The following is a 57,671-nucleotide window of genomic DNA, read 5'->3' as shown; positions in this document are numbered from 1 at the left end:
GCTGATTCCAAGGGGTCGCTCGACTTTTTGACTGTTCAGGAGTCGCAGGGCTCTGATGCCAACGGTTCCTCAACTGGTTCGGCTACCAGCGCATCGTCGAACCCGGCTCGCACCGGCTTCCACATGGGGCCGACCGGTGTGGACGTCTCCAAGTGGCAGCGCCCAGGTGGCGTCGCGCTGAAATGGAACGAGGTCGCAGCCAGCGGCCAGAAGTTCGCTTTCATCAAGGCCACCGACGGTGTCGAAGGTGACCAGAAGTACTTCCTCGAGGACTCCATCGCTGCAGCGAAGGCCGGTCTGTATGTGGGCAGCTACCACAAGGCACATCCGGATCGCTCCGCAATTGCGCAGGCTGACCAGTACGTAGAAGCACTGCAGCAGCGCGATGAGCAAATCTCCACAGACAAGACACTGCCGCCGGTGCTGGACATCGAGCTGGATAATGGCCTCAACCCGACCCAGCTGCAGAAGTGGACCAAGGACTTCCTCGAGCGCGTAGAGGAAAAGACCGGCGAAACCCCGATGATTTACACCTACCGTTGGTTCTGGCAGAACCCGATGGGTAACTCGACCGACTTCACCGACTACCCGCTGTGGCTCGCCGCCTACGAAGACAGCGCTCCGACCTCACTGCCGGGTGGTTGGGAGAGTATGGCCTTCTGGCAGCGTTCCTCCACCGGCCGCGTCGATGGCATCCCGACCAACGTGGACGAGGACGTCTTCAACGGCACCGAAGCTGAGCTGCAGCAGCTGGCTGCTGCTCACTAGCAGGATGTTGTGGGGTCTGGGGTCGGGCTAAAACTTCGTCCGCCCCGCACGCCACGCAATCAACGCAGGCAGGAGCTTGTCGACGTCGTCGACGACAATAAGCGCATCGAGAAGCTCCGGCCGCACAAAACCCGCATCCACAACGTTGCGGAGCAGAGCCAACAGTGGCTCCCAAAAGCCCGAAGGACCCAGCAACGCCACTGGCTTGGCATGAATCCCCAGGTGCTGCTGGGTCCACACTTCGAAGAACTCCTCCAGCGTGCCCGCGCCGCCGGGGAGCGCAACAAAAGCATCGCCAAGCTCATACATGCGCGACTTGCGGTCGGCCATAGTCGCAACAGTTTCCAGGTGAGTCAGCCGCGGATGGGCAATTTCCTTCTTGACCAGGACCTCGGGGATGACACCGGTGACACTGCCGCCGTCGTCAAGCGACGCGTTAGCAACCGTGCCCATAAGACCAATCGCCGCGCCCCCGTAGACGAGCTCCACCCGATTTTCCGCGAGTGTCTGGCCGAGGCGTTCGGCGGTGACGCGCCAGGCGGGATCGTTGCCGAAGCCGGAGCCGCAGAAGACAGTCAGTGACGACAGTGCGCGCTGTGGCTGTTCACGGCCAGCGGCAAGCTGGGGCAGCTCTTCGCGGAGCTTCGGCAGAGTGGTTTCGACCAGCATAGGGGCGATTTTCCCGGTCGGTAGCCAGGGGTCGAGCCAGCGGACCTCTTCAATTTCGGCGTGGGGCTGAACGTTCGCCAGCTCATCGGTGAACTCGCCGACATAGCGCACATGGTGGCCGACGACCTCGAAGCCCGCCTCGTTGGCGGCGGCCGCACGGGCGATATTCCACGGACGCAACAGCGATAGGTCGATGTCCACGCCGAGCTCCTCGGAGACCTCGCGAGCGGCGGTGACCTCCGGGTGATCGACGGACTCACCCGGCTCGAACTTGCCGCCGGGCAGCATGAACGTATCCGTGCCCCGCTTACGAACGCACAAAACCCGCCCCACCGGGTCAGTCACAACCATTGCGGCGACAACGATGGAACGGGTTTGTGCAGTCACTCGGGCTCCTTAGGTGAAGGAGGCACCGAGGCTCCTTTGCCTAGGGATCCTTCACAATCATCTTCCCGGGCGAGTATAGACCCGAGCGAGTGATATCTTCATACTCAATTTCGGCGACATCCGGCTTGACCTTGTCCTTATTCGGACGCGGCGAGAGCTTCTCGACGGAACCCCAGTCGCGGCGCCAGTCGTTCTTGAGGTAAGTCGGTACGGACGTAGCCTCATTCACAGCGTCGGAGAATCCGAGCGGACCACCGCCATCGACCGACTGCCAGACATCTGCACCGACGACCTTCAGGCCACGGTCCGGAGTGATGCGGTACTCCGGAAGCTCTGCGACACCTGCGTAGTGGTCGAACGGACGCTGGCACGGGAACTGGAAGGCAACCGGCCAGTCCGGGATAGTCGCAGTTTCCGGCGAAATGACATCAGTCATCGACTGCAGCTCGGCCAGGCGAGGAGGGGTCAGCGCCAGCCACTGATCCTCGGAGACGTCATTGTCCTCCGCTACCAGTCGCACAGCGGTAGCTCCCTCTGGGATCTCCTCGGTCAGGAAGCGCAGGTTACGCCAGGTCGGAGCAGGGCCGATATCAATCGGCTCCGATTCGGAGAGGACCTCGAAGCCATCCTCGTCGCCGCCCTTGCGACCGTACTGTGCCACCAGCTTGCGACCCGGCTGAGCCACACCGTTGATGTCGTGGTGGAAGATACGGCCGGCCGCCGATACGACGAGTAGCGGGTGGTCCTCGTCAATCTCAGGCAGCTGGAACCAGGAAGTTTCCAGGCTTGCAGGACGCTGAATGTCCTCGGAGTAGGAGCCAAGCACCGGCACCTTATCCGGATCCAAGCCAAATGGCAGCTCGACCTGCGAGCCGTTGACACCCTTGTCGGCGCGCTTGCCGCCGTCGGTTCCCGACGCGGAACCGCCCTCAACTGTGGCTTCCGGATCAGTAGATTGATCATCAGTGTCGGCAGTACTTGCCTGGCTCTGGCTGGTGTCCACAGCTTCGGCCTTCATATTAGACGGGACGCCGTTCGGGTCGAAGCCACGGTTCTTGCCGCCACCGCGCAACGATTCCGCTAGCGGCTTGCCATCGACGGTATTCAGGAAGCCATCGTTCGGATCGGTTTCCATCAGCACATCGCTCGCCATATTACATGTCTGACCAGCCAAGGAGCGGATATTACCAGCGGCGACCGAGTATGCCGGGTACTGCGATACTGCGCCCTTGCCCAGCGAAGCCACCATGAACATCGTCACCAGCAGCGTCGTCACCGCAATCGGGGACGATGCAACTGCATTGATGCGGCGCGCGCGTGCCGACTTTTCCTGCGACTTCGGCTTGGTGCGGAACTCCTGGACGAAGTTCATTACGGCACCAGCCAGCAGCAGTAGCAAGGCCAGAGCCAATACTGCTGAACCCAGCTGGTGACCGCGCAACTGAATGGTCTTGTCGAACCACGGCACACCGTAGGACGACACATACCACCAGCCGTTAATGCCCATCAGTGAGAAAGCGAGGATGAAGGTGATACCACCGGCAAAGAACAGCTGGTTGCGCGGGTTACCTGCTACCCAATGGCTAATGGCCATGGCGGCAAGTGCTGCCAGGGAAGCCGCGATGCCCGCGTACACGCCGAAGTGGTGCGTCCACTTTGTCGGCGTGAAGGTCAGGAAGAACATGGTGCCGATGAACATGAACACCAGGCGTGCCGACGGGCCGGCCAGAGCCCCCGGAACGGTGCGGTGACGAAGCAGCGCGGCAATCGTGATGGTCAAGCACGCCAGTGCAATCAGAACCGGGAAACGACGTGGGAAGGCGCCGTCGACCGACTGCAGCACCAGCCAGTAGTAGCGGACGTACTCGTTGTACCAAGGCTCCGACGGGCCGATGATGCTGCGGACGCGAATGGACTCGCGGACCGTGGCCAAAGTCTGGTCGCCGAAGACACCGACCAAGATGGCGGTGCCCGCAGCCAGGAACGGTGCAATCTGCATCAGTGGGGCCTGCCAACCACCACCGAGAGCCTTATGGCGCTCAACGACAATGCGCACCAGCATCGGGATGCCTGCGAGCAGGGCAGCAACTGCCATTAGGCCCGTTGGGCCCGAGCCCAGTGCCAGCGTGGCGATAACCACTGCGACTGCAGCTGGCAGCAGGCGTCGAGTCAGAATTGCGCGCTCGATGAATACCCAGGTCAGCAGGGATCCCAGCGCAATGACCGGCTCCGGGCGCAGTCCGTTGTTGTACGGCAGCCAGAAGGCCAACAGCACACCAGCAGCAGACCAGTAGGCCACCCGGCGCTGGGCAATCTTGTCGCCGAGGCGCGGGATAACCATTCGGGAGATAATGAACCACACCAGCAGTGCGGACAGCAGCGCCGGTAGTCGCATCCACAGAGACGAGGTGGACACCTTCACCATCAGCGACAGCAGGTCGTAGTAGGGGCTGCCGAACGGTGACTCAGGAGCGCCGAACCAACGGTAGTAGTTCGCCATGTAGCCCGACTCGTCGGAGACGCGCGCCATGGTGAAGATGTAACCGTCATCGGAGGTGTTGCCACCGATGAAGTGCCAAACAACCAAAATCGTGCCGACCAGGATGTCCAGCGGAGTTGGTTTCAACGCACCGCGCTTGAACAGCGGAGTGAAGGAGGAACCGTCGATACGGTCAATGCGAGCCAGCGCGACCAGGGACGCCAGTGTCAGAAGCAGACCCAAGTACATGACGATGTACTTCACCACTGTCGGATGTGAGGTGTAGCGGGAGTCGATGTTCATGTGGACATCGAGTCCATCGGCTACGGCCTTGGCCACGTCGCCGTCAGCGGGCAGATCAGTGTAGATACCGGTGACCTGCGGGCGGTAATCGCCCTGTGTGGTGGCGGTGAGCTTCTCACCATCTGAGTTCTTGGCGCCGTCGATGTTGACGGTGGTTTCATGCTCGTTTGAGCGGATCTCCAGGATCTTGCCCTTATTGCTGGCAAGCTCCTTCTTATCCAGGCTCATCACCACGCTGTCGCGCAGAATGACATCGAGGCCGTCCTTGCCCGAACGCACCATCAAGCCCCGTTTGGTCGGCTTATCCGCGGTCGGCGGGATAGTCGACAACAGGGTTGTCCGCTTGTCGGAAAGCTCATCCGTCAGCGACAGAGGCAGATCGATGCTCAGATCCAACGGTGCCTGCGCCATAAGCGGTGCATCCACTGAATTCAGTGTGTCGCGCTGAGGCCAAGACACGGAGGACTGAGTATTCACGACCGGGAGGAACGGTGTGATGACAAAGCAAATGAAACCGACGATTCCAGCGATAATCGCTGTCCAACGAGTCAGCGTCGTAGGAGAGGGGCCGTCCATAGGCGGTCTCTCCACGCGGTCGATGGTCACTTCGGGTGAGCCGTCGACACTTTCTTTGATTTCTTTAGTTTCGGCAGTCACAAGGAAAGATACTACGGTAATTGGCGTTTTTCTTTGAGTTTGCAACGCGAAAGTTACATCACAGTTTCCACATTAGTAACAGGAATCACGTTTATAGCAGGGGATGGCCGCCCAATACCTACTTGCCAATACCTACTTGCGAACCGCCACTACGAACGGGCCGACCTGGTTTAGCTCCCAGTGCTTCTCAAATGCAGAGCGGGCAAAATTCAGGCTCCGGAAGACCACATTCGGATTGTTCGGATAGATATCATCCGCGATGTCCAACGTCAGTGGAGCGGCATCCTCGCCATCAGGTGTCTCAACCTCGCCCCGCAGCACAATGGCATCCGGTCCGCGCCACGGCGTTGCATCCATGGCCTGCACGAGCTCATCGGGATCGCGAATCTCCGACCATTCCTCCAATGCCTGATTACGGCGGTCAAACTCACCCAGAGGGTTAGCGTAGTGGCTGGTCAGTGCCTGGAATCCATACCAGGGATAGAGTGCTTGGAAATTCTTCTCATCCGTCAGCACCACTGTCTGGGCCGGATCGAGCCCGGCCTCCTTCAGCGTTTGGTCCACCGCTGAGTACCACGCCCCGGCATTCGGTGGGAAGCGGTCCGCGCGCTCGCCGTTACCGTCGGTGTCGGTATGCGCCAAGTCGATGGCACCATGCAACTTATTCGGAATCGACTGCGCGTAGCCAATGCCCGCCAGCAGCAAGACTGCCGCCATTACCGCGGAAACGCGCTTGGCAATGTGAGCTGGTGCCGCCTGCGGCCAATACTTCTCGATGCCGTTGAGACGGGCGTCGGCAAGCGCGACCACACCAGCCGCAATCAACATAAACGTAATCGGTGCGGTGAGGCGGAACCCCAGCAGTGTGCGTCCGAGCAACGTCGCCACCATCGAGGCAACTACCCAGCCATAGAGCACCAGCGTGCCCAGGCCGAGCGCGCGGGCATCCGGCTCCGTGGCGCTGACCAGCATGCGCACGACACCGATGAAACACAGCACACCGATTACGCTGGCGGCGAGCATCGGCAAAGGCAGCTGCGCGCCCTCCGGGGGCAGGTAGTGCGTCGCTGTCGCGCCCGAGCGCGGTGCCCCCGTCGCAACCGCCAGCATGTACGGCCCCCACACCGTCGCCGCAATCAGCATCGATCCCACGCCCATAATGATCAGACGCACTACAGGCATCCAAGAGCTTGACGACGTCCACGCGACCACGGCCAACACGACCACAATAAGCGCGCCTACGGCAGTGTAAAGAGTGTAGAAGGTCGCAGAAATACCCAGGAAGACGAGCACGCCAAACATGGCGGACCAGGCGCCGGTGAGACCGCGCCAGGCCATCACGGTCATCGCCGGAAGACCCATAGCAACGACTGCGGCGTAGGGCTCATCGGCGACAGTCGCCAGGGCGACCGCCGTGGTTGTCAGCGCAATGCCAGTGGCCACGGGCAGGGAGCCACTCAGGCGTTGCCACACCGGGACCAAAACACAGCCAGCGGCAGCGAGTGTAATCAATGCCCAGGGCTGGAAGACCTCCCAGCCGGCAATGCCCAGGATATTGGCCAGGCGTCCGCCCAGGAAAAACCAACCAGCGGGGTAGAAAGACGGGATGTCGATGTACGACATGTCATGCAGGCCAGGCTCCGAGGCCATCCTGGTGAGGTATTCAGTGCGGAACTCCTGGTCGACGGACAGACCGTCCAACCACAGCCTGGTCGAGCCCAGTGGCAGGCCGACGGCAGAGACCGCCAAAATGGCCGGTGACATGTAAGCCATCAGGTACGTCAACCACGTTAGCCACCGGGGGCGATTATCTTTGCCCTTGGTGGCGAAGAAATACAGCAGGACGGTGGTGAGCGTCAGCGTGATGACAATCAGCGCTGTTGCGACTGCCCTGGTCAGCTGCGAGCCGCCAAAGGCCGGCAGCGACAGGCGGTGGAACACAAACCAGGACGCTAGAGCGATAACCGAACCGCCCACAAGCGCTGCGAACAGGTAGGTCAGAGCAGCCTTGAGGGAGAGCTGGTCATCGTTGAAGATTTCGTAGCGATCTTCGTCAACCAGCTCACTGTAGGATCGTGCGCCCGTTGTGTTGGCGCTAGTGTTGTCGGCACCCGTGGTGTCAGCGCTCGAGGTTTCGGCCTGCTTGTCTACCATGCCCTCAAGTTTTGCACAGGAACCGGACTCCGACGAACGGCGGAGCTAAAGGTGGGTACGTCAGCCCGTCAAGCCCCGCTGAGTTCTATCGAGTCCTTCGAAACCCGCTCTTAAATCGGCAGCTTCTTGAAGATCGGGCGCGGAATGTGCTTCAGCACCATCATCACCAGCTGGAATGCCGGCGGAGCCCAGACCAGTGTCTTACCGGCCTCGACGGACTTCACCGCGAGCTTGGCGACATCTTCCTTGTTCACAGTCAGCGGGGCCTCGTCCACGTCAGCGGACATACGGGTACGGACCTGACCAGGGCGGATAACCAGGGTCTTGACGCCGTACTCCTCCAGGGCCTCGCCCAGGTTCAGGTAGAAACCATCCAGGCCGGCCTTAGTGGAACCGTAGACAAAGTTGGAGCGGCGCACGCGTTCACCAGCGACGGAGGACATGGCAATGAACTGGCCATGACCCTGCGCCTTGAACTTCTGACCAACCAGAACACCCATCGACATCGCGCCGGTGTAGTTGATGTTCGCAGCCAGGACGGCCTTGCGCTGGTTCTGCCAGAGCTCCTCGGCGTCGCCAAGCATGCCGAACGCGACGATGCAGATGTCCACGTCGCCGTCGGCAAATGCCTTATCGACGACCTCCGGGTGGGAGTCGAAGTCCGTTGCGTCGAAGTCGAGGGTGACCACCTCGGAAGCGCCGGCGGCCTTCATCTTTTCAGCGGAGGCCTCGCGCAGCGGATCGTTCGGCAGGGAAGCCAGGATGACCTTGGCCGGGCCCTTCTTCAGGAACTCGGCGGTAATGGCCAGACCGATTTCACTAGTGCCGCCGAGCAGCAGGATGGACTGGGCAGCGCCTACAGCATTAATCATTGGGGCTTAAATCCTCTCGGTTGTCTTAGTGCAGTTCCAGTCGACGAGACATGTCAGAGGCGAAGACACCGTGTGGGTCAATCTCATTGCGGGTGTCCAGCCAGCTCTGCATCTCGGGGTACATCTGGTGGAAGTTAGCGGCGGAAGTGCGCGACTCCTTGGCCAGGTAGAGGCGGCCGCCGAACTCCATGACGCGCTTATCCAAATCATCGAGGAAGGCGCCGAGACCCGGTTTGATCGGGAAGTCCACGCAGACGTTCCAACCCGGCATCGGGTAGGACAGCGGAGCGCGGTTACCCTCGCCGAACAGCTTGAATACGTTCAGTGCCGAGTAGTGGCCGGAGCGCTGGATATCGCGGACAATCTCCTTGAACGGCTCGACGGCCTCGCGCGGAACAACGAACTGGTACTGCAGGAAGCCCTTGGAACCATATCCGCGGTTCCACTCGCCGATGAGATCCAGCGGCTGGTAGAACTGCGTGAGGTTTTGCACCTGGTTGCGGTAGGTACCGGACTTCAGCCACCACAGCTCACCAATGCTGATCATGGTCAGCTTGTTCATGGTGAAGGACGGGAAGATATCCGGCACAGTCACCAGCTGCGGAGCGTTGAACTTCAGCGGATCTTTGGCCAGCTTCGGGGCGTATTCCTCCAGCTGAGCCAAGGTTGCCAGCGAACCGCGGGAAATTGCGGCGCGTCCCAGCTTCGGCTCCGGTGAGATGGCGTCGAACCACGCGGAAGAGTAGGTGAAGTTCTCCTCGGAGCCATCGGAGTGGAACTCGATGGTCTCGTCCAGAGTGTGGGTCATGTCGCCGTCGGCGATGAAGTAGGCTGTCTCGGTCTTGGTCATCTTGATCCGAGCGCGGACAATAATGCCGGTCAGGCCCATGCCGCCGACGGTTGCCCAGAACAGCTTGCCGTCCGGGTCGTCTGCAGAGCCCTCCGGCTCAAGGTGCAGGATACGGCCGTCAGCGACCAGCAGCTCCATCGACAGCACGTGGTTGCCGAAGGAACCTGCGGAGTGGTGGTTCTTACCGTGAATATCCGGACCAATGGCACCACCGATAGTGACCTGGCGAGTTCCCGGCAGCACCGGCACCCACAGGCCGTAGGGCAGTGCGGCCTTCATCAGCTGGTCCAGCGTGACACCGCCGTCGACATCAACAATCGCCGACTCCTGGTCAATGGAGTGGATCTTGTTGAGCTTCTGCATGTCGATGACCAGACCGCCCGAGTTCTGGGCGGGGTCGCCGTAAGAGCGGCCCATACCGCGGGCAATTACACCGCGGCGCAGGTGGGCAGGCTTGTCGGAGTTCTGGTCTGCGACAGCCTTGACGGCGTTAACGATTTCATCCAAGTCCGGCGTCGACAGCACCTGGGACTTAGCGGGGGCGGTACGACCCCAACCGGTCAGGGTCCTGGCTTCTGTGTGTACGGCTCCGTAGGCACCGTTCGAAGCATCGGTGCTGGACTTGCCGTTAGTGTTAGTGGACATCAAGGCTAGGCTACCCCTTTGCACCGGCTCCGTCGCCCGTGACGCTCCGAGGTGTTGGTCACGCTTGAGGTCGCGCACGGGCCGTCGGAAAGCAAGCGAAATATACGGAGAGACTATAGATCCATAATTTTTCGGATCTCTTCCGGCAGCATTTCCTGCGAGGTGATCTGCGGGCCGTCGTACGCCTCGAGTGCGCGGTAGACCTGTGCGCGTTCCTTGCTGTCGAGGATGGGCAGTTCCTCGGCGAACAGCATGACCATCTGGTTCGACAGCGGGGTGTTGGTGTACTCGGCGGCCATGTTGATGGTTTCACGCGGCTTCTTCTTGAAAAAGTCGAACATGCGATAAAGGCTACCCCGCGTGGGATCCGTCACTCGCGATACCATCAACCTCATGACTTCCACGCCTGCTGCTACTCCGCAGACCCTTGCCGTATGTAGTTCCACATCGCCCGTTGTCATTTGGCATGTGGAGCTCTCGCCGTCCTTTGCAGGCGAGAGGTTGTCGGGTGCATGGCTGGTGGACCCGCTTGACGACGGAGCCCTGGAGACCGCCACCAATCTGCTCACCGGTTGCTTTGTTGCGTCTGTGACCGCGGGCGATGGTGACGGTGACGCTGCGGCAGAGAGTGCAGAGAGCGCTGAGGGGGCGGACCTGCTATCGCATGCGATTGAACAGGCAGGGGCCACGGTGGTGGACCTGCCGGCATCGGTGGCTGGCATTCGTGACCACATCGGACAGCTGCGCGCCGCCGCGAAGGAAGAGAAGGCCAAGCCCGGCAAGGGAAATCTGACGGAGCCGCGGTTCCCCAAGGTCAACGACGTAGAGGTGATTGATTTTCCGCATGTAGGCGAAGAAGTCGCAGGGCCGGTGCTGGGGCTTGCCCGCGGGGTAGAAGAGCTGGTGGCGCAGTGGACCGCGGTGGAGTCGCAGCGCCTGCGTCGCAAGTACTTGGTAGAGCCGTGGGGTGCGGAGCCGCGCCAGATTCCGCTGGTAAAAACGCGCGCATTGTAGCGAGTTTTTGCCATCCAGGCCACATTGTTTTTCCTGCGTACGCTGTGAGGTATGGCAGCACAGACCGATAACGTAGTCGCCTTCCCAGGCGTTCGCGTGGCCACGGAACCGGCCACGCTCATTATCGGTGCCTCTTTAGAGGAAGAACCGTGCAGTGCCCACCGCGTCTTCGGGGTCAATGACCAGATGGATCTGCGAAGCCTGTCCCGCGTGTTAGCGGTCATCTTTGGGTGGGGCGAGGAAAGCGTGCCGACGAAGTTCCATTTGCCCGGCTCTGCGGTGGAGTCTGCGGCGCAGCTGGTGACTGGCGGCAGACCCGCAGCGGTCGGAGTCGTCGATGTTCCCCTGTCCACCACAGTTGCCGAGGTGCTGCAAAGTCCCGGCGATACCCTTATCTGGCAGTGGGGCTTGTGGGAACATACCTTGCAGGTCAGAGAAGCTTTTGCCCGCGATGAGGCCACCCCGGATGCCCTGTGTATCGGTGGCTCGGGCTCTATCCGCGCACTGGGAGATGTGGACGCGGAGGAGCCGGTAGATATTGCCGCAATCAATAGGGAATTGACCGGACGGGACTCTATTCAAAATACGTTGGCCACCGCTCGTGCTGATGTGGTGGACATCATCGAGCGGTCGGGGGTGTTTGAATTCGTGCCCCTGTTACAGGCTCTGGACCTGCAGAGGTCGGAATCAACCGCGCTGGAATTGACCGGGGAGGCGGGGGAGAGCGTCGTTAAGCGATTGCGCGCATTGCCTATAGAGGACGCCGAGAAAGACCCGGCCGGGCACGATGCGGCGTTGGTGGAGCTGCTGTGTTTGGCGGCGCTGACCTCGGATGAGCTACGGCATGATGTGGCGGCGCATGTCATGGAGCGCCTCGGCTGGGAGAGCGACGAGGGCATCCCGCTATCCGGCGAGGACGTGGAGGAATTGGCAGCGGCTAGCTGGGCGGAGATGAGCGCGCTGGGGCTAGCTGGGGAGGATACGCTCTCGCCGGTGGAGCGGCTGGATCTACTGCGTGAGGCGCTGCGACGTTAGATTTTTCTCCTCTTTATTGCCTGTTTATGTTCGCGCTGGCTGTTTGTTAGCTGGCCGGTGGCCTAGAATTCCTAGGCGTGTCAGCGAATGAAACAGCAAATGAAAACCCGAACCGCGACAACGGCAAGCTCGGAAACGGCTCCCACGAAAACGGATTTGTCGTAGAGGACTCGGCCGCAGTGCCAATGGCGACGGAGACCAAGGACGAGCACGGACTGAAAGTGCAGATGATGCGCTTTATCATCTCCGGCGTCATCGCGGCGGTGGTGGACTTCGGCCTGACGTTCATCATGCTCAACGCCTTCGGGGCGACCAACTTCTGGGGTAAGACGGTCGGCTGGGTTTTCGGCACGATTACGGCGTACATCATTAACAGCCGCTGGACCTTCAAGTCGAAGTCCTCGGCGAAGAAGGTGCTGGCAGTTGCGGTGCTGTACTTGATTACTTACGCCACACAGGTCGGCATCTTTAATGTGTTGCAGCCCTGGCTTGTCGAGGCCTGGGATTGGAACGCGCAGTGGGCACAGTTCGGCGCATTCGTCGTCGCACAGGGCGTTGCGACGGTAATTAACTTCATCATTCAGCGTGTATTCATCTTCCGTGTGAAATAGCGCGATACGCTGGGGGACGTGACTTCGACTGCTTCTAATAAGGAATCCACTCAGCTGACCGCCGAAACCGATGTTGACATGCTGACTATTCAGCGCGTGCTGTTTGCTCCGCCCGCAGACTGGGTGGAGCCGGATTTGTACTACCGAGTCGAAGGCGTTGGCGCCTACGACAGCTCGGTGCAGGCCACCCGTAACTCGATCACGCTCGGTCGCCACACCGTGGTGCGCACTGACACCTACTTCGGTCGCTTCCGAGCTTCTTACTGGCAGCGCTGGACCTCAATTAAGCAGGTCGAAATCCGTGCGCGCGTGGTCGGTTCCGCGCGTGTGCTGGCCTACACCGAGGATATTGGGGGCCACCTCCGATTGGAGGACTCCTGGGCAGCGGGTGGCTCGGATGCCGACGGCAACTGGACCGGTGAGCACTCGCCGATGTCGGGTTCTGCCAATGAAGAGGTTCGCCTGACCGTCCCGCTGGACCGCTTCGCCGATGGCGGTGCCATTCACCTGCGCTTCGACACCGAGGACGCAGGCGCAAAGATTTCCGATGTCCGCTATGTTGTGCCCAAGTCGGCTATCAAGCGCGATATTCCGACTGACCTGGTCATTTGTTCTTACAACCGACCGGTTGACTGTGCTCGAACCGTCGCCACGCTGGCTGAGGACCTGCCAGCCCTTGAGCGCGTTCGCACCATCCGCGTCGTTGACCAGGGCGAACAGCACCCGGCCGACGAAGCTGACTTCATTCAGGCCAAGGAGATCCTCGGCGAGCGCCTGAACGTTGTCCACCAGCCGAACCTCGGCGGCGCCGGCGGTTTCTCCCGCGGCATGCGCGATGCCACCGCTGCGGGCGACTGCATGGTGCTGCTTACCGACGACGACATCCGCCCCGAGCCCGAAACCACCCTGCGCCTATCCGCCCTGGCCGTATGCGCGGAAAAGCCGATGCTGCTCGGCGCGCAGATGCTCTTCCTGTTCAACCCGACCAGCCTCTTCCGCACCGGCGAGACCTACAACTGGAAGGCGCTGACGGTCGAGGAGAACGACCCCAAGTTCGGTTACGCCGACGTGGACGTGCGCAAGTACCACCAGCTGCGTCGCCTGGGCGTTGACTACAACGCCTGGTGGACCTGCCTGGTGCCGTCCGAGGTCATTAAGAAGATTGGCCTGGCGCTGCCGCTGTTCTTCCAGTACGACGACATCGACTACGGTTTCCGCGCCGCCAAGGCCGGCTACCCGACTGACACCATTCCGGGCGCCGCCGTCTGGCACGCCGATTTCTACTGGAAGGACATCGAAAACGCCGCCCAGTACTTCGGCCTGCGCAACTCCCTCATCGCCGCCACCATGCACGGCGATGTCACCGCAAAGGACATGGTCAACGTCGCTTCACGACGAATCCTCTCGAACCTGGTCTCCATGCGCTACGGCCTGGCCTGGACGCAGATGGAAGCTGTTCGTGACCTGCTGCGTGGCCCGGAGGTGCTGAAGAACGCATCGCAGGGCGACTTCGCTCGCATTTCTGCTGGTCGAAAGAACTTCCCGGAGACCGAGCTGCTGCCGATGCACGAGATGCCGGGTGGTCTGACCCCAGTTCGCCCGCCGTCACACGAGATCTCCAGCGAAAATAAGACGATGGCAAAGCGTTTGGCTTATACGCAGATGGGTAAGAAGCGCCCGGGACCGGTGGCTGTGGCCTTCGAGGACACCTTCTGGTGGCACATTTCCACCTTCGACGATGTCTGGGTTACCGATGCTTCCCAGAATGGAGTGCGTCACCTGGTCCGCGACCTGGATAAGGAAAAGTCCATGCGCGCCGAGACCATCAGCCTCATGCGCGAACTGTCCTCCAAGTGGGACGACCTTGCAAAGCAGTGGCGGGCCGCCGTGCCATCTTTGACCAGCGAAGACAACTGGGAAAAGTTCTTCCAGGGCGAGTAGTTCTTCAATCATGACCACGCACACACCCACGCCTTCGACTAGCTCAGGTGACAAAACCCGCAAACAGCTCATCACCATCTTGGTGCTGCTGGTGTTGATTATCCTGTTGCTGGCTCTGTTCCTTTTCCTCCAGGTTTCTGGGGAACGGGGTGGCGATTCGGCGGCTGCCGAGGGTGGGGCGTCGTCGTCAAGCGAAAATGGCGATGCGCAGGCGCAGGCGGAGAAGGCCGTCGTTGTGTACAAGCAGGTGCTGGCGAACCCGGCGCCACTGCAGACTTTTGTCGGTGAAGTTAGTCCTGGTGGGGCGATGAAATATGCGCTCGTGCATCTTGATGATGGGTGCGTGCCCGAGCTGGTGCTGAACTATGGCACAAGTGCGATGAGCGCCGAAATTGATGCGATTGGTGTCTACGGCGTTGACGAAAATGGTCAGGAAATTCAGTTTCAGAATTCCTACCATGACGGCGTGACTTCTGTGGGCGGTGTACGTCGCGCTCTTCAGCGAGCTACTGGTCAGCCGGGTATGTTCTCGTTTTCTGCAGAGAGGATGGGGCGCGATCAGGAAGATTTGCTGGTGACGCGCCAGGGCAATGAGCTGGTGGAAACGCCTGCGAATCCGGGTGCCGGGGAGTTCGAACAGTTTAACTGGATTCCGGTTGACAACCTGGATGTCGTCGAGGCCATTGCTGCTGGTAATGACTGCGCGCCGAGCTCGGGCTCGGGCTCGAATGGCGCTGGCGCTGATGGTGGTAACCGTGGCAACGGTGGCAACGGTGGTCCGAATCCGACGGCGGGGCGGTCGGCTTCGGGGTCTGGGTCTGGTTCGGGTTCGCAGTCTGGGGCTTCGGACTCGGATTCTTCGGCGACAACGTCTGGAGCCAATTCGATTACGGGAACCGTGAAGGTTTTCCAGACCAAGGCAGATGTTCTAGCCTATGAGCAGCGCCAGGATCCTAACCCCGGTTCACCGGACAGGGGACCTTACGCAATCTTGATTCTGGACCAGCCGACCGAAGTTACTGCACAGCTGTCCGGGCAAAACGGACCGGAGACGCGCACGATTGAACAGGCGATCGTCAATCCGGCACTGCACAGCGATGGCGAGCGCGCCACTATTACCTTTTCGGATGATGAATACTATTGGCCCTCTGATCCCGGAGTTCCTTTTGGTATCCGTCTCGAGGATGCACCAAGAGGTTAACGTTTGACAGTTATCCACAGCCGCCAAATTGTCCACAGAAACGGGCAATTCGGCGGCTTTTCTTCTGCCAATATTCACGGAGTCAGCCATAAATGAAGGCACTAATTCCACGCGTGAATTCCTGTAGCCGACCTCGGGGAGCGTGCCTAAACCAATGCCTAACTGGACTTACGATTCCGATGGCCTCATCCACGCGGCTTCGCAGAAACAAATCAAGCATCCTTGTGAATATGTCAGTGCCAAGTCAGAGCTGGATAATCTGCACGGCCACGTCGAAAGCACAAATATTCGAGATGGATCCCTGCTCAGACTGGCGTACGGAACCTACATCGAGTGCTCTCGCTGGAATGCGCTGTCAGCATTCGAACGTTTTCAACTACAGATAAAGGCACTGGTCAAGCCAGGTTCCGGGACAATCATTACGGGCGAAGCAGCCGCTGCGTTGCATGGCATCCCGGTGCTTGTTCGAAATGCCACAATCGCGCTTGCCAATTCCGGCCTGCGCCGACCTGGCGGCGGATTGCGCCATGTCGGTGGCAGAATCCTCGAACAAGACATCGTTCGCATTGGTGGGCGCTGCGTTACCGATGTGCCGAAAACCGTCATCGATATCTGCCGCACCGCCGAGTCCGAAAACGGGCCAATCATCGTTGACACCGCACTGCGACAGTGGTGTGACCTCGAAGAACTGCACACCGTCCTCACAAATTACCCACGTTCGCCGGGTACCCGCCGCGCCCGCGAGCTACTTCGAACTGCCAGCGCACACAGCGAAACCATCGGTGAGTCAATCACAAAGAAATGCATAATCGACTCAGGAATTGCCACGCTTTACGACGAAAAATGCGTGCTCATGCAGCAAGTCGAGTTCTATGACAGTGAAGGATTCATTGGGCGCGTCGATTTTTATGTGCCTCATCTGAATTTGATCATTGAGTTCGATGGGCTGACTAAGTATTCCGGTGGCGGGGTAGCAGCTACGGAGACTGTGCTTCTGAAAGAGCAAGCTCGCGAGAAGCGTCTGCGAAACCTCCACTTAGATGTACTCCGCTTCCAATGGTCACAGGTCATTAATGGGGACTGCGTGGAGGTCTTGCGACAGTTCGCTATTCGACAGAGGCAGCGCATTCAGGCAGGTGGGTTGGTATTTTCGTCCGAAGTTGGGCGTTTTCGTCAAGCCACTGTCCCGTATAAAGATCGGCAGCTCCGTGAGTCCAGAATCCAGGAGCGTAAGCAGCGTTTGCAGCTTCTGGAAAATGCACCGGCCTCGCGCGACTCAGGCTAAGTTCAGCTGCTGACCTATTGCAATTGTGCTCACCGGACTTGGAACGATTTCGAGCGGACTGGCTCGGATTTCCAGCGACTTATGGCCAACTTTCCGCCACTTGTCGATGACTTTTCAGGACTTATGGCCACGCTGTTGGCCTGGCCCGCGCACTTATCGTAGGACTATTCACTTATGCGCAGGCTGTAGCGCATCGATGAGTGAATACCTCATCGATATGTCAGTGGAGGAGAAGGGAACCAGGGGTTAGGTAACACTTTTGCGCACTGAGCACTCGAAATGCGGACTACACGACCCGGGCGAGATCAAATATGCAGGCCAGCGCCACAGCCTCAGCCCCACCAGCCGCAACGCCAGCCCGAACTACTTCGACTTTGGATCGAAGCGCTCGAAGTTCTCCGCGCGCCCCTGCTTCAGTAGCTTGAACCAGCGGTAGAAGCCGCGGACATCGCGGCGCTGGACCAGGAAGAACCAGCCGAAGCGCAGGAACTCCTGCGGCATGAGCTTGCGCATGCCAGGCTGGCTCATCAGGTAGCCGCGGTTGCGGTAGGTGAAGTAGCGCTTGAAGTCATTGGTCGGGTACTGCGTGTGCATTTTGCCGCCGAGAATGGGCACAAATTCACCCGAACCGGAGGGGTGCAGGTAGGCCGTCGTCAAGCATGTGCCGAACCGGAGGCCGGAGCGGACCAGGCGGCGGTGGAATTCGACCTCGTCGCCGCGGATGAATAGGCGGTAGTCGGGAACGCCGAGCTGTTCCAGCGAGCGGGCGCTAAACAGTGCGCCGTTAAACAGGGATGCGATGCCGGGCAGGAGGTCGTGGTTGCCGTCGATGGTTTCGAGGTCGCTAGGCAGTTCGAGCCCGGTCGCAGCCTTCTGATCTGCAAAGTTGGTGAACCATCTCCGCCCCTCAGAGTCGTTCACTGCGGGAAGCTTGGGGTTGATGCCGCTTTCGAAAAGCTCCTCGCGATGACGGCGCCACACCAGCCCGCGGCGCAGGGGGAATGCCAGCTTGTTCGGAGCCTTAATATCGCAGACCACCGGCGAGACAGCGTCGAGCTGGTGGCGTCGCGCGCAGCTGTGCAGCGCCTTCAGCACGTAGGAGTCCTCCGGGCGCCCGTCGTCATCGGCGCACCAAATCCACTCCGCGCCGAGCGACAGCGCGGTCAGCATGCCCAGTGCGAAACCACCAGCGCCGCCCAGGTTTGTCTTGGAGCCGAGGTAGTGAATTTCCGGCGCCGATCCGCTTTCCGACGACTGCTGCGCCGCCACCTGCTCGGCGAGTTCCTTGACCTTCGGGTCATTGCCGTTGTCGACGATGATGAGCCATTTCGGCATGTGGGTCTGGCTGGCAACGATGGGAAGCGATTGACGCAGGTCCTCGATGCGGTTGTGAGTCACCACGATTGCGGCCGTTGCTGCCTCATCGTGCTTTGGGTGGTCAGCCGAGTTTTCGCTCACTTCGTTCTCCATCGGGGGAAGTACCGTTTATTACTGTTTTTATTGCTGTCTATCTTGCCATGTTGCTCCGGGTGGGCAATTCCAAGCATCCGTGCCGCCCGCCAGCCGCCGGCCGGCTGCCCGCGAGCCGCTCGCTCGGCCACGATGGGGGGAACCGCGCCCGGACTCCCGGCGAAGCTGCTACCGTCGCTGCGCGAGCACGCGGCGCACCTGGTCGGCGGCCTCTTTACCTTCGTAGGCTTCGACCACTTCGTCGACAAGCCCTGCCTGTCGAACCGTACCGTGATCAATCCACAGCGCCGTGTCGCACAGCTGCGCCAGGAACTCATTTGAGTGCGACGCAAACACCAGCAGACCGGAGCGATCGACCAATTCGGTCAACTTCGTCCGGGCCTTCGCCATGAATGCGGCGTCGACGGCTCCGATGCCTTCGTCGAGAAGCAAAATCTCCGGCTCAATGGACGTGACCACGCCGAGCGCCAGTCGCACGCGCATACCGGTGGAGTAGGTGCGCAGTGGCATGTGCAGGTAGTCGCCGAGTTCGGTGAACTCTGCGATTTCGTCGAGCTTGGATTTCATCTGCTTGCGCGTCTGCCCCAGGAACAGACCGCGGATGATGATGTTTTCCAGGCCTGAGATCTCCGGGTCCATGCCGACACCGAGGTCGAACACCGGAGCCACACGGCCGCGCACATCGGCGGCACCGCGCGTGGGCTCATAGATGCCCGACAGCAGTCGCAGCAGCGTGGACTTACCCGCTCCGTTGTGGCCAACCAAGCCGACGCGGTCGCCCTCGCGCAGATGGATGTTGATGTCCTTCAGCGCCTCAATGACCACGACATTGGAGTCATTGCGGCCAATCGCACCACCCGCGGCGCCGAGGAACGCCTTCTTCATCGACCGCGATTTGGCGTCGAAAATGGGGAAGTCAACGCACGCGTTGTAAGTATCAATGCTGACCATGCTTATCCCTTGCTAGTTCAATTCGCTTTACGACGGCCCTTGCGGCCTAAACCCAGTAGCTCACGCGGGAGCGCCACAGGCGCATAGCCCCGAGTGCCAGCAGCAGGCCGACTGCGGTGCAGGCGAGGACAATCCACCAGTGGTAGGTATCCACCGGCTCGCCGGTCAATGGGGCGCGGATGATTTCCAGGTAGTGGAACAGCGGGTTGATCTCTGCGATGCGTGCGCGTTCGGCGACGGCACCGCCCTGTTCCTCCAGCGTCTTGGTGGTCCACACAATCGGAGTCATGTAAAACACCAGCTGAATTAGGGAATCCAGCAGTGGTGCCACGTCGCGGTAGCGCGTAGCGATGATGCCGAAGAACATCGTCACCCACACGCCGTTGACCACCAGCAGCGCCATCGCGGGGATGACCAGGAAGAAGTTCCAGCCCAAATCCGGCCGGAAGACCAGCACGAGGATCAGCCAGATCACCATGTTGTGGGCCAGGAAGAGCAGCTGCCGCCATACCAGCCTGTAGACGTGAACGCTCAGCGCGCTGGGCAACTGTTTGATCAGGCCTTCGTTTTCAATGAAGACGGTTGCGCCCTCGCGCACGCAGCCGGAGATGAATCCCCAGATGATCAGGCCAACGGTCACGTGTGGCAGGAAGAACGCCAGCTCCTGCTGGAACAGCAGCGAGTACAGCAGGCCGAGAGCGAGGGCCATGGCGCCGGTGGCAATGGTGATCCACAGTGGGCCAAGCGTGGAGCGGCGGTAGCGCTGCTTGATGTCCTGCCAGCCCAGCTGCAGCCACAGCTCGCGCTGGCCGAAGCCGATAGCTAGATCCCGCCAGGCAGCGCCCATGGTGCGGGAACGCGACTTGAAAGCCGGTGCCTCGCCTGTTGCGTCAGTTATGCGCGCAATGTTGCGACGGAGAGTTTCCTCCGTGCGGATAGCGGAGCCATTGCGCACAGTATTGGCCGGCTGGTCGGCTGCAGCTGCGGATTGGCGATCATTTTCTGCGTTAGTCACGTCTCCAAACTACTAGCTAGGGCGGTTTAGATTGAATACCGACGGCACCGGGCGAGCCATTATTCCACGTCGTGACGGCGAACAACCGTCGCGTGGGGTGGTCGTCATTGGTGGTGACGTGGTGCTTCTGAGGCTGTTTCCACGGTTGGTTATGCGACTGGTTATGTGACCCTGGAAAACTTACATACAATCGCCGCTGTAACTGCTTTATGGCATGCAGCTGGTGCATATGGTTCACGCATCGGGAGTGCTTGCGCATGGCTACAGGCAAGAAAAGTTCGGCCAATTTTAAGCAACTGCTAAAAAGGGATAAAGATTATCCTATATGGGGTTGCTCCGATAGAATTGGCTCCAACTAAGATGTGCAATCGATACACGGTTCGGGGCATGGATGCTCGATTCGTGGGTGATTGCACAGTTAACTCTGAAATAGATATCGCAGCTTGAATTCGAAACCGGGAAAGGGTTTTCATGGCCTTCGATGTGCCGACAACCAGGGGTGCTTACTCGTCGCTTTCCGACGGGTGGACATACCTCAATGCGGGTCAACGCACCCAGGTACCCGAGCGTGTCCAGGCTGCGATGATTTCTGCATTTCGCAATGCCCAGAAGTCCCTTCCTGGTGAGACTGGGGCGGGGGCTCATGGCCAGTCGCGCAGCTCGGGCGTTCCCGCTGCAGCGGAGCTAACCGCCAGTGCGCGCCGGGCTTTTGCCGACCTCACTGGCGGCCCGGTCGCCGGCGTGGTGTTGGGATCTTCGCGTGAGGTGCTCATGGAGCAGTTCACGTCCGCAATGAGTCGACGCTTGACGCTCGGCTCTAACCTTGTGATTTCTCGCATTGGTTCGCAGGTCGTACACGCACCACTACGCCGGGCAGCCAATCTCTACGGAGCTCAAGTCCGCATTGCTGAGGCCGACTTGTCCTCGGGTACGTTGCCGTCCTGGCAGTTCGACGAGCTCGTAGACGAGCATACTCGCCTCGTTGTCGTCCCGGCCGCGGATCCGTTCATTGGCACCATTGCCCCGGTAGCTGACATTTCTCGGCGGGTGCATGAGCACTCCAACGCCTGGGTTTTGGTTGATGCCTCGGATATTGTCGCCTACCGCGATGTGTCGATGAGCAAGCTGGGCGCCGACATCATGCTGGTTGATGCCTCCGTGCTGGGCGGGCCTGAGGTCGCAGCTTTGGTGTTCAAGGATTCCGAGATGTTCGAGCGCATGACGTCGTTAAGCTATGTGCCGAATGTGTGCGGCGTCGAGCGGATCGAGGTTTCCCCGGTGTCGCCGGCATTGCTCGGTGGGGTGTCGGAATCGGTGCTGCACCTGGCATCGCTGGATAGCACGGCGAGGGGGTCGCGTAGGCATCGCATTGAAACGGCGATGCCGCAGGTTTCTCGCTACTTGACGACGTTGTCGGAACGCCTGATTGCGGCGTTGATGACCCTGCCGCGGGTGTACATCATCGGTATGGATACCGAAGATGATTCTTTCGCGAGTGTGTCGCGGGCACAGCACATTCCGCGCGTTAGCTTCCTCGTCGATGGGGTGTCGGCGAAGGTGGTCGTGGACAGGTTGCTGGATAATGGCCTCGTGACCAGCATTGTTGATGCATACGAATCGCCACTGCTGGAGGCCATGGGCATCGATGAGGCTGGAGGCGCCGTGGGAGTTGGCCTCCAGCCGTTCAATACGCCGCACGACATTGACCAGCTCGTGCGCGCAGTTGCCTCGCTCGGTTAGCTAGGTAGTCAGCTAACTAGACGGTCAGCACAATCTTGCCGCTGACCGCGCCGCTGTCGAGCAGCTCGTGGGCCTTGGCTGCGTCGCGCATATCCATGACCTCATGAATTTGAGGGGTGACGGTGCCGTCGGCAAGCATTGGCCAGATGGTGTCCTCTGTGGCGTTGACGATGCGAGCCTTGTCAGCGAGATCGCGGTAGCGCAGGCCGGTGGCGGTGATGGAGCCGCGCTTGCTCAACAGGCGGCCGATGTTGAGCTCGCCCTTAACGCCGCCCTGCATGCCGATGATGACCAGGTGGCCGTCCTTCGCCAGGGCCTTGACGTTTCGGTCGAGGTACTTTGCGCCCATGATGTCCAGAATGACATTGGCGCCACCCTCAGCTGCAACGATCTCCTCGAAGTCCTCTTCCTTGTAATTGATGAGGATGTCGGCGCCGAGCTCCTTGCACTTAGCCAGCTTCTCCGCCGAACCGGCGGTGACTGCGACGCGAGCACCGAGCCGCTTGGCCATCTGAATAGCGAAAGTGCCGATGCCGCCCGCGCCACCGTGGACCAGCAGCAGGTCGCCTTCCTTGAGGCCGGCAATCATCACGACATTCGAGAACACCGTGCAGGCAACCTCGACGATGGATGCTGCCTCGGTGAAGGAGTAGCCATGTGGCAGTGGGAGAATTTGGCCGGCCGGGACTGCGACCTTTTCGGCGTAAGCGCCACCGGAGAGAAGGCAGCAGACCTCGTCGCCGACTTTCCAGCCCTGGGAGTCGCCCTTGACCTCTTCAATGACACCCGCGCACTCCAGGCCGAGGGTGTCGGTCACGCCTTTCGGTGGCGGGTAGTGACCAGCGGCCTGCAGTAGGTCAGCACGGTTTACGCCAGCGGCCTTGACCTTGACCAGCACCTGCCCATCCTCGAGAGTCGGTTCCGGAGCATCGGCCCATTCCAGGGCGCGGGGGTTGGAAAGATCAGTCTGAATGATTGCCTTCATAGTCTTCAAAGGTAATGCAAAAACTGGTTATGCACGCGGTATTTCAAGCTCTTTTGCAATTAGCAAAAATAGTTATGTCTGTAGAGGTGGGTGCTTGGGGCGTGGTTTGGGAAGAGGGGCTAGTGAAAGGTTTAGCGAAAGGTGCTGGCAAGGGGTGCTATGAGGGCGTTTGCTGCCTTACGGCGGTATGCGGTTATGATGTTGGCGTTGGAAGTATGGCAGAGCGGCCGAATGCACTGGTCTTGAAAACCAGCGAGGGTCACACCTCCGGGGGTTCAAATCCCTCTACTTCCGCAGATGAAACCCTCGGTAGATTTTCTACCGGGGGTTTCTTCATTTCTCTTAAAAGTTGGCGTATGTGCTCAGGTCCGCGACGGATAGTCGGACCGTACGTAACCGCGGTATTGCGCGCATTGCTGCATTCTCTCCGGCCGCAGGTATGACATGCGCGGACATGTGCGGGATTCGGCAGTATCGCACATGCTCAGGAACTGGTGGTCAATGACACCATCGCCAAGGGGCGCCGACGCGATTGCCGACGGTTCGTTGAATACAGGAACTGAAATCCACTTCAACCCGGGGCACTCGGTGGAAAAGCTGCATGACATGGACCCGAAACCGTTGTGGCCTGAAACAATACGGGCAATTTGCCAAAACCGGTAAGCTCGGTCTTGCTGTAATACAAACCCAGCGTCATACTGGCGGACGGTATTGAGGGAAAAGGTCGAACAATGGCAACGAATCGGAGCAACCACTCGGACGACTCGTTCGGTGAGTGGAGCATAAATCCGGGCACGTCAGATGATCAACCCTCCGCTGATACGCCGGCAAATGCGTGGAGCGCTGTGGATGGGGCACAGTGGGAGCAGCCTGAGGGGCAAACGCAGGACTATCAGCCCCAGAACCAGCAAACGCAGTATCTGCAGCAGCAGTATTCACAGTCCCAGCAGCCTGAACCATACCGCCCCGCCCCCTATGTTCCAGGTCCGCAAGCTGGTCCGGCTGCTGCGCCGAGCAATGACAACAAGGGGCTGACCATCGCGGTTATTGTCCTGGCGCTCGTTGCGGTCGCTCTCTTCGTCGGCGCAATGGCTTTCTTCTACTTCTCCGATTCGAAGGGAGTGAATTCGGCCGGCAGCAACTCGCCCCAGTCGGTTCAGTCAGCTAGTGCTGAGGATTTTTCCACGTCGTCGACCGCTGAGCAGAAGCGTCGCGCTGAAGGGTTCCAGCCGCCATCGAACTGGCGTCACTGCTCCGGCTCGGGCGATCCGGGTGATTTGAACTTGGTATATGCAGAAGATGTCGGTGGTAACACTACGACCTGTCAGTTTGCCACCAACGTGCGCAATTCCTTCGTTGAGCAGTACCAACTTACGAAGAAGCTCAACGGTACAGTCACCGCTAGCAGCCCAACAACTGGCAAGACATACAGCATGACCTGCCGCGATAACGGTGAGGTTGTCACTTGCACCGGCGGTACGAATGCGACGGTGCACATTGTCTAAACGTCTCCGAGTAGCTCTGGCCGCAACCGCCGTCGTCACGCTCGGCCTTAGCGCCTGCACCATCGGCACCGACTCGGCGGACATGCCGTCGCCGACGCTGTCCAATCCGCTTGACGACGGCCCCGGCGGAGCATCCTCCGACGGGAAAGTTGTGCCCGGTGAGATGCCTCGCGAAGTTGTCGAGGCAGTGAAGTCCGCGCAAAAGGAACTCGGTGGTCTGGCCGGCGCCGCTCTGGCAACGCCGGATAAGGATTCCGAAGTGGTTTCCACGGGTGACTTCAAAACGGGTCCGGCCTGGTCGACCTCCAAGGTGCCCATCGCGGTGGCTTATGTGCGCCAATCGGGCGTGGATTCCCTGGTCGAAGCCGCAATCACGGTTTCCGATAACGATGCGGCTGAGTCCATGTGGTACTCCCTGGGCGATGACGCGACCGCGGGCGCGACCACCGACGAGATTCTCCGAGAGGGCCACGACACCCGCACCGTCATGGGCACTGACCGCATCCGTGCGGAATACACCGTCTTCGGGCAGACGCAGTGGGATTTGCGCGACCAGGCTATTTTCGGCGCCAATTTGCAGTGCATCGAGGCGGGCCCAAAGGTCGCTGACCTCATGGGACAGATTGCCGACGAGCAGTCCTACGGCCTCGGACGCATCCGCGGCGCCCACTTCAAGGGCGGTTGGGGTCCCGATGATGAAGGCGTCTACCTTGTGCGGCAGTTCGGCTATCTGCCGGGCAAGAAGCCGGGCACCTTCGTTGGTGTAGCTATCGCAGCCCAGCCTGACGACGGCACCTATGAGACCGGCCAGCAAATGCTTGACCGCATCGCAAAGGCGATTGAGCGCAGCGGTGGCGCGACCACCGGCCGTGCCGGTAGCTGCTAGCTGAGCGATAGCTGCTAGTGCTCAATTCCTAGCGCAGCCAGCAGCTGCGAGGTCTCTTCCTCAGTAGTGATGGTGATGCGAGCACCTTCGCCGGCAAAGCAGCGGATGAGAATGTTGCGCTGCGCCAGGAAGTCACCGAGATCCGTGGTGGTGGCCACCGAGACGTCGTCAAGCAAAGAGAGATCCGCAATCCGACCCTCGTCAATCCAAATGAAGTTGGCCTGCGAGTTCGGCAGCACCGTCTCGCGGCCGGTGGCGGCGTTGATAGCCTCGGTGACGGCGACGCGCTGTGCGCGGACCTCAGCAATGCGGGCGGTGAGCTCTTCCTGTGCGTCGAGCGAGGTGAGCGCGGCAATCTGCGCGAGAGTGTTTATGGAGAAGGGGATAGCGACCTTATTCACGGCCTCCACAAGCTTCTCCGGGCCGAACATGTAGCCCACGCGGAGCCCGGCCAAACCGTAGACCTTGGAGAATGTGCGCAAACCGACCAGGTTGGGGTAGGTATCCAGCAGCTCATGCGCCAACGGGGTAGCGGCATGAGTGGCCTCGTCCACCAGCTCGATGTACGCCTCGTCGAGAGCGACCACAACATCGCCCGGAACCTGCGCCATAAACTCCGCGAAAGCCGCGAGAGTGATGGTCGTGCCCGTCGGGTTATTGGGATTACAGACGAAAACCAGGCGTGTGCGGCCGGTGATAGCGGCAGCCATTGCCGAAAGATCATTGCGACCCTGCGCATCCAGCGGCACCGGCACCGGAGTAGCCCCGGCGACGCGAGCGAGAATGGGGTAGGCCTCGAAGCTGCGCCACGGGAACACGACCTCATCCCCATCCTCACAGGTGGCCTGCACGAGCTGCAGGCACAGAGCGGAGGAGCCGCAGCCGACCGCGACCTGCTCCATGGGCAGACCCAGGTGCTCGCCGAGCTTAATGCGCAGGTCAACCGCGCCCATGTCCGGGTAGCGGTTCGGGCTGGTGGTTGGGTCAGCGATGGTCTGTGAGATGGCCTCCACCACCGAGGGCAGTGGCGGTTGGGTCATTTCATTGGACGCGATCTTCAGCGCGCCGGGCACAGCCTTGCCCGGGACATAGGCCGGAACCTGCTCGAGGTCGGCGCGGGTTTTGGGCTGAACTGAAGATGCATCGTTGGTCATAGGCCTAACTGTAGAACATGGCCCGGATTGGGCAGTACAGAATCCCCGCAAAATCCCAAGGTGTGGTCGCTATTTGTGGCGCCGTATTTGGTGGCTCCGCGGGTGTTTTGCTTTTCAATTCTTGTGTTCTGTAGGATTGGCTGCGGTTATTTGGTCTCGTCCACGCAATGGCGAACAGCTTTGCTGAAGCGGGACCGATGCCAGTGGTTTTGGAGGCGTGCCAGAGCGGCCGAATGGGGCTCCCTGCTAAGGAGTTGCCTGTCTTGCGACGGGCCGGAGGTTCGAATCCTCTCGCCTCCGCCACACGCGCCCGTAGCTCAACGGATAGAGCATCTGACTACGGATCAGAAGGTTAGGGGTTCGAATCCCTTCGGGCGCACCATGTAGACCCGCACCTTGTAGGTGCGGGTCTTTTTGTTTTATTACCTGGCAGTGCAGCGCGAGCCGGGGCATTGCGGGGCGGGGCAGCGCGGTCCTTCACTTGTGGCCAGGGTTCGGTCACTTATCGATGGTTTCTCGTGGCCTGTCGATGGTTTTGCGCCACTTATGCGCGCGCTGTGGGTGCTACGTGTGCACTTGTCGATGCGCTGTTCACTTGTGGCCAGGCTATAGCGAATCGATGGGTGAACTATGCATCGATAAGACAACGAACCAGCTCCCTTGCTTCAGCAACGTGCAACAACAGGTCGCAACGCGCAGCAACAGGCACCAACCCGGACCTGCCGCCCGACTCACCACCTCCCTGAGCCGCCACGGCCGTACCTCCAACACCCCCGCGCAGCCTTTGCCTGGCCGAATCCGATTAGCCTGGCCTTGTACTTGGTCAATCGGGGCTTCCGCCCCGCGCCGCCCCGCGCCGCCTCGCACGCCGGGGGACATTTTCCTATCCTGAACAGTTGCAATAGACTTAGACCCCGGTTGCCCTCCCCGTATTTCGATAGGAGCCTTGATGGACGCCCGTCTAGCCGTTCGCCGTAAGCCCGAGTTCCGCAATGAGGAAGCTACGCTGCTGTCCTCGATCGGCCAGGACGGTGAGGTGGCAATCTACTATCTCTACGATGCTTTCGATGCGACGGAGGAGGACCTCGTCGCGCTGCGTGAGTCGGTAGTTGCTGATTCGCGTGTCGACGAGCTGGCCGAGCTCCCGACGCCCGCCGAGCTGGGGAACTACCTTGCTGTCGAGCCTCTTCCTGGCCAGTACGACCAGCGTGCCGATGCCGCCGAGCAGGCCCTGCGGCTACTCCGCCCGGAAACCCGCGCGCAGATCACCTCGGCAACGCTGTATGTTTTCGACGCTCCGGTGAATGACGCCGTACGCTCCTTCCTCATTAACCCGGTCGAGTCGGGGGAGAAGAACCTGAACGTCCTGCGCCGTCCGAGCATGGGCGAGATTGAGCCGCTGAAGGAGTACCCGGGCTTCACCGAGCTGGATGACGAAGGCCTGGCCGAGCTGCTCGCAGCCGACGGCATGGCCATGTCGCTGGCCGATCTGAAGACCATCCAGGACTACTTCCGCTCCGAGGGCCGCACTCCGACCGAGGTGGAGCTGTCCGCGCTGGATACCTACTGGTCAGACCACTGTCGCCACACCACCTTCAACACCGAGCTGACCTCCATCGAGAACAACGAGCCGCGCTTTGCCGCGCAGTTGGATCGCGCGCTGCGTCGCTACGACGAGCTGCGTGAACTCAACGGCCGCACTCACAAGCCACGCACCCTGATGGACATGGGCACCATCATGGGCCGCGAACTGCGTCGCACGGGCGTGATGGATGACCAGGAAGTTTCCGAGGAAATCAACGCCTGCTCCGTCTACGTCGACGTCGAGGGCGATGACCGCAAGTGGCTGCTCATGTTCAAGAACGAGACCCACAACCACCCGACCGAAATCGAGCCGTTCGGTGGCGCCTCCACCTGTCTCGGCGGCGCAATCCGTGACCCGCTGTCAGGCCGTTCCTGGGTCTACCAGGCCATGCGTCTGTCCGGCGCAGGTGACATCAACACTCCGCGCGAGCAGACCCTCGAGGGCAAGCTGCCGCAGCGCGATATCTCCTCTCGTGCCGCAGCCGGCTACTCCTCCTACGGAAACCAGATCGGTCTGGCCACCACTGGTGTGCGTGAGCTGGTCCACCCGGGATACGTCGCTAAGCGAATGGAACTCGGTGCCGTCGTCGCCGCTGCCCCGGCAGACAACGTCAAGCGCCTCGAACCTGCGCCGGGCGATGTGGTGATTATGCTCGGTGGCCGCACCGGCCGTGACGGCGTCGGCGGTGCGACCGGCTCGTCCAAGGCTCACGATGAGGACTCGCTGGGCCGCTCCGGTGCCGAGGTGCAGAAGGGTAACCCGGTCAACGAGCGCAAGATTCAGCGCCTGTTCCGCCGCGAGGACGTCGCCACCAAGATTGTCCGCTGTAATGACTTCGGCGCTGGTGGCGTGTCCGTTGCGGTCGGTGAGCTGGCTGACTCCATCGACATTCACCTCGAGCGCGTGCCGCTGAAGTACGCCGGTCTGAATGCCCGCGAGATTGCAATTTCCGAGTCCCAGGAGCGCATGGCGCTGGTCGTGCGCCCGGAGGATGCGGACTTCATCATCGCCGCCGCTGCTGAAGAGAACATCGAGGCCGTCGCGCTGGCCGACATCACCGATACCGGTCGACTGCGCATGTTCATGGGCGACGAGGTCGTCTTCGACCTCTCCCGTGAGTTCATCGACACCAACGGCGCCGACCGCGCCCAGAACGTCGAAATGGTTGCTGCGGAGGGCGGCGTCGTAAAGCAGGTACCGGCGAGCGTATTGGAGTCGCTGCGTGCGGCGACGGCGGGTTCCCAGGAGGGCATGATCGAGCAGTTCGACTCGACCGTCGGCCGCTCCACCGTGCTCATGCCGTACGGCGGTGCGACGCAGAAGACCGACGAGCAGGCGTCGATCCAGACGCTGCCGGTCGATGGCGGCACGAGCACCGCGTCCATCATGACCTGGGGTTACTCGCCATCGCTTGCCGACGAGTCCCCGTACCTCATGGGTTCCTACTCCGTCGTGGAGGCACTAGCTAAGCTCGCAGCGGCCGGTGGCAATCCGCGCGGTGCCTGGCTGAGTGTGCAGGAATACTTCCAGCGCCTGGACCAGGATCCGCAGCGGTGGGGCGAGGTTGCGCAGGCTCTGCTTGGCTTGCTGGAGGCTCAGGACGGCTTCCAGGTTGCGGCCATTGGTGGTAAGGACTCCATGTCCGGCACCTACGGCGAGGACCTGCACGTGCCGGCGACTCTGGTGACCTTCGCAGTTGCCGCGATGGACGAGACCGACGCTGTCTCTGCTGCAATCCCGGCAGGTAACTTCGACCTCTACCTGTTTGCGCACAAGCCACTCGAGTCCGGGGAGCCGAACTACGAGCAGCTCAACGAACTATTTGCTGCCGTGCGGGAGCTGCGTCCGGCTGCGGCCTCGGCTGTTACTAACGCGGATCTGGCTGCGACCCTGGTCAACATGGCTGTGGGCAATGGCGTGGGCCTGGAGGCATCCCTTCCGGAGGCTCCGCTGGGCTCCATTGTGGTGGCTGTTCCGGCTGGTCAGGATGTTGAGGGTGCTGTTGAGGGCGCTGTGAAGATTGGTACCACCGACGATTCGGGCACGCTGCGCTTCGGTGAGGAGTCCTTCACTGTCGCCGAGGCTCTGGAGGCAATGGAGTCCGGTTACCGTGAGGTCTTCCCGCTCAATGACTACGAGGGCGAGGCCCTGCCGGAGTTCGCTAACCAGGTCAGCGAGACCAAGACCGACCTGCAGAGCCCGGGCAAGAAGGATGTCCACGTGTTGCTGCCAGTCTTCCCTGGTACCAACTCCGAGTACGACATGGCCGAGGCATTCGTCGCGGCTGGCGCTACCTACGAGTTCCACGTAATCCGCAACCTGACCCCGGCAATGCTGGCGGAGGACACGAAGGCGTTCATCGAGAAGCTTCAGGACTCCGACATCCTGGCATTCTCCGGTGGCTTCTCCCTGGGTGATGAGCCGGACGGGTCCGCCAAGTTCATCGCCGCGTTCCTGCGTTCCGACGATGTCGCAGCCGCCGTCAAGGAGTTCGTATCCGATAACGGTCTTGTGCTCGGTATTTGTAACGGTTTCCAGGCGCTGGTCAAGTCCGGCTTCCTGCCGTACGGCGACCCTGCGCAGCTCCGCGAGGACTCGCCGACCCTGGCCCACAACCGCCAGCTGCGCCACGTGTCCCGCATCGCCACCACTCGCGTCGCGACCGTGAATTCCCCGTGGCTGCGCGGTTTCGAGCCAGGCCAGACCCACCTCATGCCGGTTTCTCACGGTGAGGGTCGTTTCGTGGTTTCCGAGGACGAGGCCCGCCGCCTGTTCGAGGCCGGCCAGGTCGCTTTCCAGTACGTCGATGCCGACGGCGTGCCGACGATGACAGCGCCAGCCAACCCGAACGGTTCTTCCTACGCCATTGAGGGCATTGTCAGTGCTGACGGCAGGATTCTGGGCAAGATGGGTCACCCTGAGCGTTTCCGCGAGGGCTTGATGCGCAACATTCCGGGTATTGGTGAGCAGGACATCTTTGGCAACGCTGTCCGCTGGGTCCGCGGCGAGTAGGACTGGTCTGGTGCTGTGCGGCGGATAGTCTCCGCCGCGCGTACAGCTTACGCTGCCACCCGCAGCTATAGCGGGTGGCGCAGTTGCAGCCTAAGACTCTTCCCGGGTTGCCCGGATTATGCCTCTGAACAGCGGATTTTGTAAAACTCCGCAGGATGAGTAAAGTATCTATTCGTTGCAGGGGCCGAGGGAATTACCCCAGAGTCGCTGAATAACAACAAAATGCGCCCGTAGCTCAACGGATAGAGCATCTGACTACGGATCAGAAGGTTAGGGGTTCGAATCCCTTCGGGCGCACAGTGCAGACCCGCGCCGATAAGGTGCGGGTCTTTTTGTCTGCCTGACTTATCGATGGTTTTCCGGTACTTATGGGCGCGGTATTGGCTCTGCCTGCGCTCATATCGATGAGCTATTCACTTGTGGCCAGGCTATAGCTCATCGATATGTGAATACCTCATCGATGAGTGAATACCACCCATGAGCCACCCACGCCCGCAAGCCACCCACGCCCGCAAGCCGCCCACGATCCACCCACGAGCCACCCGCACCCGAATCCCCAAAACCCCAAACCCCAGCGCCTCAATATTCGAAGCATCTCAAACTCGCAATATCCGACTAACGGTCTAGACTGTGGAACCATGATTCGTACTGAGTCCATTCTTGACCTCGCTACCGTAGCCTCGGGGCAGTCCCACGCCGACGCCCTACAGGGCTCCATCGATTTGGCGCAGACAGCGGAAAAGGCTGGTTATCAGCGTATTTGGTACGCAGAGCACCACAATATGAACTCCATCGCGTCCTCGTCGCCGGCAGTTCTTATCGCAGCCGTGGCTGCAAAAACCGAGAGCATCACCCTCGGCTCCGGCGGCGTCATGCTGCCGAATCATGCACCGCTGACGGTCGCGGAACAGTTCGGCACGCTCGCGAATCTGTACCCGGATCGCATCGAGCTGGGGCTTGGTCGTGCCCCGGGCACGGACCAGGCCACTATGCGCGCCCTGCGGCGTGACCCGCGTTCGTCCGATTCCTTCCCGCAGGATGTGCAGGAGCTGCGCGGTTACCTCTCCGACGAGTCGCTGATCAAGGGCATCAACGCGATTCCGGGCCGCGGCACCCATGTGCCGCTGTACATCCTGGGCTCTTCGCTCTTTGGTGCCCAGCTCGCAGCGGCGCTCGGCTTGCCGTACGCATTTGCTTCGCACTTCGCTCCGGACGCGCTTCGCGATGCCATCGCGGCCTACCGCGAGCAGTTCCAGCCCTCTGAGCAGCTGGATAAGCCGTACGCTTTTGCGGCCATGAATGTGATTGCGTCGGAAAGCGAAGAAGACGCACAGCAGCAGTACTTCGCTACCCGCAGGAACATGGTCAGGCGGTTCCTGAGTCGCGGTGGGCATCACCTCACTGACGATGAGGCGGAGATTCTGATGGATACCCCGCAGGGGCGTCAGGTGCAAAATATGTTCCGTCACACGGCGGTCGGCACGGTGGCGCAGGTGCGTGAGCAGATTGCGCAGTTCGGTGAGTACTCGACGGCGGATGAGCTGATTGTGGCTCATCAATCGCTGAAGGTTCCTGACCGGCTGCGTTCGGTGGAGCTCACCGCAGAGGCCGCGGGGTTGACCGCGTAAGGCTCCAGGCCCCGACCCCAGAGGCGCGCGGCCTTAAACTGACCCGCTTACTTCACTGCAGCCAGCGGCAGCGACTTTTCGCTGGCAAGCTGCATGATTTCGGCGTTGGTGCGCTCGCGGAGGAAATCCGCAAGCTCCTCGCGGTTGCTCGCGCGTGTGGCCTCGGTCAGGGCGGCGGCAAAGTGCGGCTCCAGCGCTGCCACGGCCACGTAGCCGTCGGCGCTGGGGTAGAGGCCGTACGTCCACAGGCCGCCACCGAGTAGTCCGCCGGGCGCCGTCATGCCGTACTTCAGCGGCGCGGCACCGGCCTCACCCGCCTGCTTCAGGCCGATGCGGCAGTGCAGTCCAGGCTGCTTTACGACGTCCGCCCCAGCACCCGCCCGCTTAATCAACCCGGCAAGGGCAGCGGTGACCGCAAAGTGTGCACCCAGGATGTCGCCCAACAGCACTGGCGGCATGGCCGGGGGCGTGAGAGTTCCGGCCTCCGCCTGGTAGGTCAGGTCATGGCCAGGTGTTTCTGGAGCTTTGGTATCACCGACAATGTCGATATGCACCGGCCCATTCGGGCGCTCGTGGAGACCCGCCAGCCCCATGCGTTCCAGCGCGGAGGGGCGAACCGAGGTGATGACCACATCGGCCTCATCAATCAGCGAGCTCAGCTGTGCGCGGCCCTCATCGCTCTTCAGATCCGCCTGGATAATCTCGTGACCTGCGGACATAGCTTCATACCAGGGGCGGCCGAAGGAACCGAGCGGGTCGCCTGTGGGTGGTTCGACCTTAATCACCCGGGCGCCTAGCTGGCCCAAGTGCTGAGCGGCCAGTGGTCCCGGAACGTTAATGGCGAAGTTGACGACAGTGATGCCGGCGAGGCTGGTGTGCAGCTCGGGGGAAAACATAGTTCCACACTAGAACACATCTACCTGGCCGCCGACGCTTTCGGCCAACTTCAACTGGTTGATCCAATCGCCCTCTCCGACGCGCAGTCGGAAAATCGGGCGGTGAGCGGGGCGGGCCTCGTAGCGGACACGGGCAATCTGACCGGTTTTGGCCAGGTCCATAGCGGTTCCCTCGGTGGCCAACTGGGTGCGCGCGGCGGTGAGGCGCTCGATGACGTCGTCAAGCGCGGCGAGCACGGGTTCGGTGTTGTTCTCGCACCAGGACATGACCATGTCGGGAGCAGCGGCGGCGACGCGGGTGCAGTCGCGGAAAGAGCCGGCCGCCAGCGAAATGGCCAGAGGACCGCCGGCTTCACCGGCGGCGGCAATTGCGTAGGCTGCCAGGTGTGGCATGTGGGAGATGCGGGCGACGCTAGCATCGTGGTGATTGCTTAGCGCTGGAATGAGCTGACTGCCAAGAGCTGCTCCCAAGTTGGCGACCTGCGAAAAGACCTCAATCCAGCGCTCCGGGACGGGCTCGCCCGCAGCGTCGGCAGCGGCTGCCAGGTCGTAGGTGATGACCCAGGGGGCGCCGTCGAAAAGCCCTTCGAGTGTGGCGGACCAGCCTGCCTGCGCGGACCCCGCCATTGGGTGCGCGCCGACGAAGCGTTCCTCCATCCCGCGAGCGGAGACCTCGGCGGCGACGGCCGCCTTCACGGAGACCACATCCGTGATGCCACAGCTGGGGGCGTGCTCGTTGATGGCGTCGAGCATCGTGCCGACGACTGTCATGGGGGTGCCGATTACGATGAGCGCGCGGCTGGCCTCCGCGCGTTCGAGCGTGGCTTGAAGATCTGTACTGGCGTCGAATCCCTCCTTCGTGGCTTCCTCGACCGTCGGGGACGAGCGATTCCAACCGAAGCATTCGACGTTATGGGCCCGCAGATCGCGCATCATGGAGCCACCGATGAGGCCCAAACCGAGGATGCATACCGCGGGTAGTTGTGCAGCTGACAGGGAGGACGAAGCAGGGGAGGGGGACTCGAAATTGCTCACCTGACAAGCATGACATACAGCGACTAGCGTTGTGGGTTATGAGCACGACCTTTTCCGGAGGGTACACCTCCGATGACGACCGCTCCTTCGCGGTTGCCGTAACTATGGGGGAGCGCGGTTGGCGCGTCGTCGATCTTGGGGACGACGCCACCGATTCCCTCGCCGACGCTGCACAGGCGCTGCGCAATCTGCGTTCGGAACGCGCCGCTGTCGGAATGCTCAATATCGACGACGATTACTTTATTCTCGTGCGCCAGGGCGTTGGGTCGCTGCGCGTTGTGCTTTCCGACGCCACCGCCGCCGTCACCGACGACATTGCGGCAGATGTGTTCGACGAGCTGGATCTGGATATCCCCGACCTCGACGAGGACGAGCTCGACGATGTCGACGCCTGGGCCGAAGGAGATATGGATATCCTCGCTGACCTGGGCTGTTCGGAGGAAGCCCTGGAGTCCATCTGTGACGATCAGTCGCTGTGGGCGTCCGAGCAGATCTTGGCCATTGCCGAGGAACTGGGGTGTGCCGAGGAGCTCGCCGATGTCGCCGACCTGGATTACGACGGTGACGATGACGACTACGACCCCTATGACGACTAACTCTGAGAAAGGTCATCTGACCGAGCGACCAACCGACCTTGCGGCCGGCCAACCAGCTGGTCGGCCAAGTGCTCTTCCCCGCCGCGAACAGGACATTCTCGACGAGGAGTGGATGCGCCTGGCTATCGCTGAAGCTGCTCACACGGCACCCGGGGATGTACCTGTGGGAGCAGTGGTCGTGGATGCCGAGGGCAAGGTTGTGGGCCGGGGCTCGAACCGTCGGGAAGCTGATGGTGACCCGCTTGCCCACGCCGAAGTCATTGCGTTGCGCGAGGCCACCCGCGCTGTTGGTGACGGTTGGCGGCTGGAGCAGTGCACGTTGGTCGTGACGCTGGAGCCGTGCGTGATGTGCGCCGGCGCGTGCGTCATGGGGCGCGTGGGGCGCGTGGTCTTCGGCGCGTGGTCGCCCAAGACCGGCGCGTGCGGCTCTATCGCCGATGTCATCCGAGATCCCGCCCACGCCTTCACGCCGCAGGTGCGCGGGGGTGTGCTTGCCGACGAATGCTCCGTTTACCTGCGGGAATTCTTCGAAAGGCAACGGCAGTTGGATGAGTGAACGGAATCACAGTTAGGTCACAATTCCCGCTGTGGCCGTGACGAGCCTTCATTTTCACGTACCGTCGGAAGTAGTGGGGCTGCTAGACGGTGGCTCTATAGAAACTAGATAAGTCGTTTACGTAGGAGGCTTACATAATGAGCGAGCTGCAGAACAAGGCCGACGAGTTGGGCGGCAAGGTTAAGGAAGCTGCTGGCGACGCCGTTGGCAACGAGGACCTGGAGAACCAGGGCAAGGGCGAGCAGACTGCTTCGAAGGTCAAGCAGGGTGCTGAGGACCTGAAGGACAAGGCTACTGAGGCCCTGGGCAAGCTGACCGACAAGTAAAGCTTTTAGCTCTCGGGAAGAGATAACCCCAACCATTTCCGCTTTTGATATGCGGAGATGGTTGGGGTTCTTTGTGTTTCGCTGGCCGGCTGTCAGCGTTGGGGCTGGCTACAGCTTCTGAGCTACCAGGTCATCCAGTGGTTCGGCGGACAGAAGGTACGGGGCAATCTCGAAGACGGTGCGGGCACCAGTCTCGCCAGCTTGCTTCAGGCGGTAGGCAGCGCGACCGTAGGCAACCTGGACGGCAGCGGTGAAGTCGGGGTTGCGCTCCAGTTCGAGACCGAACTCGATGACGTGACCGGAGGTACCGGCCTGGCCACGGGTAATGACCTGGCCGCCGTGCGGCATGCCCTGGTGGTCGCGGTCGAACTCCTCTTCAGAGATGAAGTCCACGATGGTCTCGTATGGGGCAAAGTAATCCGGCATGGTCACGATAGTTTCGCGAATCTGCTCCTTGAGCTTGGCATCCTCGTCGGCGTCGCCGGTTTCCTCAGCGACGACGAAGCAGTGGCGCAGGTGGCACTCGTTACCCTTCAGGTCTGCACCCTCGCCCTTCTTCACGGCCTCGATAGCTTCCGGGTTCGGCTTGGTGTACTGGACGCCCTTCTTCACTCCCGGCACACGACGCACGGCATCGGAGTGGCCCTGCGACAGGCCTGGTCCCCAGAAGGTCATCTGGTCTGCTCCCGGCAGGATGGCAGCGCCCAGGACGCGGTTCAGGGAGAACAGGCCCGGGTCCCAACCGGTCGAAATCATGGCGATGTTGTCACCCTCACGAGCGGAGGCGTCCATGGCCGCGCGGTGCTTCGGAATCTCGTGGTGGTTGTCGTAGGTGTCGACCGTCGTAAAGCTCTTTGCCAGCTCAGGGGCCTGCTCTGGGACATCGGTGGCCGAGCCGAGGCACACGAACAGCACGTCTACCTCGTCCTTGTACTTTTCGACATCTGCAGCCGGGAGCACGCGGGCCTCAGTGTCCAGCGAATCGCGACGGGAGAAAACACCGACGAGTTCCATATCCGGCTGGTCGGCAATGACCTTTTCGACGCTGCGGCCCAAGTTGCCGTAGCCGATGATGGCGGAACGAATCATGAGGGAGAACCCTTTCTGTGTGGCTGCACTTCTGTGTTTAAGTTTCTAGATTTCAAGCTACAGACTATTCCTTCATATCTCAGCGGGCGTTGGCCACCCCGAATAGCGCGGTCGTTTAAGCGGATGGTGCAGTAGATGGAGTGATTTGGGATGGCGGGGGTTGTGGTTCTGTGCGAACGGCTTGGCGAAGGACCGGCGGTGCCGACTGTGTGGACAGCTGAGCCCTCTGACCTGGGGATTTGGTAGATAAAGGGGCTACCTGTAACGTTTTCTAGCGGTGACGTGTCCGAGCGGCCGAAGGTGAAGCACTCGAAATGCTTTGTGCGGTAACCCCGTACCGAGGGTTCAAATCCCTCCGTCACCGCCAATAAAACCCCCGGTGGTTCCTTTAAGTAGGAGCCTCGGGGGTTTTGCATTTAATCGGCCCTGATTGCCTGAGTGCGGTGGGGAGAGGTGCCCGTCGTAAAGCGGTGAATGGTGAGGCACCCGACCTGGAGTGCCTAAATCACAAAAATAACATCAGTAACACACACCCCATTGTTCACGTTTATCCGGGAAGTCCGCTACTCTTAGCAAAAGTATTTCCGGTTTTTATGTCGTGCCCGCCCCCAATGACCATGTCAGCGCCAGAGTTGATGTTGGCCAATCCGGGGTGGTCGCTAGCATCGGAGTAGCGAAGAGGCTTCAAACTGCAGGTGGAGTCCGAGGGAGTGCGTGGTTAGCGCGAATTCGGGGAAGCGGCAGTTGGGGGCGGTCCAGGCGAATATTAGACGTAAGGGAAACTTGACATGGCAAAGGCCTTGTTCAAACTCGGCAGGTTCTCCTACCTGCATAAATGGACTGTGATCATCGCGTGGTTGCTGATTTTGGCGGGGCTGGGCGGTGCAGTTGCCGCATTCCAGAAGGGGTTCATCGACCAGTTCTCGATCCCCGGCATGCCGTCGGCAACGGCTTCTCACGTGATTGAGGAAAAGTTCCCCGATGTTCCGAACCCAATTCGAGAGCAGCGTGTCTATGTCGCCTTCGAGGCTCCCGAGGGGCAGAGGCTCGATGACCCACAAAATAAAGAAGCTGTTGACCAGGTTATTAATGGCATTCGCGACAATGTCGGCCAAATCTCCGATGATTTGCAACTCCACAACCCGGTAGACCTCAATCCGAAGATGCAGGCGATGGTCAAGGAACAGGGCATGGCTGCCGGCCTGCCCAAGGATGTTGCCGAGGCCGACGCCAATGCCCTGCGTACCGTGTCCGATGACGGTCGCTACGGTATTTCCACCTTCGTTTTCGACGCCAAGATGCCGCAGGACATCGAACCGGAGAATATGCAGGCGCTTCTCGACGCAATGCAGGCCGGTCGTGACGCCGGTATCAAGGTCGAGGCCTCTGGCCCGGGCATGCAGCCCGCGATTGAGGTAGCTCCGACCTCGGAGATTATCGGTGTGACCGTGGCATTTATCGTGCTGGTTGTCACCTTCGGATCTCTGGTCGCTTCGTTCCTGCCTATTGTGACGGCGGTAGTGGGCATTATCATCGGTGTCTTCGGCGTGACATTGATGACCGCATTCACCGACGTCAACTCGATTACCCCGGTACTTGCCGTCATGTTCGGCCTGGCTGTCGGTATTGACTACGCACTGTTCATCCTCTCTCGCTACAGGGCAGAAAGAGCCCGAGGGATGACCAACGAAGACGCCATCGGCATGGCTACCGGTACGGCTGGCTCCGCTGTGGTTTTCGCCGGCCTCACCGTGATTGTCGCGTTGGCAGCGCTGACGGTGGCCAAGGTGCCGTTCATGTCTCTGATGGGTATTTCGGCGGCAATTACGGTGGCCTTCACAGTGCTGGTCTCTCTGACCCTGCTGCCGGCAGTTATGTCTCTGCTGGGCGACAAGGTCTTCGCTGGTCGCGTGCCCGGTGTTGCCGGCAACCCCTCGCGTAATGCGCGCAAGGGACGCCGCTCTTCCTTCTTCGGCGAGATGACGATGGGGCGCCGTTGGGTCACCTTCGTGCACAAGGCCCCAGGGTTGTTCCTGGTCGGCTGTATCGTCTTGCTGTTGGCGTTGGCCTACCCGGCCATGCACTTGAAGCTGGCGCTGCCGTCGGACTCTACTGCGGCGAAGGACAGCACGAACCGCAAGGCCATCACCATGATTGAAGAGGGCTTCGGCGCGGGACGTAATTCACAGCTCATCATTATTGCCAAGTCGGATGATGTGAAGCCCGACGCACCGGTGCTCAAACCACTTATCGAGTCCCTGAAACAGACCAACCCGGAACTCTCTGACATCGAGGCCGCCCGTAAGGCTTCCTATAGCTACGCTGTCGACCAGTTCAAATCCAATGTCGGTGTCGAGCACATCCAGATGATTGGCATGAATCATGACGGCACTGCGGTCAAGATGATTATGACCCCGAAGTCGGGTCCGCTCGATCCTGCGACCAAGCAGCTGATGAACGCGGTGCGCGATCAGCAGAAGCAGATTGAGCAAACCACCGGCCTATTCACCGGTGTCACTGGCCTGGTTCCTATCGAAATTGACATCACCGACCGTCTCCAGGGCGCAATGCCGCTCTACTTGGGCGTTGTCGTGGGGCTGGCAGTGATTCTGCTACTGATGATTTTCCGCTCCCTGATGGTGCCGGTGACTGCCGGTGTGGGCTTCTTGCTCTCTGTCGCAGCCGCATTCGGTGTCACGGTGGCATTTTTCCAGGATGGCCTCTGGGGAGTGATTAGCACTCCGGGTCCGCTGGTCAGCTTTGTGCCAATCTTCCTCATTGGTGTGACGTTCGGTTTGGCCATGGACTATCAGGTCTTCCTGGTTTCCCGCATGCGCGAGCATTACACCCACAACAAGGGTGAATCCTCGCCAGAATCGAAGTACAACGCGGTCGAAGAATCGGTCGTTGAAGGCTTTACTCTCGGCGCTCGTGTGGTCACGGCCGCTGCGATTATTATGATCTCCGTCTTCGCGGCTTTCGCCGGGCAGCCCCTGGCGATTATTAAGGTATTCGGCTTCGCGCTGGGTGCCGCAGTGCTTTTCGACGCCTTCGTTATTCGCATGACCTTCATCCCGGCATCCATGTTCCTGCTTGGCCGCGCTACGTGGTACATGCCGAAGTGGCTGGACAAGGTGTTGCCTTCTGTGGATGTCGAAGGCTCTGCCCTGGAAGAGGTTTCCGAGGAGCTGGTGGAGAAGGGCCGCCGCGAGCGTATGGCTCGCGGTGAGTCCCTGTTGCCCGAAAGCGAAGGTGCTGGGCGTGGCTTTGGCGACACGGACGCTGACGAGGACGAAACAGACAGTGCCGATGGTGAAGTCGGTGCTGGTGCAGCCGCTGCGGCGGGCGCGGCGGGCGCAGCGGGCGCAGCAGGTGGTACCGCTGTGGCGGTTGCGACCAAGAAGCGTAACCGCTGGATTCCGAGGTGGAAGAAGGCAAAGCTGGAAGAGCTCGAGCCCGTTGACCAGGCCAAGCAGGCCGAACCGTCCGCCCCGACGGCACCAGCTGAGCCGGAGCAGGCCGAACAGCCGGAGCCGACAGAGCAGCCGGAGCAGGCAGAGCAGCCGGAGCAGGCAGAGCCGACCGAACAGCTCATGCAGTCCGCGCCAGCTGAACCAACCGACGCCCAGCCGAACCCGGAAAACGCCAAGGATATCGAGGTCCGCCCGTACTTCAGCCCGGCTCGCAAGCGGAAGAAGATTACGGTTGCGGAACTGATGAAGCGCGAAGGACTCGAAGAGGAAGCGCCACGTCGTAGCCGCGCCGTGTGGGACCCGGAAAACGCTGCCCACCCCGAGAAAAACGACAGCGCTGAGTAACTTGCGAATAGCGCCCAGGTAACCTCAAGGCATTAGCACCGGACCACAACCAAGGAGCTTCATGTCGCAGTCGAGGACGACGGGATTTGACGTCGTAAAGCAAATCGAAGGCGCGCGCGGACGTGCTGGCACCATCCACACCCCGCATGGCGATATTGCTACGCCGGCGTTCATTCCGGTCGGCACGAAGGCGACGGTGAAGACGCTCACGCCGGAGCAGGTGCGGTCCACCGGTGCGCAGGCGATGCTGTCGAACGCGTACCACCTGTACCTGCAGCCCGGCGAGGAAATCGTCGACCAGGCCGGCGGATTGGCAAAGTTCTCCAACTGGAATGGCCCGACGTACACTGACTCCGGCGGATTCCAGGTGCTCAGCCTCGGCGCGGGCTTTAAAAAGACCCTCGCGATGGACGTCACCGGCATGCAGAAAGACGACATCGTCGCCGAGGGCAAAGAGCGCAACGCGTTCGTCGATGAGGACGGCGTGACCTTCCGCTCGCACATCGATGGTTCCGAGCATCGCTTCACGCCAGAGGTGTCCATGCGCATTCAGCACGCGCTGGGCGCAGACATCATGATGGCATTTGACGAGCTCACCACGCTCATGAACACCCGCGGCTACCAGGAGGCATCCGTCGAGCGCACGCACCGCTGGGCGCGCCGTTGCCTGGAGGCTCACAACGAGCTGACAGTTTCGCGCGGTCAGGTCGACGGGCACGTCCATTCGCTTGACGACGGCCAGTTGCCCATCCAGCAGTTATTCGGCGTCGTGCAGGGTGCGCAGTACGAAGACCTGCGCCGCAAGGCCGCTCGTGGGCTAGTCGAGCTCTCCCGCGAGTTCGAGGACGCGGGCCAGCTCGGTTTCCACGGCTATGGCATTGGTGGGGCGATTGAGAAGCAGAATCTGGGCCTAATCTGCGGTTGGGTCAACGACGAGCTTCCCGACGACCGTGCCCGCCACCTACTGGGAATCTCGGAGCCGGACGATATTTTCGCCGCTGTCGAGGCCGGTGCCGACACCTTTGACTGCGTGGCTCCGACCAGGCTTGCCCGCCGTGGTGGTGTGTACACGCTCGATGGCCGGATGACCTTGACGAATGCCCGCTTCAAGAACGACTTCCGCCCCGTGGATGCGGAGGTGCCCTCCTACACTTCGCTGAATTATTCCCGGGCCTACCTGCATCATCTGTTGAAGGCCAAGGAGTACCTGGCTGGCACGCTGTGCACGATTCACAACCTGTTTTTCATGGTGCAGCTGGTGGAGAACATTCGGGCTGCGATCCTGGAGGACCGGTTCTTCGAGTATCGCGATGAGTTCATGGGCCGCTACTACGCCAACGGTGGTCGTGCGGTGGGGAATTAGGGGCCGGCTGGGCTGGGGAGTGCTTGGGTCGGTTGGGCTGTGGCTGGGCTGGGGCTAGGCTTCTGCCTTTTCGCACTTCACGACAGCCATGTCACCTCGTGCCATTTGTGGAGGTGGCATGAGGTGACACCAGTGGCGTGAAGTGGCAGGGAACACCCGAATCAGTCCAGTGGCGTGAAGTGACGGCTGGGCGGGCCCGGGGGAAGCCCAAAACTAGACCTAGCTCTACTGCGCGAGGCAGTCTCAACCGGCATCATGGAGGGCATGATCACGGTTGAACGACTCAGCAAGAAGTACGGTTCGAAATTAGCCGTCGATGACCTGTCCTTCACCGTTCCCGACGGTGTCGTGACAGGTTTTCTCGGCCCAAATGGCTCCGGCAAGTCCACCACCATGCGCTGCATGCTGGGCCTCGATGCCCCGACCACGGGCCAGGCCTTGTTCACCGGAACGGATTCGCAGGGCAACACCTACAGCAACCAGCCCTTTTCCACGCTGAAGAATAAGCCCAGCGTCGCCGGCGCAATTCTGGATGCCGGTTGGCACAACAAGGCTCGTTCGGGCCGCTCTCATCTGCGGGCCCTCGCCCGCGGCGCTGGCATCCCCGACACCCGCGTGGAAGAGTGCCTTGAGCAGGTCGGTATGACCGAGGCTGCGACGGACAAGGTCGGCGGCTACTCGCTGGGTATGAAGCAGCGTCTGGGAGTGGCGGCGGCTCTGCTCGGCAAGCCGCAGCATCTGATCTTGGATGAGCCGGTCAACGGCCTCGATCCCGAAGGCGTCTCTTGGATGCGCCACACCATCAAGGCGCTGGCCGCACAGGGCTGCGCTGTTCTCGTGTCGTCGCACCTCCTTTCCGAGATGCAGCTCACCGCCGACCGCATTGTCGTCATCGGTCGCGGCCGCATGATCGGCGAGTACACCATGGACGAATTCCTCGCCGACGGCACGGTCGTCGAAGTTGAGGTCGATGATCCGGCTCGGCTGCTGCAGGCGTTGGGGCCGGTGGCGCGTGGGGTTGACGTCGATAAGCAATTGCGCATTCCGCTTTACGACGGCATCAGCGAGCAGCAACTCCGCCGCGACATTGCGGCCGCTGCCCTGCGTGAGGGGCTGTTGGTGACACGGTTGAACACGAAGCGCGACAACCTGGAGGAGAAGTTCCTGGCTGCGACCCAGGAATCGCAGGAGTACCGCGCGCAGGCGATTGGGCAGTAGGGGAGTGACTGAGATGAGTTTTGGAAACGCTTTGCGGTCGGAATGGACGAAGCTAGCCAGCCTGCGCGGTACGTGGGTCTATGTGGTGCTGTTGGTCGGTTCGATAGCTGGGCCGATGGCGGCTTTCAGCATGGCGGCGGATGCTGGTGCGACTGCTGATTGGGAATTGCTGCTGTTGGGGACCGTGATCTTCAACATGATCGTGATTGCCTTTGGTGGCTCCACCCTGGCGGGTGAGTACAACGATCAGATGAATGCGCATGCGTTCTTGACGCAGGACCGAAGGAGCCTGTGGCTTTCGGCACGGATGACGCTGACCCTTGTGCTGATTGCTGTCTGTTGGGTCATTGGTGTGGCGCTTGCTTGGTTATCGGTGACGGTTTCCCCGCGCGTGGAGTTCAAGGGCGGCGACGCTGCCACGGACATGCTCGCCGGAGTGCTTGGCTTTGTAGTGTTTGGACTAATCGCGATGTCGCTGGGAGTGCTGACGCGCTCGCGCGTGGCCGCTGTCGCTATTCCGCTGGTGTGGATTCTGGTGGTGGAAAGCATGCTGGAGTTCGCGGCGCTGGCGTATGCGATTTTCCGGCCACTGTGGCTGGTCACGCCGGGTGCACGCATTCAGCAGTTGTCGACGCAATTGGGCGGTCTGATGGCAAATCCGGAGAATCCACGCATCGGGTTTGAGGCCGGCATGACGCAGCCGATGTGGTTCAACATCGTGGTGCTGGTGGCCTGGATTGTTGTGGCGGTTGGCGTTGCGCAGTGGGTCAATGCCAAACGGGATGTGAAGTAAAACAGAAAAGTGCCGCGACTACTCGCTTCTCAGGCGAGGTCGCGGCACTTTTTTCGTCGTTAAGCGGGAACGTGCGTGTCGTAGTAGCCTTCGCGGCGCTTGACCCACGCGATGACGGCGTAGGTGACTGGCATGACTACAATCTCGACGGCGGTCTTCCAGATGAAACCGACGATGACGTAGTTGACGAAGGTGCCCCAGGTATCGATGCCGATCGCGGTGGCGGCGATGGAGCAGAAGATGAGCGTATCGACGAACTCGCCAACCACAGTCGAGCCCATCAGGCGCGCCCAGAGAGCCTTTTCGCCAGTGCGCTTCTTAATGGCGTTGAGCGACCAGGCGTTGAGCAGCTGACCGACGACATAACCGGCCAGACCTGCGAGAACAAGCTGCGGGACGGTGCCCAGCACAGTGGCGAATGCTTCCTGATTCTCGTACCACGGTGCCGCCGGGAGCTTGATGGCGGCAAAGAAGCAGAGCATTGCGCCGGCGAGGATGGCAAACCCGGTCCACACGGTGCGGCGGGTGGCTTTGTAGCCGTAGCACTCGGAAAGCACGTCGCCGATGACGTAGCTCAAGGGGAAGAGGAAGAAGGCACCGTCGGTGGCCAGGCCGAAGATTTCCACGCCCTTGGTGGCGGTGATGTTGGAGACAATCAGCACGCCAATGAAAATGGCCGTGAACATCGGGTACAGCGATTTCGGTACCGGGATGTGGCGTGGCGTGTGTGCTGTGGATTCGGACTTAGTTGCGTTCTCGGGCGCGTGCGAGGTGCTCACAGCGGCAGCCTCGGCGTTGCCCGGCCCAGACTTGGGCAGGTTTTCGTTATTTGTCACGGGAGGGAATGTTACCTGCCGCTCAGGGCTCCAAGCGAGTGCCGATGAAGTCTTCGAGGCCGACTTTGCCTTCTGCCGTGAGTTCGAGTCCGCGGGAATTGGGGATTGGGGTCAACCAGCCCTTTGAGATTAAGCCTCGTAGGAGCGCGGCGCCGAGCGATCCGGCCAGGTGAGAGTCGGCGTGTGTCCAGTCCTTGCAGAGGAACGCTGTCTTCCTGCTTGCGTCGAGGCTGGATAGGCCAGTGCCGAGGTAGGCGAAGCATTTCTCGGCGTTGGGGCCAAAGGTGACGTCCCCGGCGTCGGTGATGAGTGCTTCTTTGGCGAACAGAGCCCGAGTGAGTTGTACTCCGAGAGATCCTGCTAGGTGGTCGTAGCAAGACCGGGCGAAGGTAACTGCTGGTTGGTGCTCTGGGATGGGTGCGGCAGTGTCGGCGCCTGCAGCCTGGAAAAGATTGGCAATTACCTGGCGTATCGAGGGGTTAGCGATGGAGTAGGTCGCAGTTTTCCCCTGTCGTTCGACATCGACGATTTCGGCTTCGCGGAGGCGCCGGAGATTGTTGGACAGCGTCGATTCTGCGATGTTGGTGGACTCGGCGAGGCTGCGCACGCGAGTGGGACCGTTTTTGAGAAGGTACTCCAGGATTGCCAGGCGCACAGGTGACGAGCATTCTGCGGCAATCGCGGCTGCCTGCTCGAAGTACGTGCGCTGTTTCATGGTGTTAGCGAATCACTTTGTGGTCTTTGAGGCAAGTGGTTGTAAGCGAAAGGGTGGGCTGAACGGGCGTTTTGCGGTTTGTTTGGGCGTGACGACGTAAGGTGCTGCGAGTTAGTTCTGTCGAAAGTCTAGTCATCCAAACTATTTTGTGAAAACATACTTTCCATAACCAGAAAGCATGAAATGGCCGGAGGGGTGGAGATGACAGGTTTGGCAGGTGCAGCAGGTGACGCTGACGCGAAGGCTGCAAAGGCTGCGGGTGTTACTGATGCTGTTGATGCCCGAGCGAACGCCGCAAAAACCGCCAATGTCCGAGATGGAGTAGCGCTCGCGCTGGGGCTGGTCATCGTGGTGATTGGCAGCACGATGCCTTCCGGACTATATGCCATCTACCAGCGCGACTGGGGGCTGAGCACCGATAAAACAGTGGTGGTTTTTGCCTGTTACGCAGTAGGAGTCATCGTTACGCTGGCCTACGGCCACTTGTCGGATTCGCTCGGGCGAAAACCCATTGCGCTTACCAGCATGGGGCTGTCCTTGGTCTCAACGCTGATGTTCTTGGCGGCGGCGCTGGTCGATTCACATGAGGCCGTCTTATATCTCGCCCGAATTGTGTCAGGCTTTTCCGTAGGGTTAGCAACCGGCTCTTTTACTGCCTTGTTGCAGGAGAAATTGCTCACGCAGATTGGTGCGCTCACAAGCACGGTTGCTGTCTCCGGGGCATTGGCGCTGGGGCCGTTGGCCTCGGCTGTGGTGGCACAGTTTTCATCGTCGCCGCTGCAGATGCCGTATTGGATTTACGCAGCGCTCACCGTGATGTCGATGGTTGGTGTCGCGCGCGTGCGGGAGCGTAGTTTCGAGAGAAATTCGGTGAGCTGGCGGCCGCAGTTTGGTGTGGCTCGAGATGTGATTCGAGTTTTCATTCCGGGAGCGTTAGCGATTGGTTGTGCGTATGGAGTCAACGGTCTCTTCCAGTCCGTAGTCCCGCTGGCTGCGAAGGATATGGGCTTCGATACGCAGCTAAAGATTGCGTCGATTACAGCTTTGATGCTTGGAGTATCGGCAGTGACGCAGGTGATGCTCGGGCGGAGGGCGCAGCGGGTCTCGTATCCGGTGGGCTTGGTGATTCTCGCGCTCGGGTTGGGTGGCGCAACAGTGAGTTTGCTTAGCTCAAATGCTGTTTTGCTGATTATCGCAACCGTTATCTGTGGTGTCGGCCAGGGGATTTCTTTCAAGTATTCGCTGCTGCGGGTTTCGGAAGCGGCACGTGGAAAGGACCTTGCTGCGACTGTTTCCAGCTACTACATCGTGGGCTATGCGGGAACGGCAGTTGGCCCGCTCGCGGCGGGGCTGAGTGGCGGAAGTAGCGCGGTGGTTGGAATTGTTTGTATCGCATTCGCAGTGCTATCCGTTGCGGTCGCAGTGGCGGGTAGTCGGCAAACTGCGAAAGCCGTGACGGCTACGGAAAATACGGCAGCTACGTAGAGCGCGCGACATTAACTACCGTTGTAGCCATGTCGTCTAATTCAATCACCGGCCGCTACGCCCCTTCGCCGACCGGTCGGCTGCACCTGGGAAACCTGCGCACCGCAGTGCTGGCCTGGGCGCACGCCCGCGCGCAGGGTGGCCGCTTCATCGTGCGTATCGAAGATATCGACCGCCAGCGCTCCCGCCCCGAGTATGAGGCGCAGCAGCTCGCCGATCTCGAGGCCATCGGCATCGACTGGGATGGCACGCCGATCCGCCAGTCCGAACGCTCTGAGCTGTATGAATCCGCACTTTCCGATCTCACGCAACGCAGCCTGACTTATCCCTGTTTCTGCACGCGCCGCGAAATCCTTGCCGCCTCCTCCGCGCCGCACGACGTGCCAGGTCAGTATCCCGGCACCTGCCGTTCGCTTGACGACGAGCACCTCGCCGCGAAAAAGGCCGAATTTGCGGCGGCGGGGAGGAGGCCGTCGATACGCCTGAAATCGCAGGTGCGTGAGGGGACTGCGACCGATGAGCTGCATGGCGAGGTTACCGCCCCGATCGATGACTTTGTCCTTCAGCGTGCCGATGGCATGTGGGCCTACAACCTCGCGGTCGTCGTCGATGATGCCGAGCAGGGTGTCACTGAAGTCGTGCGTGGTAATGACCTGATGTCCTCCGCCCCGCGCCAGGCGTACTTGGCTGGTCTTTTGGGGTATGCGACGCCTTCGTTCGTGCACGTGCCGCTGGTGGTGAACTCTGAAGGACGGCGACTGTCCAAGCGTGATGGCGACGTGACTCTCGGCGAGGTGTCCGCGGATGCAGCGCAGCGGTGGATTCTGGGTTCGCTGAGTGGCGGTGGCGGTAACGGCAGTGATGGTGGCGATGGTAGTGATGGCGGCGCAGAACTTGACTCCATCGCTGACCTCCCGGAAGCTCTGCGTGCGGGTCTGGAAATTCCTCGCGGACAGGTGATTTTCTAGGGTCTGCCGAGAACTACGGCAAGCGCATACGTTAGGGGCAAGAGTGCGAATGCAACTAGTGCCGCCACGATTACCAAACAGTTTGATCGGGCTTTTAGCGCTGTTAGGAAGCCGATTAGGCCGAATCCAAAGACTCCGGCAGCGAGGGGTATTGTCCAGGCATCGGAGAGCGCAGTGCTGACGAAAAACAGTCCAATGTAGCAGGTCAAGGCTAAGAGAAGTGCAGCAACTGCAAAATTGCGGGAGCGGTTCATGATATGGGTCTTAGGATTCCGCTAGAGGATCTTTGCCACCTAATTTCATTTCGAAGCGTTTGTAATCCTCGAGGGATGCGAAGTGGCGAGAATAGATGTCGATGTCTGTATCGACGCGACCGTAAAGAGCGGGGGCGACATCGACGATGTGGCGCAACGTGACAGATCCTCCCGAGTGGGAAGGATCTTCTGGGGCTAATTCATTTTCGTGGGCTAATGCTTCGACCTGCGCGTATGCGGCGCTATCAGAATCGGCAAAGACAATGTATAAGTCCTCACGGAAGAAGCTCTCATTCGCCGAGGTTGAATCTCTTTGCTTTGTTAACTCAAAAACTGCAATTCCGATGTATGGTTCCATCTATTTTTCCGTTCTTCGATTGCCCCCTAGTTCAGTACGAATTTGAGGCTTTCTTACTGGACGCCACGTTTACTCGAATTGATAAACATTGGATTGTTGCTGAAACCTGCGCTTACCCTATCACTGCCGATACCCTCGGGACATGCCTACTCTTCTAGTCGTCCACCATTCCCCGACCCCGCTCCTGCAGGAGGTCTTAAGTCACGCGCTCGAGGGCGCCAACGATCCCGCGCTAGAGGGCGTGGATGTCAAGGTTGTCGAGGCTCTCGACGCCACCATTGACGACCTGACCAGCGCCGACGCCATCCTGCTCGGTACCTCCGCCAACTTCGGCTACATCTCCGGCGCGCTCAAGCACTTCTTCGACACCACCTTCCGGGAGGCACAGGAAGTTACCAAGGGGCTGCCATTTTCCTACTGGATCCGCGGCGGCTTCGACACCACCGGCGCGGAAAACGCCATGAAAACCATCACGACCGGCTACAAGTGGGAGCTTGCGGCCGAACCCGTCGTGTTCGTCGGTTCGCTTGACGACGACATCTCCGACCGCCTGGTAAATCTCGGTGGCACCATGGCTGCCCAAATTTTGGGCTGATTGAAGATTTAGTGTCGAGGCCGTGAAATAATGGCCGGGTGAATGATTCAGGGGCACAAGGGTCGCAAGTGACGTCATCAAGCGAGAAAAACCGCAAGCCCATGATGAGTCTGCTGGGGCCTGCTTTTGTGGCGGCGATTGCCTACGTGGACCCCGGAAATGTGGCTGCGAACCTGTCCGCGGGCGCGAGCTATGGGTATCTGCTGCTGTGGGTGTTGGTGGTGTCCAACCTCATGGCGATGGTTGTGCAGTACCTGTCGGCGAAGTACGGCCTGGTGACGGGGCGGTCGCTGACCGAAGGTGTCGCCGACCGCTTCGGTTCGAACCGGCCGGGGCGGCTGGCGTACTGGGTGCAGGCCGAGATTGTGGCGGCAGCGACGGATGTGGCGGAAATTATTGGTGGCGCCACGGCGCTGTACCTGCTCTTTGGGACGCCGATGCTGCTTGGCGGTGTCATTGTTGGCGTGGTCTCGCTGGGGCTGTTGTTGCTTCAGGGTGGGCGTTCGCAACGCACTTTTGAGGGCGTGATTGTGACGTTCCTGCTGGTCATTACGGTGGGGTTCCTGGCCGGGCTGTTTGTCACGGGCCTGAGTCTCGGGGAGATGGCCAGCGGAATTCTGCCACGCTTCCAAGGCGCGCACACCGTGGTGCTGGCGGCATCCATGCTGGGGGCGACCGTGATGCCGCATGCGGTCTACCTGCACTCCGGGCTGGTGCGCGACCGCGAGTACAAGGTGGAAGATGACTCCTCGCTGCGCCAGCACCTACGGGCCACGCGTATCGATGTCTTCGGTGCCCTCGTGCTGGCTGGGTCGGTGAATATCGGCATGCTGTGTCTCGCGGCCGAAGCACTTCCGGGAGTGGAGGGGACTGACTCCATCGAAGGCGCTCACGCTGCCGTGACCAGCGTGCTTGGCCCCGTGGTGGGCGTGCTCTTCGGCGTTGGGTTGTTGGCCTCCGGGCTGGCGTCGTCCTCTGTCGGTTGCTACGCCGGTGACCTGATTATGCGCGACCTGCTGAAGGTGCACGTGCCGTTGCTGGTGCGCCGAATAGTCACCATCATTCCGGCGCTGCTCATTATCGCCAGCGGCGTGGAGCCGACGTGGGCGCTGGTGCTCAGTCAGGTGGTGCTGTCGATTGGCATCCCGTTTGCGCTGGTCCCGCTGGTGCGCATGACCTCCTCGCGTGCCGAGATGGGCATCTGGGCCAACACCCCACTACTGCGCCGGGTCGCGTGGGTTATCTGCGGGCTCATCATCGCGCTCAACGTGGCGCTGGTGGTCCTGGTGCTGACGGGGAAGGGGTAGCTTCCGGGAGGGGGAGGTGGGGGCCTCGTCGTAAAGCGTGCGGGAGATGGTAGACAAAGCTGTCTAGTTGGTGTTAGGGTGGGCGACACGATCACAAGATATCGACGAGAAATGGCCTTTGACAGCGTCGATAGGCAACCGCCCGATTCGCGGACCCGGTGCCCCAAAGGAAGATCAGCCCCACAGACCGCCTGCGGGGAAGAGCGAATAGGAGCGCCAAATGCACACCACAATAAGCGACGTCCACATCATCCATCTCAGCCGTCACACCGCTGACCTTCTCGTCGACGGCCGACCCGTCGCCATCCGGCTGCAAGAAGCCGACATCGACCCCCACTCCCGGAATCTCGTCCAACTACCCGTCGACCCCGCCTTCTACGCCACCCTCCGCGGCCAGCAACGCGCCGACTACCTCAGCGCCCACGTCCGCGACGGCGTACGCTACGGCCGCATACTCTGGCACGAGCTTGACGACGGTCGTCACTTCCTCACCATCCCCACCATCGGCGGCTACCATGTGCACCAGGTCTTTGAGGTCCGCCGCAGCCGCGAGGGAGTGTGGAGCCGGCACTGAGCTGGTTGCGTGAGCGTGCCTGGCGTGATGAGCGCGGCGCGGATGCGAGCGGGAACCTCTCCGCCTAGCCTTGGGCTATGCAGGTACGAGACTCCGCAACACCCCCGTTCTGGCCCACCGAAGGCGAAGGCGACTTCTACACCGACGCCGCCGCAGCCGTCGACCGGCTCACCGAAATCCACCGGGCAGGGATGGCCTACCTAGTCGAGCAGTACACCGCCGCCACCGAAGGAAATTCCGGGAGTGGGCCGGTGCGCGCCTACTACCCCGAACTACGCTTCACCGTCCCGGCCGGCAGCGCCGTCGAGGATGTCGACCCCTCCCTGTCACACGGCTTCGTCGACCGTCCGGGAGTGTATGCCACCACCATCACCCGCCCGGTGATGTTCCGCACCTACCTCATCGAGCAAATTACCGACCTGCTCGCCAACCACGGCGGCGAAGTCGAGGTGCGCGTCTCCGACCAGCCCATCCCACTCCGGATGTGCCGCGGATTCGACGCGGCCGCCGAGGAAGCGGCGGGGAGGGAAGGGGCGTCGGCAAGCATGCTGGCGGCAGTGGAGAAGACGTTTACCCCCATCGACTCCGCCAGCATCGACGACACCATCGCCGACGGCGAAGCCGACTACCTGGGCCTGCTCATCAAACCCTTGAGCCTCTTTACCGCCCAGCGCATCGACCTCGCCCTCCAGCGCCTCGAGCACTACACCGGGTCGCACGCCGCAAACATCCAGCGCTTCGTGCTATTTACCAACTACCAGCTGCACACGGACGTGTTCCTCGAATACGCCGCCACCCTCACTCCCGGAAATCCGCACGGGTACACGGCGCTGGCGTGCCCGGGTGGGCAGCGCTACGACATCGGCGCCATCCCCACTCCCGGAATTTGCCGCCAGCACGCGCACGCCTCGCAGATGCCGGCGTACCACTTGCTCCGCGACGACCAATGCGGCATCACCATCATCGACATCGGCGTCGGCCCCTCGAACGCCAAAACCATCACCGACTGCCTCGCCGTCACGCGACCGCACTGCTGGATGATGGTCGGACACTGCGCCGGTCTCGACGGTCGCATGCGCATCGGCGACATGATTCTCGCCAACGGCTACGACCGCGCCGACGGAGTCCTCGACAACTACGTGCCCCTGGAAAAACCCATCCCGCCAATTGCGGAAATTCAGCTCGCCGTCACCAACGCGCTCGCCCGCGTCTCCGGACTCACCGGCGATGAGCTGAAAAAGCGCCTACGCACCGGCACCGTACTGTCGACCTCCGACCGCAATTGGGAGTGGCGCTCCCAGGCCGACCTCTACCGAGAGCTGCAGAAATCCACCGCCATCGGCGTCGAAATGGAATCCGCCACCATCGCCGCCAACGGCTACCGCTTCCGCGTGCCCTACGGCGCGCTACTCAGCGTCTCCGACATGCCGCTGCACGACAAACCCAAACTCCCGAAATCCGCCCGCGAGTTCTACCAGTCCTCCAAGGAAGAGCACCTCATGGCCGCCGTGCGCGCGTGCGAGGACATGGCCGCGGCTCCCGACACCCTCCACTCCCGGAAGTTGCGACGGCCGGTGGGAGAGGTTGCGTTCCGGTAGGGCACTTTCGGGAGTGCGTCGTCAAGCCCGTTTGTGCAGATTGTGCATGCTTTACGACGGCTGTGGACAACGCCAAAAAGCGATTGAAGCCGCCCACTCCCGGAAACTAGCCTTAGCCCCATGACGACATTGGGACTGCTCAGCGCGCTGGCGACACGGGGTATTGACGTGCTCGCCGACCTGCGCGCCGCACTCCCGGAAAAATCCACCGGGCACCGGGAGTTGGCAGCCAGCATCGGCTTCGACCCCTTCCGCCTCAAGCGCCTGCTGCGCTGTGCCGAGCGGCTGTTCGGCACGGTCGAGAAGGATGTTGACGTCGAATCCCGCGACAAGGCCGTCGCGATCGCCCGGGAGCTGAAGCTGTCGCTGGACACGGTGATGCAGATCGACAAGCGCTCCGGGCAGCTCAACAACGTCGAAATCCGGGAGTACTACCGCCTGGACTTCACCCGCGCTGCCGCGGCCTACGACTTCGAGGGCCTCGACACCTATATGCGCACCAAGGTCAAGGAGCTCAACCGCACCGACGAGCCGCCGCAGCACCTGCGCGCCCACGTCTCCCGGAATCCGGACATCCGCGGGATGAAGCATCTGCAGGTCACTGGTCCGGCGAACATGATTGACGACCTGGTCGCGCCGCTGACCGTGCGCGCAGCTGAAATCGCCAAAGCGCACGAGGATTACACCCGGGATCGGTGTGTCGGTCAGGCGCTGGCAGAACGCTTGGCACACGGGTCGGAGGGGCCGCTTGACGACGTCGACAAGCTCCGTTACCAGCCCGCGCTCATCGTAACCGCGCAAGACATCGTGGAGTACAGCCCGCGGTTTGCGGCGACCTCCAACGGCTCCGTCCTCACTCCCGGACAATTCGTCGAGGCATTGCTCGCGGACACCGGCTGGGTGCTGGTCTACGACGAGCACAACACGCCGACCGACCTACTCCCGATACACAACCCGCGCCTGGCGACGGAGGAACAGCGCATCGCGATGATCCTCGACAACCCCATCTGCGCGTGGCCCGGGTGCCCGCGCCCCGCCCACGCTGGGCAGGCCCATCACCTGGTCGCCAGGAAAAACGGCGGCGCCACGACTATGGAAAACATGGTCATGACCTGCAAAGAACACAACGCCGCCAACGATGATGACAGGCAAGGCCTCAACGGGCACCTCGAGCGTGACGACGGCTCCGGCGCGGTCTACCGCCACCCGCCGTCTCCGCACGCGCCGCCCGAATTCAACCTTGCCTTCCCGACAGCTCTCGCGGGGCGGGCCTACTCGGGCTACCGTCAGCGCGAATAGCTTTACAGATATACCCATAGGGGGTATATATTGGGGTATGGCTAATCAAACTTTTACTGTTACTGGCATGACATGCGGACACTGCGAGGCATCGGTGCGGGAGGAAGTCTCTGAACTCCCGGGAATCACTGATGTCCAGGTTGACCGCTCCCGGAATTTCCTTTCCGTGACCTCGGATGCAGACATTGACACCGCTGCCGTAATCGCAGCAGTGGATGAAGCTGGCTACAAGGCGGTCGCAAACTAAACCCCCAAAGAGGAAAGCGGATGTCTGAGCAGCAACTTCTCACCCTTGATATCCCCGTCGGCGGGATGACGTGTGCGTCGTGCGCAAACCGTATCCAACGCAAGCTGAACAAACTTGATGGCGTTAACGCGAGCGTGAACTATGCGACCGAGAAGGCGCATGTGGAGGCGCCGGCGGACATCAACCCGCAGCAACTGATCGACACAATCGTGGCAGCGGGGTACACCGCTGAGCTTCCGCAGGAGGAGCCCGAACAGGAACCGGGTGCTGCTCCCGAAGGGAAAGACCGGGAGCTGGAAGACCTGCGCAACCGAGTCATCGGCGCTGTCATCCTCACCGCTCCCGTCATCGCAATGTCGATGATCCCTGCCCTCCAGTTCACTAATTGGCAGTGGCTGTGTCTCACGCTCTCGGCGCCGGTCTTTGTGTGGGCCGGCTGGCCGTTCCACCGCGCGACACTGAAGAATCTGCGTCATGGCGAGGTCACCATGGACACGCTGATCACTATGGGGACGACCGCTTCGTTCCTCTGGAGTGTGTGGGCGTTGTTCTTCGGGCGTGCCGGGCTGCCGGGGCTCAAGCACGAGTTCCACTTCACGGTCACTCCTGGTGATGCCGATATGAACATCTACCTCGAGGCGATGGCCGGCATCATCATGTTTGTGCTGATTGGTCGTTACTTCGAGAAGCGCTCCAAGCGCAACGCCGGTCAGGCACTCCGGGAGTTGATGAAGCTTGGCGCCAAGGATGTCTCCGTTCTCGAAAGTTCGGGAGTGGAGAAGCGGCTGCCCGTGGAACAGCTCCGTCCGGGAGTGGTGTTCGTCGTTAGGCCTGGTGAGAAGATCGCGACGGACGGCGTTGTCGTGGAGGGCGCGTCGGCGGTGGATGCGTCGATGCTGACCGGCGAACCGATGCCTGTCGAGGTCGGCCCTGGCGATGAGGTGACGGGAGCGACAATCAATACGTCAGGGCGGCTGCTCGTGCGGGCGACGCGCGTGGGCTCGGAGACGCAGTTGGCGCAGATGGCGGCGATGGTCGAGGCGGCGCAGACGGGTAAGGCGCCGGTGCAGCGGCTGGCGGATCGGGTTTCGGGAGTGTTCGTGCCCGCCGTCATCGTGATCGCCGCGGTCACGCTCGGCGCGTGGTTGTTTACGGGGCACGGCGCGAGTGAGGCGGTCACGGCCGCGGTCGCCGTGCTTATCATCGCGTGCCCGTGTGCGCTTGGCTTAGCGACGCCCACAGCGCTCCTGGTCGGCACGAGTGAAGGTGCCAAGGCTGGTGTGCTGCTGCGTGGCCCGGAGGTGCTGGAGTCGGCGCGGAAGGTCGACACGGTTGTGCTGGATAAGACCGGCACGGTGACTACGGGTGTGATGGAGTTGACGGAGGTCCCTCCCACTCCCGAAAATCTGCTGCCGCTTGCCGCTTCGGTGGAGGCGGCGTCGCACCACCCGATTGCGCAGGCTATTGTGCGTGCGGCGGATCCGGATTCTCTACTCCCGGTTTCGGATTTCCGGGATATTCCGGGAGTGGGGGTTGAAGGCACCGTGGATGGCCACCGCATCGAGGTCGGCCGCTCCGGGGAAAATTCCGGGAGTGGGGGGACGGTGGTTGCGGTGCGCCGCGACGGCGAGCTCCTGGGCACGTTGGAGGTGTCGGATTCGGTGAAGCCGACGTCGGCGGCTGCGGTCGCGAAATTCCGGGAGTGGGGGGTGCGGCCGATTCTGCTGACCGGCGACGCCGCCGGCCCGGCGTTTCGGGTCGCAGATGAGGTCGGTATTGCTCGCGAGGATGTGATTTCGGGAGTGATGCCGGAGGATAAGGTCGCGACGATTGAGAAGTTGCAGGCTGGCGGCGCGTGTGTGGCGATGGTCGGCGATGGCATCAATGATGCTGCGGCTCTTGCGCAGGCGGATTTGGGCATGGCGATGGGCACGGGCACCGATGTGGCGATGGAGGCTGCGGATATCACGCTGGTGCGTGGTGATCTGTTGGCGGCTGCGGATGCGCTGCGGTTGTCACGCCGGACGCTCCGCACGATTCGTTCGAATCTTTTTTGGGCGTTTTTCTACAACGTTTTGGCAATTCCTGTCGCCGCGCTGGGGTTGTTGAATCCGATGTTGGCTGGCGCTGCGATGGCGTTTTCGTCGGTTTTTGTGGTCGGCAACAGTCTGCGTCTGCGCGGTTTTTCTCCGAGTCAACCAGGTATTCAAAAAGGAGTAACTCATGAGTGAGTCTTGTTGTTCGTCGCAATCGCATTCGCTTGACGACGATTCTTGCTGCCATGACACCACTGATCCCGGTTATCTCGTGGAGAAGCGGCGTTATGAATCCCGTATCCGTCGCATTGAGGGGCAGGTTCGTGGCATTGGTCGGATGATTGAGAACGAAGAGTACTGTATCGATGTTTTGACCCAGATTTCGGCGGTGAATTCGGCGTTGAAGTCGTTGGCGTTAACTCTTCTGGATGCTCACCTCCATCACTGTGTGGTGCATGCGGCTGAGGGCGGCCCGGAGGAGTTGGACGCCAAGCTGGAGGAGGCCTCGGCGGCGATTGCTCGGCTGGCTAAGTAACTCCCGGAAAAATTCCGGGAGTGGGGGGCGAAACAGCAGTCGGCAGTCGGCAGTCGGCAGCCGGAGTTGGTTGCTGTTGGTTGCACCGATTGCGCGGGAGTGCCGCTTCAATGCCTCGTTTTCCCTGGTAGGGGGAGCGTTTTGGGAAAATGGGGTTTGTTGGGTAGTCTTTAACGACGTTGGAGGATTCGACTAGCGGCCTATGTCACACGCCTGGAACGCGTGCGGGAGTCACATCCCTCGTGGGTTCAAATCCCACATCCTCCGCAGAGTGAAAACCCCCGGTTTACGCCGGGGGTTTTCTTGTATTTATGCAGGTGAGTGGATTTGCAGTGTATGCCGGGTTAAGTAAAGAAAAGTGTGTCTTTTCCG

The 57,671-nt window shown here is 60.9% G+C and carries 46 protein-coding genes, 6 tRNA genes and 1 riboswitch (1 of these 53 running past the window's edge); of the genes, 35 read left to right on the top strand and 17 right to left on the bottom strand.

Going from position 1 to position 57,671, the window contains the following annotated elements:
* Window positions 1-768 carry the 3' portion of a glycoside hydrolase family 25 protein gene (locus tag HMPREF2547_RS03650; RefSeq protein WP_070604733.1) on the top strand. Its footprint begins 159 nt before the window's first position, so only the last 768 of its 927 coding nucleotides appear in the window; the start codon falls outside the window, past its left edge; the stop codon is at window positions 766-768.
* A gap of 27 nt (window positions 769-795) precedes the next feature.
* Here the strand turns inward: HMPREF2547_RS03650 and HMPREF2547_RS03645 are convergent, their stop codons facing one another.
* From HMPREF2547_RS03645 to HMPREF2547_RS03620, 6 genes are all read right to left on the bottom strand, one after another.
* A complete protein-coding gene (locus HMPREF2547_RS03645; protein WP_070604731.1) occupies window positions 796-1,824 on the bottom strand; it encodes a TIGR00730 family Rossman fold protein in 1,029 nt (342 codons plus the stop codon).
* Between the two features lie 40 nt (window positions 1,825-1,864).
* Window positions 1,865-5,263: an arabinosyltransferase domain-containing protein gene (locus HMPREF2547_RS03640; RefSeq protein WP_070604729.1), complete on the bottom strand. Its 3,399-nt coding sequence runs from the start codon at window positions 5,261-5,263 to the stop codon at window positions 1,865-1,867.
* Window positions 5,264-5,395: 132 nt separating this feature from the next.
* Window positions 5,396-7,417, bottom strand: coding sequence for a galactan 5-O-arabinofuranosyltransferase (locus HMPREF2547_RS03635; protein WP_070604727.1), 2,022 nt, complete (start codon window positions 7,415-7,417; stop codon window positions 5,396-5,398).
* 110 nt (window positions 7,418-7,527) lie between these two features.
* Complete coding sequence (locus tag HMPREF2547_RS03630; protein ID WP_049189783.1) at window positions 7,528-8,289, bottom strand: decaprenylphospho-beta-D-erythro-pentofuranosid-2-ulose 2-reductase; 762 nt, start codon at window positions 8,287-8,289, stop codon at window positions 7,528-7,530.
* Window positions 8,290-8,314: 25 nt separating this feature from the next.
* The gene (locus HMPREF2547_RS03625) at window positions 8,315-9,784 is read right to left on the bottom strand and encodes a decaprenylphosphoryl-beta-D-ribose oxidase (RefSeq protein ID WP_016421825.1); all 1,470 of its coding nucleotides are present in this window, start codon (window positions 9,782-9,784) and stop codon (window positions 8,315-8,317) included.
* Window positions 9,785-9,897: 113 nt separating this feature from the next.
* Window positions 9,898-10,125, bottom strand: a complete 228-nt coding sequence (locus tag HMPREF2547_RS03620; protein WP_005510976.1) for a hypothetical protein — start codon at window positions 10,123-10,125, stop codon at window positions 9,898-9,900.
* 19 nt (window positions 10,126-10,144) lie between these two features.
* Between HMPREF2547_RS03620 and HMPREF2547_RS03615 the strand changes: the two genes are divergently transcribed.
* From HMPREF2547_RS03615 to HMPREF2547_RS03590, 6 genes are all read left to right on the top strand, one after another.
* Window positions 10,145-10,798, top strand: coding sequence for a hypothetical protein (locus HMPREF2547_RS03615; protein ID WP_049193890.1), 654 nt, complete (start codon window positions 10,145-10,147; stop codon window positions 10,796-10,798).
* 51 nt (window positions 10,799-10,849) lie between these two features.
* Window positions 10,850-11,833 (top strand): hypothetical protein, encoded by a 984-nt coding sequence (locus tag HMPREF2547_RS03610; RefSeq protein ID WP_049193889.1) that lies wholly within the window; start codon window positions 10,850-10,852, stop codon window positions 11,831-11,833.
* Window positions 11,834-11,910: 77 nt separating this feature from the next.
* Window positions 11,911-12,444, top strand: a complete 534-nt coding sequence (locus tag HMPREF2547_RS03605; RefSeq protein WP_053093006.1) for a GtrA family protein — start codon at window positions 11,911-11,913, stop codon at window positions 12,442-12,444.
* Between the two features lie 18 nt (window positions 12,445-12,462).
* Entirely contained in the window at window positions 12,463-14,385 is a 1,923-nt protein-coding gene (locus tag HMPREF2547_RS03600) for a glycosyltransferase (RefSeq protein ID WP_070604725.1), read from the top strand.
* Window positions 14,386-14,395: 10 nt separating this feature from the next.
* On the top strand, window positions 14,396-15,586 hold the full coding sequence (locus HMPREF2547_RS03595; protein ID WP_070604723.1) for a hypothetical protein: 1,191 nt from the start codon (window positions 14,396-14,398) through the stop codon (window positions 15,584-15,586).
* Between the two features lie 154 nt (window positions 15,587-15,740).
* Complete coding sequence (locus HMPREF2547_RS03590; protein WP_070604721.1) at window positions 15,741-16,871, top strand: PDDEXK family nuclease; 1,131 nt, start codon at window positions 15,741-15,743, stop codon at window positions 16,869-16,871.
* A gap of 363 nt (window positions 16,872-17,234) precedes the next feature.
* Here HMPREF2547_RS03590 and HMPREF2547_RS03585 read toward each other — a convergent pair whose 3' ends face one another.
* The 3 genes from HMPREF2547_RS03585 to HMPREF2547_RS03575 all read right to left on the bottom strand — a co-directional run bounded on the left by HMPREF2547_RS03585 (window position 17,235) and on the right by HMPREF2547_RS03575 (window position 20,307).
* Entirely contained in the window at window positions 17,235-18,341 is a 1,107-nt protein-coding gene (locus HMPREF2547_RS03585; protein ID WP_070604719.1) for a glycosyltransferase, read from the bottom strand.
* Between the two features lie 168 nt (window positions 18,342-18,509).
* The gene (locus HMPREF2547_RS03580; protein WP_005510871.1) at window positions 18,510-19,292 is read right to left on the bottom strand and encodes a galactan export ABC transporter ATP-binding subunit Wzt/RfbE; all 783 of its coding nucleotides are present in this window, start codon (window positions 19,290-19,292) and stop codon (window positions 18,510-18,512) included.
* Between the two features lie 46 nt (window positions 19,293-19,338).
* The gene (locus HMPREF2547_RS03575; protein ID WP_080971508.1) at window positions 19,339-20,307 is read right to left on the bottom strand and encodes a galactan export ABC transporter permease subunit Wzm/RfbD; all 969 of its coding nucleotides are present in this window, start codon (window positions 20,305-20,307) and stop codon (window positions 19,339-19,341) included.
* A gap of 471 nt (window positions 20,308-20,778) precedes the next feature.
* On the opposite strand from HMPREF2547_RS03575, the gene HMPREF2547_RS03570 reads away from it, so the two are divergent.
* Window positions 20,779-22,047: an aminotransferase class V-fold PLP-dependent enzyme gene (locus tag HMPREF2547_RS03570; protein WP_070595835.1), complete on the top strand. Its 1,269-nt coding sequence runs from the start codon at window positions 20,779-20,781 to the stop codon at window positions 22,045-22,047.
* Window positions 22,048-22,063: 16 nt separating this feature from the next.
* Here HMPREF2547_RS03570 and HMPREF2547_RS03565 read toward each other — a convergent pair whose 3' ends face one another.
* A complete protein-coding gene (locus HMPREF2547_RS03565) occupies window positions 22,064-23,032 on the bottom strand; it encodes an NAD(P)H-quinone oxidoreductase (RefSeq protein ID WP_048732059.1) in 969 nt (322 codons plus the stop codon).
* A gap of 209 nt (window positions 23,033-23,241) precedes the next feature.
* On the opposite strand from HMPREF2547_RS03565, the gene HMPREF2547_RS03560 reads away from it, so the two are divergent.
* From HMPREF2547_RS03560 to HMPREF2547_RS03550, 3 genes are all read left to right on the top strand, one after another.
* A tRNA-Ser gene (locus tag HMPREF2547_RS03560) sits at window positions 23,242-23,326 on the top strand.
* Window positions 23,327-23,763: 437 nt separating this feature from the next.
* A complete protein-coding gene (locus HMPREF2547_RS03555; RefSeq protein ID WP_070604718.1) occupies window positions 23,764-24,537 on the top strand; it encodes a hypothetical protein in 774 nt (257 codons plus the stop codon).
* Entirely contained in the window at window positions 24,530-25,423 is an 894-nt protein-coding gene (locus tag HMPREF2547_RS03550) for a hypothetical protein (protein ID WP_224433578.1), read from the top strand. Before HMPREF2547_RS03555 ends, HMPREF2547_RS03550 begins: the two co-directional genes overlap by 8 nt.
* A gap of 14 nt (window positions 25,424-25,437) precedes the next feature.
* On the opposite strand, the gene HMPREF2547_RS03545 is transcribed toward HMPREF2547_RS03550, so the two are convergent.
* The gene (locus HMPREF2547_RS03545) at window positions 25,438-26,577 is read right to left on the bottom strand and encodes a histidinol-phosphate transaminase (protein WP_070604716.1); all 1,140 of its coding nucleotides are present in this window, start codon (window positions 26,575-26,577) and stop codon (window positions 25,438-25,440) included.
* Between the two features lie 211 nt (window positions 26,578-26,788).
* On the opposite strand from HMPREF2547_RS03545, the gene HMPREF2547_RS03540 reads away from it, so the two are divergent.
* The 5 genes from HMPREF2547_RS03540 (at window position 26,789) to HMPREF2547_RS03520 (ending at window position 32,802) form a co-directional block, all read left to right on the top strand.
* Window positions 26,789-26,880 (top strand) — tRNA-Ser (locus HMPREF2547_RS03540).
* Between the two features lie 3 nt (window positions 26,881-26,883).
* A tRNA-Arg gene (locus HMPREF2547_RS03535) sits at window positions 26,884-26,959 on the top strand.
* 567 nt (window positions 26,960-27,526) lie between these two features.
* A complete protein-coding gene (locus HMPREF2547_RS03530) occupies window positions 27,527-31,174 on the top strand; it encodes a phosphoribosylformylglycinamidine synthase (protein WP_070604714.1) in 3,648 nt (1,215 codons plus the stop codon).
* Window positions 31,175-31,398: 224 nt separating this feature from the next.
* Window positions 31,399-31,471, top strand: a tRNA-Arg gene (locus tag HMPREF2547_RS03525).
* A gap of 341 nt (window positions 31,472-31,812) precedes the next feature.
* On the top strand, window positions 31,813-32,802 hold the full coding sequence (locus HMPREF2547_RS03520; protein ID WP_070604712.1) for an LLM class flavin-dependent oxidoreductase: 990 nt from the start codon (window positions 31,813-31,815) through the stop codon (window positions 32,800-32,802).
* Window positions 32,803-32,849: 47 nt separating this feature from the next.
* Here HMPREF2547_RS03520 and HMPREF2547_RS03515 read toward each other — a convergent pair whose 3' ends face one another.
* Both HMPREF2547_RS03515 and HMPREF2547_RS03510 read right to left on the bottom strand, forming a co-directional pair.
* Window positions 32,850-33,698 (bottom strand): CoA transferase, encoded by an 849-nt coding sequence (locus HMPREF2547_RS03515; RefSeq protein WP_070601688.1) that lies wholly within the window; start codon window positions 33,696-33,698, stop codon window positions 32,850-32,852.
* Window positions 33,699-33,707: 9 nt separating this feature from the next.
* On the bottom strand, window positions 33,708-34,733 hold the full coding sequence (locus HMPREF2547_RS03510; RefSeq protein ID WP_070604710.1) for a prephenate dehydrogenase: 1,026 nt from the start codon (window positions 34,731-34,733) through the stop codon (window positions 33,708-33,710).
* Window positions 34,734-34,771: 38 nt separating this feature from the next.
* Between HMPREF2547_RS03510 and HMPREF2547_RS03505 the strand changes: the two genes are divergently transcribed.
* The 3 genes from HMPREF2547_RS03505 to HMPREF2547_RS03495 all read left to right on the top strand — a co-directional run bounded on the left by HMPREF2547_RS03505 (window position 34,772) and on the right by HMPREF2547_RS03495 (window position 36,211).
* Entirely contained in the window at window positions 34,772-35,329 is a 558-nt protein-coding gene (locus HMPREF2547_RS03505; RefSeq protein ID WP_049172449.1) for a tRNA adenosine deaminase-associated protein, read from the top strand.
* A gap of 112 nt (window positions 35,330-35,441) precedes the next feature.
* Window positions 35,442-35,885, top strand: coding sequence for a nucleoside deaminase (locus HMPREF2547_RS03500; RefSeq protein WP_187403902.1), 444 nt, complete (start codon window positions 35,442-35,444; stop codon window positions 35,883-35,885).
* A 137-nt stretch (window positions 35,886-36,022) separates the two neighbouring features.
* Window positions 36,023-36,211, top strand: a complete 189-nt coding sequence (locus tag HMPREF2547_RS03495) for a CsbD family protein (protein ID WP_048759178.1) — start codon at window positions 36,023-36,025, stop codon at window positions 36,209-36,211.
* A gap of 108 nt (window positions 36,212-36,319) precedes the next feature.
* On the opposite strand, the gene HMPREF2547_RS03490 is transcribed toward HMPREF2547_RS03495, so the two are convergent.
* A complete protein-coding gene (locus HMPREF2547_RS03490) occupies window positions 36,320-37,300 on the bottom strand; it encodes a diaminopimelate dehydrogenase (RefSeq protein ID WP_049172444.1) in 981 nt (326 codons plus the stop codon).
* Between the two features lie 276 nt (window positions 37,301-37,576).
* Here HMPREF2547_RS03490 and HMPREF2547_RS03485 point away from each other — a divergent pair.
* The 5 genes from HMPREF2547_RS03485 (at window position 37,577) to HMPREF2547_RS03465 (ending at window position 44,492) form a co-directional block, all read left to right on the top strand.
* Window positions 37,577-37,667, top strand: a tRNA-Ser gene (locus HMPREF2547_RS03485).
* Between the two features lie 421 nt (window positions 37,668-38,088).
* Window positions 38,089-41,118 carry an MMPL family transporter gene (locus tag HMPREF2547_RS03480; protein ID WP_070604707.1) on the top strand — a complete coding sequence of 1,010 codons (3,030 nt, stop codon included), beginning with the start codon at window positions 38,089-38,091 and terminating at the stop codon, window positions 41,116-41,118.
* 61 nt (window positions 41,119-41,179) lie between these two features.
* A complete protein-coding gene (gene tgt, locus HMPREF2547_RS03475) occupies window positions 41,180-42,481 on the top strand; it encodes a tRNA guanosine(34) transglycosylase Tgt (RefSeq protein ID WP_070604706.1) in 1,302 nt (433 codons plus the stop codon).
* A gap of 255 nt (window positions 42,482-42,736) precedes the next feature.
* Window positions 42,737-43,699 carry an ABC transporter ATP-binding protein gene (locus tag HMPREF2547_RS03470; protein WP_210383942.1) on the top strand — a complete coding sequence of 321 codons (963 nt, stop codon included), beginning with the start codon at window positions 42,737-42,739 and terminating at the stop codon, window positions 43,697-43,699.
* A 13-nt stretch (window positions 43,700-43,712) separates the two neighbouring features.
* A complete protein-coding gene (locus HMPREF2547_RS03465) occupies window positions 43,713-44,492 on the top strand; it encodes an ABC transporter permease (protein ID WP_070546602.1) in 780 nt (259 codons plus the stop codon).
* 59 nt (window positions 44,493-44,551) lie between these two features.
* Here HMPREF2547_RS03465 and HMPREF2547_RS03460 read toward each other — a convergent pair whose 3' ends face one another.
* Together HMPREF2547_RS03460 and HMPREF2547_RS03455 are read right to left on the bottom strand one after the other, a co-directional pair.
* Entirely contained in the window at window positions 44,552-45,328 is a 777-nt protein-coding gene (locus tag HMPREF2547_RS03460) for a queuosine precursor transporter (RefSeq protein WP_049172436.1), read from the bottom strand.
* A 22-nt stretch (window positions 45,329-45,350) separates the two neighbouring features.
* The gene (locus HMPREF2547_RS03455; protein ID WP_070546592.1) at window positions 45,351-46,043 is read right to left on the bottom strand and encodes an ArsR/SmtB family transcription factor; all 693 of its coding nucleotides are present in this window, start codon (window positions 46,041-46,043) and stop codon (window positions 45,351-45,353) included.
* 201 nt (window positions 46,044-46,244) lie between these two features.
* Between HMPREF2547_RS03455 and HMPREF2547_RS03450 the strand changes: the two genes are divergently transcribed.
* Together HMPREF2547_RS03450 and gluQRS are read left to right on the top strand one after the other, a co-directional pair.
* Window positions 46,245-47,528, top strand: coding sequence for an MFS transporter (locus tag HMPREF2547_RS03450; RefSeq protein ID WP_168161655.1), 1,284 nt, complete (start codon window positions 46,245-46,247; stop codon window positions 47,526-47,528).
* A 29-nt stretch (window positions 47,529-47,557) separates the two neighbouring features.
* Window positions 47,558-48,496, top strand: coding sequence for a tRNA glutamyl-Q(34) synthetase GluQRS (gluQRS, locus tag HMPREF2547_RS03445; protein WP_070604704.1), 939 nt, complete (start codon window positions 47,558-47,560; stop codon window positions 48,494-48,496).
* Between the two features lie 264 nt (window positions 48,497-48,760).
* Here the strand turns inward: gluQRS and HMPREF2547_RS03435 are convergent, their stop codons facing one another.
* Window positions 48,761-49,108, bottom strand: a complete 348-nt coding sequence (locus HMPREF2547_RS03435; RefSeq protein ID WP_016421859.1) for a DUF4288 domain-containing protein — start codon at window positions 49,106-49,108, stop codon at window positions 48,761-48,763.
* 142 nt (window positions 49,109-49,250) lie between these two features.
* On the opposite strand from HMPREF2547_RS03435, the gene HMPREF2547_RS03430 reads away from it, so the two are divergent.
* The 9 genes from HMPREF2547_RS03430 to HMPREF2547_RS03390 all read left to right on the top strand — a co-directional run bounded on the left by HMPREF2547_RS03430 (window position 49,251) and on the right by HMPREF2547_RS03390 (window position 57,566).
* A complete protein-coding gene (locus tag HMPREF2547_RS03430; protein ID WP_016421860.1) occupies window positions 49,251-49,703 on the top strand; it encodes a flavodoxin family protein in 453 nt (150 codons plus the stop codon).
* A gap of 68 nt (window positions 49,704-49,771) precedes the next feature.
* Window positions 49,772-51,010 (top strand): Nramp family divalent metal transporter, encoded by a 1,239-nt coding sequence (locus tag HMPREF2547_RS03425; RefSeq protein WP_016421861.1) that lies wholly within the window; start codon window positions 49,772-49,774, stop codon window positions 51,008-51,010.
* Window positions 51,011-51,099: 89 nt separating this feature from the next.
* A riboswitch (SAM riboswitch) is annotated at window positions 51,100-51,220 on the top strand.
* A gap of 10 nt (window positions 51,221-51,230) precedes the next feature.
* Entirely contained in the window at window positions 51,231-51,584 is a 354-nt protein-coding gene (locus HMPREF2547_RS03420) for a hypothetical protein (protein WP_016421862.1), read from the top strand.
* A 77-nt stretch (window positions 51,585-51,661) separates the two neighbouring features.
* Window positions 51,662-53,182, top strand: coding sequence for an AMP nucleosidase (locus HMPREF2547_RS03415; protein ID WP_069359018.1), 1,521 nt, complete (start codon window positions 51,662-51,664; stop codon window positions 53,180-53,182).
* Window positions 53,183-53,302: 120 nt separating this feature from the next.
* Window positions 53,303-54,481, top strand: coding sequence for an HNH endonuclease signature motif containing protein (locus tag HMPREF2547_RS03410; RefSeq protein ID WP_049172423.1), 1,179 nt, complete (start codon window positions 53,303-53,305; stop codon window positions 54,479-54,481).
* A gap of 37 nt (window positions 54,482-54,518) precedes the next feature.
* A complete protein-coding gene (locus HMPREF2547_RS03405) occupies window positions 54,519-54,728 on the top strand; it encodes a heavy-metal-associated domain-containing protein (RefSeq protein WP_049172422.1) in 210 nt (69 codons plus the stop codon).
* A gap of 20 nt (window positions 54,729-54,748) precedes the next feature.
* Window positions 54,749-56,959 carry a heavy metal translocating P-type ATPase gene (locus HMPREF2547_RS03400; protein ID WP_070604699.1) on the top strand — a complete coding sequence of 737 codons (2,211 nt, stop codon included), beginning with the start codon at window positions 54,749-54,751 and terminating at the stop codon, window positions 56,957-56,959.
* Window positions 56,952-57,299: a metal-sensitive transcriptional regulator gene (locus HMPREF2547_RS03395; protein ID WP_065421667.1), complete on the top strand. Its 348-nt coding sequence runs from the start codon at window positions 56,952-56,954 to the stop codon at window positions 57,297-57,299. Before HMPREF2547_RS03400 ends, HMPREF2547_RS03395 begins: the two co-directional genes overlap by 8 nt.
* A 181-nt stretch (window positions 57,300-57,480) precedes the next feature.
* Window positions 57,481-57,566: transfer RNA gene (locus HMPREF2547_RS03390), tRNA-Ser, on the top strand.
* The last annotated feature ends 105 nt before the right edge of the window (window positions 57,567-57,671 follow it).

It is taken from the genome of Corynebacterium sp. HMSC055G02, from assembly GCF_001809065.1.
GTDB lineage: Bacteria > Actinomycetota > Actinomycetes > Mycobacteriales > Mycobacteriaceae > Corynebacterium > Corynebacterium jeikeium_D.
The sequence above is the reverse complement of the archived record's forward strand: the minus strand, read 5'-3'. Positions and strand labels throughout refer to the sequence as shown.

Coding starts and splice junctions, on each gene's coding strand:
- HMPREF2547_RS03430 (WP_016421860.1), top strand. CDS start 49,251: ATGCCTACTCTTCTAGTCGTCCACCATTCCCCGACCCCGCTCCTGCAG.
- tgt (WP_070604706.1), top strand. CDS start 41,180: ATGTCGCAGTCGAGGACGACGGGATTTGACGTCGTAAAGCAAATCGAA.
- HMPREF2547_RS03505 (WP_049172449.1), top strand. CDS start 34,772: ATGAGCACGACCTTTTCCGGAGGGTACACCTCCGATGACGACCGCTCC.
- HMPREF2547_RS03610 (WP_049193889.1), top strand. CDS start 10,850: ATGGCAGCACAGACCGATAACGTAGTCGCCTTCCCAGGCGTTCGCGTG.
- HMPREF2547_RS03470 (WP_210383942.1), top strand. CDS start 42,737: ATGGAGGGCATGATCACGGTTGAACGACTCAGCAAGAAGTACGGTTCG.
- HMPREF2547_RS03400 (WP_070604699.1), top strand. CDS start 54,749: ATGTCTGAGCAGCAACTTCTCACCCTTGATATCCCCGTCGGCGGGATG.
- HMPREF2547_RS03530 (WP_070604714.1), top strand. CDS start 27,527: ATGGACGCCCGTCTAGCCGTTCGCCGTAAGCCCGAGTTCCGCAATGAG.
- HMPREF2547_RS03555 (WP_070604718.1), top strand. CDS start 23,764: ATGGCAACGAATCGGAGCAACCACTCGGACGACTCGTTCGGTGAGTGG.
- HMPREF2547_RS03635 (WP_070604727.1), bottom strand. CDS start 7,417: ATGGTAGACAAGCAGGCCGAAACCTCGAGCGCTGACACCACGGGTGCC.
- HMPREF2547_RS03490 (WP_049172444.1), bottom strand. CDS start 37,300: ATGATTCGTTCCGCCATCATCGGCTACGGCAACTTGGGCCGCAGCGTC.
- HMPREF2547_RS03570 (WP_070595835.1), top strand. CDS start 20,779: ATGGCCTTCGATGTGCCGACAACCAGGGGTGCTTACTCGTCGCTTTCC.
- HMPREF2547_RS03515 (WP_070601688.1), bottom strand. CDS start 33,698: ATGTTTTCCCCCGAGCTGCACACCAGCCTCGCCGGCATCACTGTCGTC.
- HMPREF2547_RS03585 (WP_070604719.1), bottom strand. CDS start 18,341: ATGGAGAACGAAGTGAGCGAAAACTCGGCTGACCACCCAAAGCACGAT.
- HMPREF2547_RS03545 (WP_070604716.1), bottom strand. CDS start 26,577: ATGACCAACGATGCATCTTCAGTTCAGCCCAAAACCCGCGCCGACCTC.
- HMPREF2547_RS03630 (WP_049189783.1), bottom strand. CDS start 8,289: ATGATTAATGCTGTAGGCGCTGCCCAGTCCATCCTGCTGCTCGGCGGC.
- HMPREF2547_RS03405 (WP_049172422.1), top strand. CDS start 54,519: ATGGCTAATCAAACTTTTACTGTTACTGGCATGACATGCGGACACTGC.
- HMPREF2547_RS03395 (WP_065421667.1), top strand. CDS start 56,952: ATGAGTGAGTCTTGTTGTTCGTCGCAATCGCATTCGCTTGACGACGAT.
- HMPREF2547_RS03495 (WP_048759178.1), top strand. CDS start 36,023: ATGAGCGAGCTGCAGAACAAGGCCGACGAGTTGGGCGGCAAGGTTAAG.
- HMPREF2547_RS03520 (WP_070604712.1), top strand. CDS start 31,813: ATGATTCGTACTGAGTCCATTCTTGACCTCGCTACCGTAGCCTCGGGG.
- HMPREF2547_RS03420 (WP_016421862.1), top strand. CDS start 51,231: ATGCACACCACAATAAGCGACGTCCACATCATCCATCTCAGCCGTCAC.
- HMPREF2547_RS03410 (WP_049172423.1), top strand. CDS start 53,303: ATGACGACATTGGGACTGCTCAGCGCGCTGGCGACACGGGGTATTGAC.
- gluQRS (WP_070604704.1), top strand. CDS start 47,558: ATGTCGTCTAATTCAATCACCGGCCGCTACGCCCCTTCGCCGACCGGT.
- HMPREF2547_RS03500 (WP_187403902.1), top strand. CDS start 35,442: ATGCGCCTGGCTATCGCTGAAGCTGCTCACACGGCACCCGGGGATGTA.
- HMPREF2547_RS03480 (WP_070604707.1), top strand. CDS start 38,089: ATGGCAAAGGCCTTGTTCAAACTCGGCAGGTTCTCCTACCTGCATAAA.
- HMPREF2547_RS03435 (WP_016421859.1), bottom strand. CDS start 49,108: ATGGAACCATACATCGGAATTGCAGTTTTTGAGTTAACAAAGCAAAGA.
- HMPREF2547_RS03455 (WP_070546592.1), bottom strand. CDS start 46,043: ATGAAACAGCGCACGTACTTCGAGCAGGCAGCCGCGATTGCCGCAGAA.
- HMPREF2547_RS03590 (WP_070604721.1), top strand. CDS start 15,741: ATGCCTAACTGGACTTACGATTCCGATGGCCTCATCCACGCGGCTTCG.
- HMPREF2547_RS03565 (WP_048732059.1), bottom strand. CDS start 23,032: ATGAAGGCAATCATTCAGACTGATCTTTCCAACCCCCGCGCCCTGGAA.
- HMPREF2547_RS03465 (WP_070546602.1), top strand. CDS start 43,713: ATGAGTTTTGGAAACGCTTTGCGGTCGGAATGGACGAAGCTAGCCAGC.
- HMPREF2547_RS03415 (WP_069359018.1), top strand. CDS start 51,662: ATGCAGGTACGAGACTCCGCAACACCCCCGTTCTGGCCCACCGAAGGC.
- HMPREF2547_RS03625 (WP_016421825.1), bottom strand. CDS start 9,784: ATGTCCACTAACACTAACGGCAAGTCCAGCACCGATGCTTCGAACGGT.
- HMPREF2547_RS03620 (WP_005510976.1), bottom strand. CDS start 10,125: ATGTTCGACTTTTTCAAGAAGAAGCCGCGTGAAACCATCAACATGGCC.
- HMPREF2547_RS03595 (WP_070604723.1), top strand. CDS start 14,396: ATGACCACGCACACACCCACGCCTTCGACTAGCTCAGGTGACAAAACC.
- HMPREF2547_RS03580 (WP_005510871.1), bottom strand. CDS start 19,292: ATGGTCAGCATTGATACTTACAACGCGTGCGTTGACTTCCCCATTTTC.
- HMPREF2547_RS03450 (WP_168161655.1), top strand. CDS start 46,245: ATGACAGGTTTGGCAGGTGCAGCAGGTGACGCTGACGCGAAGGCTGCA.